The sequence below is a fragment of the Pseudomonas sp. GNP013 genome (genome assembly GCF_054343995.1).
This window is the reverse complement of sequence record NZ_JBTGUT010000001.1, coordinates 1-57,671: the sequence shown is the minus strand read 5'-3', so window position 1 is coordinate 57,671 and position 57,671 is coordinate 1. Positions and strand designations below refer to the sequence as shown.

Annotated in this window: 48 protein-coding genes (1 of these 48 running past the window's edge); 26 read left to right on the top strand and 22 right to left on the bottom strand. The window is 61.6% G+C overall.

The features are described 5' to 3' along the window. From ACXX81_RS00240 to ACXX81_RS00215, 6 genes are all read right to left on the bottom strand, one after another. Positions 1–578, bottom strand: partial view of a sarcosine oxidase subunit gamma gene (locus ACXX81_RS00240; protein WP_458571040.1) — the 5' portion only. Its footprint begins 55 nt before the window's first position; only the first 578 of its 633 coding nucleotides appear in the window; the start codon lies at positions 576–578; its stop codon lies off the left edge, out of view. A gap of 116 nt (positions 579–694) precedes the next feature. Next, positions 695–3,712, bottom strand: coding sequence for a sarcosine oxidase subunit alpha (locus ACXX81_RS00235; protein WP_322212086.1), 3,018 nt, complete (start codon positions 3,710–3,712; stop codon positions 695–697). Then, entirely contained in the window at positions 3,709–4,011 is a 303-nt protein-coding gene (locus ACXX81_RS00230) for a sarcosine oxidase subunit delta (RefSeq protein WP_003234437.1), read from the bottom strand. Before ACXX81_RS00230 ends, ACXX81_RS00235 begins: the two co-directional genes overlap by 4 nt. A 15-nt stretch (positions 4,012–4,026) precedes the next feature. Next, positions 4,027–5,277: a sarcosine oxidase subunit beta gene (locus ACXX81_RS00225; protein WP_209985679.1), complete on the bottom strand. Its 1,251-nt coding sequence runs from the start codon at positions 5,275–5,277 to the stop codon at positions 4,027–4,029. Positions 5,278–5,299: 22 nt separating this feature from the next. Further along, entirely contained in the window at positions 5,300–6,553 is a 1,254-nt protein-coding gene (glyA, locus tag ACXX81_RS00220) for a serine hydroxymethyltransferase (protein ID WP_209985682.1), read from the bottom strand. Between the two features lie 236 nt (positions 6,554–6,789). Beyond that, positions 6,790–7,518 carry a TraX family protein gene (locus ACXX81_RS00215; protein ID WP_458571039.1) on the bottom strand — a complete coding sequence of 243 codons (729 nt, stop codon included), beginning with the start codon at positions 7,516–7,518 and terminating at the stop codon, positions 6,790–6,792. A gap of 90 nt (positions 7,519–7,608) precedes the next feature. Between ACXX81_RS00215 and ACXX81_RS00210 the strand changes: the two genes are divergently transcribed. Together ACXX81_RS00210 and ACXX81_RS00205 are read left to right on the top strand one after the other, a co-directional pair. After that, positions 7,609–8,649, top strand: coding sequence for a threonine aldolase family protein (locus tag ACXX81_RS00210; protein ID WP_209985688.1), 1,041 nt, complete (start codon positions 7,609–7,611; stop codon positions 8,647–8,649). Positions 8,650–8,844: 195 nt separating this feature from the next. Further along, positions 8,845–9,048, top strand: a complete 204-nt coding sequence (locus ACXX81_RS00205) for a hypothetical protein (RefSeq protein WP_373460574.1) — start codon at positions 8,845–8,847, stop codon at positions 9,046–9,048. 309 nt (positions 9,049–9,357) lie between these two features. Here ACXX81_RS00205 and gbcB read toward each other — a convergent pair whose 3' ends face one another. After that, entirely contained in the window at positions 9,358–10,458 is a 1,101-nt protein-coding gene (gbcB, locus tag ACXX81_RS00200) for a glycine betaine monooxygenase reductase subunit (protein WP_209985690.1), read from the bottom strand. Positions 10,459–10,740: 282 nt separating this feature from the next. On the opposite strand from gbcB, the gene gbca reads away from it, so the two are divergent. Then, on the top strand, positions 10,741–12,036 hold the full coding sequence (gbca, locus tag ACXX81_RS00195) for a glycine betaine monooxygenase oxygenase subunit (RefSeq protein ID WP_458571038.1): 1,296 nt from the start codon (positions 10,741–10,743) through the stop codon (positions 12,034–12,036). A 796-nt stretch (positions 12,037–12,832) separates the two neighbouring features. On the opposite strand, the gene etfB is transcribed toward gbca, so the two are convergent. The 6 genes from etfB to ACXX81_RS00165 form a co-directional block, all read right to left on the bottom strand. Then, positions 12,833–13,603, bottom strand: coding sequence for an electron transfer flavoprotein subunit beta (gene etfB / locus ACXX81_RS00190; RefSeq protein WP_209985696.1), 771 nt, complete (start codon positions 13,601–13,603; stop codon positions 12,833–12,835). Positions 13,604–13,613: 10 nt separating this feature from the next. Continuing rightward, the gene (gene etfA / locus ACXX81_RS00185) at positions 13,614–14,834 is read right to left on the bottom strand and encodes an electron transfer flavoprotein subunit alpha (protein WP_458571037.1); all 1,221 of its coding nucleotides are present in this window, start codon (positions 14,832–14,834) and stop codon (positions 13,614–13,616) included. Next, the gene (gene dgcB, locus ACXX81_RS00180) at positions 14,834–16,777 is read right to left on the bottom strand and encodes a dimethylglycine demethylation protein DgcB (RefSeq protein WP_458571036.1); all 1,944 of its coding nucleotides are present in this window, start codon (positions 16,775–16,777) and stop codon (positions 14,834–14,836) included. The genes etfA and dgcB overlap by 1 nt, the downstream gene beginning before the upstream one ends. Before the next feature lie 157 nt (positions 16,778–16,934). After that, the gene (dgcA, locus tag ACXX81_RS00175; protein WP_209985706.1) at positions 16,935–18,995 is read right to left on the bottom strand and encodes a dimethylglycine demethylation protein DgcA; all 2,061 of its coding nucleotides are present in this window, start codon (positions 18,993–18,995) and stop codon (positions 16,935–16,937) included. A 15-nt stretch (positions 18,996–19,010) separates the two neighbouring features. After that, positions 19,011–19,541, bottom strand: coding sequence for a DUF5943 domain-containing protein (locus ACXX81_RS00170; RefSeq protein WP_209985709.1), 531 nt, complete (start codon positions 19,539–19,541; stop codon positions 19,011–19,013). 70 nt (positions 19,542–19,611) lie between these two features. After that, the gene (locus tag ACXX81_RS00165) at positions 19,612–20,589 is read right to left on the bottom strand and encodes a dipeptidase (RefSeq protein ID WP_176996679.1); all 978 of its coding nucleotides are present in this window, start codon (positions 20,587–20,589) and stop codon (positions 19,612–19,614) included. Between the two features lie 219 nt (positions 20,590–20,808). Here ACXX81_RS00165 and ACXX81_RS00160 point away from each other — a divergent pair, with 219 nt between their 5' ends. Both ACXX81_RS00160 and ACXX81_RS00155 read left to right on the top strand, forming a co-directional pair. Next, on the top strand, positions 20,809–21,210 hold the full coding sequence (locus tag ACXX81_RS00160; RefSeq protein ID WP_458571035.1) for a lysozyme inhibitor LprI family protein: 402 nt from the start codon (positions 20,809–20,811) through the stop codon (positions 21,208–21,210). A 40-nt stretch (positions 21,211–21,250) separates the two neighbouring features. After that, positions 21,251–21,667 carry a DUF3010 family protein gene (locus ACXX81_RS00155; RefSeq protein ID WP_458571034.1) on the top strand — a complete coding sequence of 139 codons (417 nt, stop codon included), beginning with the start codon at positions 21,251–21,253 and terminating at the stop codon, positions 21,665–21,667. A 122-nt stretch (positions 21,668–21,789) separates the two neighbouring features. Here the strand turns inward: ACXX81_RS00155 and ACXX81_RS00150 are convergent, their stop codons facing one another. Both ACXX81_RS00150 and ACXX81_RS00145 read right to left on the bottom strand, forming a co-directional pair. Beyond that, on the bottom strand, positions 21,790–22,968 hold the full coding sequence (locus ACXX81_RS00150; protein WP_458571033.1) for an ATP-binding protein: 1,179 nt from the start codon (positions 22,966–22,968) through the stop codon (positions 21,790–21,792). A 68-nt stretch (positions 22,969–23,036) separates the two neighbouring features. Next, positions 23,037–23,981: a GlxA family transcriptional regulator gene (locus tag ACXX81_RS00145; RefSeq protein WP_015373139.1), complete on the bottom strand. Its 945-nt coding sequence runs from the start codon at positions 23,979–23,981 to the stop codon at positions 23,037–23,039. Positions 23,982–24,173: 192 nt separating this feature from the next. On the opposite strand from ACXX81_RS00145, the gene ACXX81_RS00140 reads away from it, so the two are divergent. From ACXX81_RS00140 to ACXX81_RS00120, 5 genes are all read left to right on the top strand, one after another. Continuing rightward, positions 24,174–25,118, top strand: coding sequence for a choline ABC transporter substrate-binding protein (locus ACXX81_RS00140; protein ID WP_209985720.1), 945 nt, complete (start codon positions 24,174–24,176; stop codon positions 25,116–25,118). Positions 25,119–25,191: 73 nt separating this feature from the next. Continuing rightward, entirely contained in the window at positions 25,192–26,079 is an 888-nt protein-coding gene (gene cdhC, locus ACXX81_RS00135) for a 3-dehydrocarnitine:acetyl-CoA trimethylamine transferase CdhC (RefSeq protein ID WP_458571032.1), read from the top strand. 124 nt (positions 26,080–26,203) lie between these two features. After that, the gene (locus ACXX81_RS00130) at positions 26,204–27,169 is read left to right on the top strand and encodes an L-carnitine dehydrogenase (RefSeq protein ID WP_231423506.1); all 966 of its coding nucleotides are present in this window, start codon (positions 26,204–26,206) and stop codon (positions 27,167–27,169) included. 116 nt (positions 27,170–27,285) lie between these two features. Beyond that, positions 27,286–27,777, top strand: a complete 492-nt coding sequence (locus ACXX81_RS00125) for a thioesterase family protein (RefSeq protein ID WP_458571031.1) — start codon at positions 27,286–27,288, stop codon at positions 27,775–27,777. A 224-nt stretch (positions 27,778–28,001) separates the two neighbouring features. Next, positions 28,002–28,265: a hypothetical protein gene (locus tag ACXX81_RS00120; protein WP_209985734.1), complete on the top strand. Its 264-nt coding sequence runs from the start codon at positions 28,002–28,004 to the stop codon at positions 28,263–28,265. Between the two features lie 95 nt (positions 28,266–28,360). Here the strand turns inward: ACXX81_RS00120 and gbdR are convergent, their stop codons facing one another. Together gbdR and ACXX81_RS00110 are read right to left on the bottom strand one after the other, a co-directional pair. Then, positions 28,361–29,461, bottom strand: coding sequence for a choline metabolism transcriptional regulator GbdR (gene gbdR, locus ACXX81_RS00115; protein ID WP_209985736.1), 1,101 nt, complete (start codon positions 29,459–29,461; stop codon positions 28,361–28,363). Positions 29,462–29,960: 499 nt separating this feature from the next. Further along, entirely contained in the window at positions 29,961–31,337 is a 1,377-nt protein-coding gene (locus ACXX81_RS00110; protein WP_458571030.1) for an L-serine ammonia-lyase, read from the bottom strand. 415 nt (positions 31,338–31,752) lie between these two features. Here ACXX81_RS00110 and ACXX81_RS00105 point away from each other — a divergent pair, with 415 nt between their 5' ends. The 13 genes from ACXX81_RS00105 to yccS all read left to right on the top strand — a co-directional run bounded on the left by ACXX81_RS00105 (position 31,753) and on the right by yccS (position 49,866). Then, on the top strand, positions 31,753–32,700 hold the full coding sequence (locus ACXX81_RS00105) for a choline ABC transporter substrate-binding protein (RefSeq protein WP_060548166.1): 948 nt from the start codon (positions 31,753–31,755) through the stop codon (positions 32,698–32,700). A 69-nt stretch (positions 32,701–32,769) separates the two neighbouring features. After that, a complete protein-coding gene (gene choW / locus ACXX81_RS00100; RefSeq protein WP_015373144.1) occupies positions 32,770–33,615 on the top strand; it encodes a choline ABC transporter permease subunit in 846 nt (281 codons plus the stop codon). Continuing rightward, entirely contained in the window at positions 33,612–34,790 is a 1,179-nt protein-coding gene (choV, locus tag ACXX81_RS00095; protein ID WP_209985743.1) for a choline ABC transporter ATP-binding protein, read from the top strand. The genes choW and choV overlap by 4 nt, the downstream gene beginning before the upstream one ends. A gap of 230 nt (positions 34,791–35,020) precedes the next feature. Beyond that, positions 35,021–35,614, top strand: coding sequence for a transcriptional regulator BetI (betI, locus tag ACXX81_RS00090; protein ID WP_209985746.1), 594 nt, complete (start codon positions 35,021–35,023; stop codon positions 35,612–35,614). 62 nt (positions 35,615–35,676) lie between these two features. Beyond that, on the top strand, positions 35,677–37,149 hold the full coding sequence (gene betB, locus ACXX81_RS00085; protein WP_209985748.1) for a betaine-aldehyde dehydrogenase: 1,473 nt from the start codon (positions 35,677–35,679) through the stop codon (positions 37,147–37,149). A 193-nt stretch (positions 37,150–37,342) separates the two neighbouring features. Then, entirely contained in the window at positions 37,343–39,037 is a 1,695-nt protein-coding gene (betA, locus tag ACXX81_RS00080) for a choline dehydrogenase (RefSeq protein WP_209985752.1), read from the top strand. Between the two features lie 345 nt (positions 39,038–39,382). Next, positions 39,383–40,825: a TldD/PmbA family protein gene (locus tag ACXX81_RS00075; RefSeq protein WP_458571029.1), complete on the top strand. Its 1,443-nt coding sequence runs from the start codon at positions 39,383–39,385 to the stop codon at positions 40,823–40,825. Next, positions 40,825–42,141 (top strand): TldD/PmbA family protein, encoded by a 1,317-nt coding sequence (locus tag ACXX81_RS00070; protein WP_322212095.1) that lies wholly within the window; start codon positions 40,825–40,827, stop codon positions 42,139–42,141. Before ACXX81_RS00075 ends, ACXX81_RS00070 begins: the two co-directional genes overlap by 1 nt. Positions 42,142–42,360: 219 nt before the next feature. After that, complete coding sequence (locus ACXX81_RS00065; protein WP_209985762.1) at positions 42,361–43,251, top strand: alpha/beta fold hydrolase; 891 nt, start codon at positions 42,361–42,363, stop codon at positions 43,249–43,251. A gap of 35 nt (positions 43,252–43,286) precedes the next feature. After that, positions 43,287–44,714: a multidrug transporter subunit MdtD gene (mdtD, locus tag ACXX81_RS00060; protein WP_209985764.1), complete on the top strand. Its 1,428-nt coding sequence runs from the start codon at positions 43,287–43,289 to the stop codon at positions 44,712–44,714. Positions 44,715–44,844: 130 nt separating this feature from the next. Further along, positions 44,845–46,182, top strand: coding sequence for an ATP-dependent RNA helicase DbpA (gene dbpA / locus ACXX81_RS00055; protein WP_458572558.1), 1,338 nt, complete (start codon positions 44,845–44,847; stop codon positions 46,180–46,182). Between the two features lie 161 nt (positions 46,183–46,343). After that, positions 46,344–47,522 carry a BaiN/RdsA family NAD(P)/FAD-dependent oxidoreductase gene (locus ACXX81_RS00050; protein WP_231423499.1) on the top strand — a complete coding sequence of 393 codons (1,179 nt, stop codon included), beginning with the start codon at positions 46,344–46,346 and terminating at the stop codon, positions 47,520–47,522. A 160-nt stretch (positions 47,523–47,682) separates the two neighbouring features. Next, positions 47,683–49,866 carry a YccS family putative transporter gene (gene yccS, locus ACXX81_RS00045; RefSeq protein ID WP_458571028.1) on the top strand — a complete coding sequence of 728 codons (2,184 nt, stop codon included), beginning with the start codon at positions 47,683–47,685 and terminating at the stop codon, positions 49,864–49,866. Positions 49,867–49,960: 94 nt separating this feature from the next. On the opposite strand, the gene ACXX81_RS00040 is transcribed toward yccS, so the two are convergent. Beyond that, positions 49,961–50,698 carry a substrate-binding periplasmic protein gene (locus ACXX81_RS00040; RefSeq protein WP_209985772.1) on the bottom strand — a complete coding sequence of 246 codons (738 nt, stop codon included), beginning with the start codon at positions 50,696–50,698 and terminating at the stop codon, positions 49,961–49,963. Positions 50,699–50,898: 200 nt separating this feature from the next. Between ACXX81_RS00040 and ACXX81_RS00035 the strand changes: the two genes are divergently transcribed. Next, positions 50,899–51,351, top strand: coding sequence for a GNAT family N-acetyltransferase (locus ACXX81_RS00035; RefSeq protein WP_458571027.1), 453 nt, complete (start codon positions 50,899–50,901; stop codon positions 51,349–51,351). A 104-nt stretch (positions 51,352–51,455) separates the two neighbouring features. Here the strand turns inward: ACXX81_RS00035 and ACXX81_RS00030 are convergent, their stop codons facing one another. From ACXX81_RS00030 to ACXX81_RS00020, 3 genes are read right to left on the bottom strand one after another with little or no spacing between them, the layout of a single operon-like run. Further along, positions 51,456–51,752, bottom strand: coding sequence for a winged helix-turn-helix domain-containing protein (locus tag ACXX81_RS00030; protein WP_209985779.1), 297 nt, complete (start codon positions 51,750–51,752; stop codon positions 51,456–51,458). A 17-nt stretch (positions 51,753–51,769) separates the two neighbouring features. Next, positions 51,770–52,270 (bottom strand): M48 metallopeptidase family protein, encoded by a 501-nt coding sequence (locus ACXX81_RS00025; RefSeq protein WP_209985783.1) that lies wholly within the window; start codon positions 52,268–52,270, stop codon positions 51,770–51,772. Positions 52,271–52,313: 43 nt separating this feature from the next. After that, positions 52,314–54,419 carry a putative bifunctional diguanylate cyclase/phosphodiesterase gene (locus ACXX81_RS00020; protein WP_209985787.1) on the bottom strand — a complete coding sequence of 702 codons (2,106 nt, stop codon included), beginning with the start codon at positions 54,417–54,419 and terminating at the stop codon, positions 52,314–52,316. 308 nt (positions 54,420–54,727) lie between these two features. Here ACXX81_RS00020 and ACXX81_RS00015 point away from each other — a divergent pair, with 308 nt between their 5' ends. Then, positions 54,728–55,393, top strand: coding sequence for a polysaccharide lyase family 7 protein (locus ACXX81_RS00015; RefSeq protein ID WP_209985789.1), 666 nt, complete (start codon positions 54,728–54,730; stop codon positions 55,391–55,393). 48 nt (positions 55,394–55,441) lie between these two features. On the opposite strand, the gene ACXX81_RS00010 is transcribed toward ACXX81_RS00015, so the two are convergent. Then, positions 55,442–55,837: a hypothetical protein gene (locus ACXX81_RS00010; protein WP_209985794.1), complete on the bottom strand. Its 396-nt coding sequence runs from the start codon at positions 55,835–55,837 to the stop codon at positions 55,442–55,444. 581 nt (positions 55,838–56,418) lie between these two features. On the opposite strand from ACXX81_RS00010, the gene ACXX81_RS00005 reads away from it, so the two are divergent. After that, positions 56,419–57,641, top strand: a protein-coding gene (locus ACXX81_RS00005) for an IS3 family transposase (protein WP_458571026.1) whose coding sequence is annotated in 2 segments (ribosomal slippage) — positions 56,419–56,770 and positions 56,770–57,641 — 1,224 coding nt in all. Because the reading frame shifts where the segments join, the coding sequence is not laid out codon by codon here. The last annotated feature ends 30 nt before the right edge of the window (positions 57,642–57,671 follow it).

Below are 57,671 nucleotides of genomic sequence, written 5' to 3'. Positions count from 1 at the left end.
CAGTAATCCGAGAAGCTGCGACGAATCAGCAGTTCCCAGGTGTCTTCTGCCGTGTGGCGGATCACCAATTGCGACTTGGCAAACACCGTGCCCACCGCCTTGCCCACCGGGAAATTGTTGGGGTGCACGTCGTAGCTGGTGGATTTCATCAGTACGTCGCGCACGTTCGGGCCGCTGAGTTCGAGGATCTGCTGGCCGCCGCTGACGTTGACGATCTGGATATGCAGCTCGCCCAGGGCCGCGCGCAGGTTCTGCTCGGCAGCAAACTCTTCACCGCCTGGCACGATCAACAGCCACTCATCCGGGCCGAGCCATTGCAGGCTGGTTTCGCCTTTGACGATGACCTGCAGGGCGCCCGGCAACTCAATGCCCAGAGCCTTGTGCACGCCAGCGGCGAAGGCGGCGTCATGGCCATCGCCACGGATGGTCAGGTGGCCGAGGAGTTTCTTTTCACGCACGGTCACGCCGGCATTGTTGCGGCCCTTGCCGACCAGGCTGGCGAGGTCGGCATGGTGCAGCGAGGATTCGGCTTTGGCGCCGGGGGTGGGGCGTTGTTGGTAAACATTGGCTGCTGTCATAAAGCACCTGTTTTGAATTCTGTTGTGAGGCTGATGGCCTCATCGGGAGCAAGCCCCCTCCCACAGGGGAATGCATTTCAAAATGTGGGAGGGGGCTTGCCCCCGATGTAGGCGACTCAAATGTTCTGCCGGTCACCCTTAGGATCAAAGAACACCGAGGACACAATCTCCGCCTCGATCACGCTGCCATCCGCCTGCGGCGAGAACACCCGCTCGCCGATGCGCTTCAAGCCGCCCTTGACCACACCCATGGCAAACGAATAACCCAGGGAGTTGTGCGCATAGCTGGAAGTGACGTGGCCGACCATCTTCATCGGAATCGCCTGCTTGGCATCCAGCACAAGCTGCGCGCCTTCGGGCAGCCACACATTCGGATCGATCGGCTTCAAGCCCACCAGTTGCTTGCGCTCTTCACGCACGCAGTCTTCACGGTTCATGCCACGCCAGCCGATCCACGAGAACGGCTTGGTGCGGCCTACGCACCAGCCCATGTTGAGGTCGTCCGGGGTCATCGAGCCGTCAGTGTCCTGGCCGACGATGATGAAGCCCTTCTCCGCCCGCAGTACGTGCATGGTTTCGGTGCCATACGGGGTCAGGTTGTACTGTTTGCCGGCCTCGACGATTTTCTCCAGCACGCCCATGGCGTAGTCGGCCTGCACGTTGACTTCATACGACAGCTCACCGGTAAACGAGATGCGGAACACCCGCGCCGGTACGCCGCCGACCAGGCCTTCCTTCCAGGTCATGAACGGGAAGCCGTCCTTGTCCAGGTCGATATCGGTCACCTCACTCAGCAGCTTGCGGCTGTTGGGGCCCGACAGGGTCATGGTCGCCCAGTGGTCGGTGACCGAGGTGAAGTACACCTTGAGGTCCGGCCATTCGGTCTGTTGGTAGATTTCCAGCCACTGAAGAACACGCGCCGCGCCGCCGGTGGTGGTGGTCATCAGGAAGTGGTTATCGGCGAGGCAGGCCGTCACGCCATCGTCGAAAACCATGCCGTCTTCCTTGCACATCAGGCCGTAGCGCGCCTTGCCCACGTCGAGCTTGGTCCACGCATTGGTGTAGATGCGATTGAGGAACTCGCGGGCATCCGGGCCTTGAATGTCGATCTTGCCGAGGGTGGACGCGTCCAGCAGGCCGACGCTGTCGCGCACGGCCAGGCATTCGCGCTTCACCGCTGCGTGCAGGTCTTCACCGTTGCGCGGGAAGTACCACGGGCGTTTCCACTGGCCGACGTCTTCAAACTCGGCGCCGTTCTTCACGTGCCAGGCTTGCAGCGCGGTGTAACGCACCGGTTCGAAGATGTGCCCACAATGGCGGCCCGCTATCGCGCCGAAGGTGACCGGCGTGTAGTTGGGACGGAACATGGTGGTGCCCATCTGCGGGATGGTCACGTTCAGCGAGCGCGCGGCAATCGCCAGGCCGTTGACGTTACCCAGCTTGCCCTGGTCGGTGCCGAAGCCCAGTGCGGTGTAGCGCTTGACGTGCTCGACCGACTCGAAACCCTCGCGAGTCGCCAGTTCGATGGCGGCGGCGGTGACGTCGTTTTGCAGGTCGACAAATTGCTTGGGGGCCCGTGCAGTGACTTTGTCGTGGGGTACCTGGAACAGCGCCAGAGTCGGTTCTTCCAGACGGCTCAAGGCTTTTGGCAGCGTGCCTTCCACCGGCGCAAACCCGGCTTCGCTGGCCGCGCGCACGCCGCCTTCAAAACCGTCGGCCAACGAATCACCAAGGCCATAAACGCCGTTGATACCGCCGACGCACACGCGTTTCTGCGGCGCTTCGCCCGGCACGAAACCGAGAATATCTTCGCGCCAGGTCGGCTTGCCGCCCAGGTGCGAGGCCAGGTGCACCACCGGGCTGTAACCGCCGGAGCTGGCGAGCAGATCGCAGTCCAGCCATTCGCCGGGGCTGCTGACTTTATGGGCTTTCACATCGATTGCCGCCACGCGGGCAGCGGTGACGTGCTTGCTGCCACGGGCCTCGATCACGGCACTGCCGGTGAGAATGCGAATGCCCTTGGCGCGGGCTTCTTCCACCAGCGCGCCGCGTGGGTTGTGGCGCGCATCGGCCACAGCCACCACTTGCAGCCCGGCGTCGAACCAGTCCAGCGCCACGCGGTAGGCATGATCGTTGTTGGTCGACAGCACCAGTTTCTTGCCCGGCGCCACGCCGTAGCGGCGCACGTAGGTCGACACCGCACCGGCGAGCATATTGCCCGGCACGTCGTTGTTGCCGTACACCAGCGGACGCTCGCACGCACCAGTGGCCAGCACGACGCGCTTGGCGCGCACCCGGTGGATACGCTGACGCACCACGCCAATCGGCGCACGGTCACCGAGGTGATCGGTGAGGCGTTCGTGAATGGTCAGGAAGTTATGGTCGTGGTAGCCGTTGACCGTGGCGCGGGGCAGCAGCACCACGTCCGGCAGAGCCTTGAGTTCTGCGATCACGCTGGCGACCCACTCGGTGGCCGGCTTGCCGTCGAGGCTTTCGCGCGAATCGAGCAACGAGCCGCCGAATTCTTCCTGCTCATCGGCGATGATCACACGGGCACCGCTGCGTGCAGCCGCCAGTGCCGCGGCGAGGCCGGCAGGGCCTGCGCCCACGATCAGCACGTCGCAGTGACGGTTGAAATTGTCGTAGGTGTCCGGGTCGTTCTCGGTCGGCGAGCGGCCAAGGCCGGCAGCCTTGCGGATGTACTTCTCGTAGGTCATCCAGAACGATTGCGGGTACATGAAGGTTTTGTAGTAGAAGCCCGGCGGCATCAACTTGCCGCCGACCTTGCCGAGAATACCCATCATGTCGTTGTTCACGCTCGGCCAGCCGTTGGTGCTGGTGGCGACCAAACCCTGATACAGCGCCTGTTGCGTGGCGCGCACGTTGGGGATTTGCGTGGCTTCGGTGGCGCCGATCTGCAGCACCGCGTTCGGCTCTTCGGCGCCGGCGGCAAAGATGCCGCGCGGGCGCGAGTACTTGAAGCTGCGGCCGATGATGTCGACGCCGTTGGCCAGCAGGGCGGCGGCCAGGGTGTCGCCTTCAAAGCCCTTGTAGCTCTGGCCGTTGAAGGTAAACGTCAGGACCTTGTTGCGGTCGATGCGGCCACCGTTGGACAGGCGATTGATCTGGCTCATACCTTCTCTCCAGAGGCCTTGGCGGTGAATTGTGGCTGCTCACCGATCTTGTAGGTTTCAAGGATTTCGTAGGTCACGGTGTCGCGGGTGGCGTTGAAGTACTGACGGCAACCGGCGGCGTGAATCCACAGTTCGTGGTGCAGGCCACGGGGGTTGTCGCGGAAGAACATGTAGTCGCCCCACTCGGCATCGGTGCAGGCATTCGGGTCCAGCGGGCGCGGGATGTGCGCTTGGCCGGACGCGTGGAATTCCTCTTCGGAGCGCAGTTCGCCACAGTGAGGACAGAAGATATGCAACATAGGAAATTTCTCCTGTTAGTGGGCGACGGCCGCAGCGCCGTGTTCGTCGATCAGCGCACCGTTGTGGAAACGGTCGATGGAGAAAGGCGCGGCCAATGGGTGCATTTCACCCTTGGCGAGGCTGGCGGCAAACACGTTGCCTGAGCCCGGCGTAGCCTTGAAGCCACCGGTGCCCCAACCGCAGTTGAAGAACATGTTCGGTACTGGAGTCTTGGAAATGATCGGGCACGCGTCCGGCGTGGTGTCGACGATGCCGCCCCACTGCCGGTTCATGCGTACGCGCGAGAGCACCGGGAACATCTCGACGATGGCCTGGATGGTGTGTTCGATCACCGGGTACGAGCCGCGCTGGCCGTAGCCGTTGTAGCCGTCGATACCGGCGCCGATCACCAGGTCGCCCTTGTCGGACTGGCTGATGTAGCCGTGCACGGCGTTGGACATGATCACGCTGTCGATAATCGGCTTGATTGGCTCCGACACCAACGCTTGCAGCGGGTGGGATTCGATTGGCAGACGGAAGCCCGCAAGCCCGGCCATGTGGCCCGAGTTACCGGCGGTGACCACACCGACGCGCTTGGCGCCGATAAAGCCCTTGTTGGTTTCCACGCCGATGCACACGCCGTTTTCCTTGCGAAAGCCGATCACTTCGGTCTGCTGGATCAAGTCCACGCCCAGTGCGTCAGCCGCGCGGGCGAAGCCCCAGGCCACGGCATCGTGACGGGCCACGCCGCCGCGACGTTGCACGGTGGCGCCCAGCACCGGGTAGCGAGTGTTCTTCGAGCAATCGAGGTAAGGAATCTCGTCGGCAACCTGTTTGGCGTTGAGCAGTTCGCCGTCGACGCCGTTGAGGCGGTTGGCGCTCACGCGGCGTTCGGAATCACGGATGTCCTGCAGGGTGTGGCACAGGTTGTAGACGCCACGCTGGGAGAACATCACGTTGTAGTTGAGGTCCTGGGACAGGCCTTCCCACAGTTTCATCGCGTGCTCGTACAGGTGCGCCGACTCATCCCACAGGTAGTTGGAACGCACGATGGTGGTGTTGCGCGCGGTGTTACCGCCGCCCAGCCAGCCCTTCTCGACCACGGCCACGTTGGTGATGCCGTGCTCCTTGGCCAGGTAGTAGGCGGTCGCCAGACCATGCCCGCCGCCGCCGACGATGACCACGTCGTAGACCTTCTTCGGGGTCGGCGTGCGCCACATCTTCTGCCAGTTTTCGTGATGGCTGAGGGAGTGCTTGAAGAGGCCGAAGCCCGAGTAGCGTTGCATAGTCATTACTCCAAAACCGCGCTCAGCGATAAACCGGGAAATCAGCGCACAGGGCAGACACGTGCTTGGCCACGTTGGCCTCGACGTCGGCATCGCCGAGGTTGTCGAGGATGTCGCAGATCCAGCCGGCCAGTTCGACGCACTGCGCCACTTTGAAACCGCGCGTGGTCACCGCCGGGGTGCCGATGCGCAGGCCCGAGGTCACGAACGGCGACTGCGGGTCGTTCGGCACGGCGTTCTTGTTGACAGTGATGTGGGCGCGACCCAGGGCGGCGTCGGCGTCTTTGCCGGTGAGGCCCTGGCGGATCAGGCTGACCAGGAACAAGTGGTTGTCGGTGCCGCCGGAGACCACATCGTAGCCACGTTTGATAAACACTTCGGCCATCGCCTGGGCGTTGTCGATCACCTGTTGCTGGTAAACCTTGAAGCCAGGCTCAGCCGCTTCCTTGAAGCACACGGCCTTGCCGGCGATCACGTGCATCAGCGGGCCACCCTGGGCACCGGGGAACACGGCAGAGTTGAGTTTTTTCTCGATGGCTTCGTTGGCCTTGGCCAGAATCAAACCGCCACGCGGACCGCGCAGGGTCTTGTGGGTGGTGGTGGTGACCACGTCGGCGTAGGGCAGCGGGTTCGGGTACAGGCCAGCGGCAACCAGGCCGGCGACGTGGGCCATGTCGACGAACAGCAGCGCGCCCACCTTGTCGGCAATCGCACGAAAGCGCGGGAAATCCAGAGTCTTGGAGTAGGCGGAGAAACCGGCCACGACCATCTTCGGCTTGTGCTCGACGGCCAGGCGCTCGACTTCGTCGTAGTCGATCAGCCCGGTGTCGGTGTTGATGCCGTATTGCACCGCGTTGTACAGCTTGCCCGAGGACGACACTTTGGCGCCGTGGGTCAGGTGACCACCGTGGGCCAGGCTCATGCCCAGGATGGTGTCGCCAGCGTTGATCAGCGCAAGGTACACCGCGCTGTTGGCCGACGAACCGGAGTGCGGCTGCACGTTGGCGTAATCGGCGCCAAACAGTTGCTTGGCACGCTCGATGGCCAGGGCTTCGACCTTGTCCACATGCTCGCAGCCACCGTAGTAGCGCTTGCCCGGGTAGCCTTCGGCGTATTTGTTGGTGAGGCCGCTGCCTTGCGCCTGCATCACACGTTTGCTGGTGTAGTTCTCCGACGCGATCAGCTCGATATGATCTTCCTGACGCTGCTCCTCGGCATTCATCGCCGCCAACAGTGCGTCGTCATATCCCTGGATCTGGTCTTGTTTGCTGAACATCGCGTCTCTCCCAGCCTTTCGTATTGTTGAGGCCCGTGCAGGGCCCTTTGATGCGATGGTAGGGCTGGGGCGTGCAGGTCAAATGCCTACGGACGCCACGCAAAGGTGCGTTTACGACATCGCCTGAATATTGTGCAGAGGCCTCTGTGGGAGCTGGCTTGCCTGCGATGGCATCGCTGCGGTGCAACTGACGCTCCGAGGTGTCTGCATCGCAGGCAAGCCAGCTCCCACAGGGGTTAGGCGATGATCTTGCGAAGGAGGAAAAGCAGCAGAAAATGCGCCGGATACAAAGCATATGCCCAGCGACGCATGGCCGGCGGCGAGACATTTTTGACATGTCGCAACAAGACCAATCCGGCCAATGGCGCAATCAGGCACGCAGCCAGCCCGGTCAGCGCCACGATTGAGCCGCTATTGAGCAAAATCTGCCATTGATTAGCCGCCACACAGACCAAACCCGGCAACACACTGAAATACCATGGCCGGCGAAACACCAGCAGCATCGCCAGCGGCAGCAATACACCGAATACCCCGAACATCAAATATGGGGAAAACACAGCACCTGACGCGAGCGCGATCAACGCCAGTCCTCGATCAAAAAACGCCTTCTGCTGCCATCCTCGGGCAACCAGCAGACCCAGCGCGAGGGTGGGCAGCACGTTCAAGGTATCGGCATCGTCGATAAACATCCGATACGGCACTTCGCTGATCACGCTGAACAGCAGCAGCCAGCCCAGATAACGCCAGTAGCCGGTCACCACGGCGTTGCGCGTACGGTGCAGGTTCGCCGCAATCGCCAGGCAAAACCACGGGAACGCCAGGCGTCCCGGCACATACAGCCCATCCAGGCTCACACCGAGGTAGCGCAGGTGATCAAGCACCATGCTCAGCAGCGCCAGCCACTTGAGCAGATCCAGGGCGCCATCACGGACTCGTCCGACAGGCGTAGTGTGAGTACCGTGCATAATTCCCCACTGACTTTGCATTTACAGCGCGTGCGCACCCCGGCCGATGTTGGGTAAAGTGCGCACCAACATCGACCACAGGAACGGGCCATGACCGACAAGAGCCAACAATTTGCCAGCGACAACTATTCCGGCATCTGCCCGGAAGCCTGGGCCGCCATGGAACAAGCCAACCAGGGCCATCAGCGCGCCTACGGTGATGATGAATGGACCCATCGCGCCGCCGACGGTTTCCGCAACCTGTTCGAAACCGACTGCGAAGTGTTTTTCGCGTTCAACGGCACCGCCGCCAACTCGCTGGCGCTGTCGTCCCTGTGCCAGAGCTACCATAGCGTGATTTGCTCGGAAACCGCCCACGTCGAAACCGACGAATGCGGCGCGCCGGAGTTTTTCTCCAACGGCTCCAAGCTGCTCACCGCACGCACCGAAAACGGCAAGCTGACCCCGGACTCGATCCGCGAGATCGCCCTCAAGCGCCAGGACATTCACTACCCCAAGCCGCGCGTGGTCACGCTGACCCAAGCCACTGAAGTGGGCAGTGTGTACACCCCCGAAGAAATCCGTGCCATCAGCGTCACCTGCAAGGAACTGGGCCTGAACCTGCACATGGACGGCGCGCGCTTCGCCAACGCGTGCGCTTTCCTCGGCTGCTCGCCGGCGGACCTTACCTGGAAGGCCGGGGTGGACGTGCTGTGCTTTGGCGGCACCAAAAACGGCATGGCGGTGGGTGAAGCGATCCTGTTCTTCAACCACGCGCTGGCCGAAGACTTCGACTACCGCTGCAAACAGGCGGGCCAGCTGGCATCGAAAATGCGCTTTCTCTCCGCGCCGTGGGTGGGCCTGCTGGAAAACGACGCGTGGCTCAAGCACGCCCGCCACGCCAACCACTGTGCGCAATTGCTGAGCAGCCTGGTGGCGGATATTCCCGGCGTGGAGTTGATGTTCCCGGTACAGGCCAACGGCGTGTTCCTGCAACTCTCGGAACCGGCGATTGCGGCGCTCACGGCCAAGGGCTGGCGGTTCTATACCTTCATTGGCAAAGGCGGCGCGCGGTTCATGTGTGCGTGGGATACCGAGGAAGAGCGTGTAAGGGAATTGGCTGCTGATATCAGGGAAGTGATGAACGCCTGACGCAGGAAATCGGCGAGTGGGTACTGGCCGATTGCCGAGGTTGTTTTATGGTATTTCCGACAGCCCACGGTATCAAAATCATTGACTAGCCTCTTGGAACCCGGAAGGAAAACGCAGACCGGTCTGCCACTTTCCGGGGCTCACCGCCCGCCGAATGAATCGGCAGGAAACGGAAATCCAATAGAGGGCTACACCATGGAAGACGCTGCACGCTACGCAATGAACACAAAACAATTCGGCACTCTTGCGCCAACCTACATAGGTTGGGACGACTTCAGGAAACTGGCGAACGTCGGTGACACCATCAGGGAGCCTTCCAGGACCTTGACCGTTACCGGAAAAGTGTTCGAACTGACACCTTCAGGTGATCAGTTCGCCATCCACATCTATACCCGATAACGATCAGGGGCAGCGCCGGGGACTCATCCACCCCGGCGCAGTTCTTGTGTTGGAGGAGGCAAGCCCTAATGCCGTTCAGTTAAGCGCAGATTCCCTGTGGCGAGCAGGCTTGTCCTGCGTTGGGCTGCGCAGCAGCCCCAAAACCAGACGCTGAGCCGTATCAGGTACACCGCGTTTTGCTCGATTGGGGGCGCTTCGCCCCCCAACGCGGGGCAAGCCCGCTCGCCACAATAAGCCCACATATTTTCCTTAACTGAACGGCATTAGGGCTTGCCCCCTTGCACATTTGAACAGTGCGTCCCCGGGACATCAGAACTCGATACGCACATCGCCCTTCGGCACGCTGCAGCACGACAGGATGTAACCCTCGGCTTCGTCTTCTTCGGTGATCCCGCCGTTGTGCTCCATCTCGACCTCCCCGCCCAGCTTCATCACTTTGCACGTGCCACAGATGCCCATGCCGCAGGCCTTCGGAATCAGCAGGCCCAGCTTGGCGGCGGCCGCATGCACGGTTTCGCCGGGAGCCACGCGGATGCTCTTGCCCGAGGCGATGAATTCCACTTGATGCAGGTCGGCCAGGTCGACTTCCGGAGCGTCGGCAGCCTGTTCGGCCTGCTCCACCGCGTCGGCGCGGGCTTCCGGTGGCGTGGCGCCGAAGGACTCTTCGTGATACCGCGCCATGTCGAACCCGGCCGTTTCCAGCAGGCGCTTCACCGCGCTCATGTAAGGCGTGGGGCCGCAGCAGAACACTTCACGTTCGAGGAAGTCCGGCACCATCAGTTCGAGCATCTTGTGGTTCAGGTAGCCGCGATAACCCGCCCAGGGTTCGCCAAGGCCATGTTTCTCGCAGATCAGGTGCAGACTGAAGTTATCGATCCGCGACGCCATGTGCTCCAGCTCGCGGTGGTAGATGATGTCCTTGGGCGAGCGGGCGCTGTGGACAAAGGTCATGTCGACATTGGCATTGGTGTCGTAGAACCAGCGCGCCATGGACATCACCGGCGTGATGCCGACCCCGCCGCTCAGGTACAGCACTTTGGGGCTGGGAAAGTCGATGGCGTTGAACAGACCAACCGGCCCGTGCACCGCCAGCTCCTGCCCTTCATGCAGGGTATCGTGCAGCCAGTTGGACACCCGGCCGCCCGGTACGCGCTTGATGGTCACCGAAAAACTGTAGGGCACCGACGGCGAACTGGAAATGGTGTAGGAACGCATGATCGGCTGGCCTTCGATTTCCAGCTCCAGCGTGACGAACTGCCCCGGCTTGAAAAAGAACAGAATCGGCTGGTCGGCCATGAAGCAGAAGGTGCGCACGTCCCAGGTTTCCTGGATGACTTTGACGCAACGGACGATGTGCCGACCATTGGCCCAGGTCTGTGTCGTTACCGGATTCAGGAAATTGTTGGACATGCTTATTCTCCGTAGCCGTAGGTCGGCCTGATGGTGGCGATTCTGCGTAACGCCGGAACCACCCACTTACCTATCTGCGACATTCACATACTTACGGCGACCAGCCCCCAATGACAGGGGGTTGCGCGTCGGGATCAGATTGCGCCATGTCGCCCATGGATAAGGTTCGTCGCAACGCCGGCCCCACACTCACGCCCAACAAGACACTTTCTTTACGCCTTGCATTGCAACAACCGTAGCCACTTTCACCGGCCACACAGAATGGCCTTGAGGACACACACGATGGACGTCACCGCAACCTTAAGCTTGGGCGATCCGCTGGAACCCGCACGCAAGGCCACCGCGCAAATGCTGCAAGAGCGTGAGCGCACCTTTTCCCTGCCGCAGCCGTTCTACTCTGACGAGCGGCTGTTTGATATCGACATGCAGGAAATCTTCCAGAAAGAGTGGTTGATCGCCGGCATGACCTGCGAAATCCCTGCCAAGGGCAACTACCTGACCCTGCAGATCGGCAAGAACCCGATCATCGTGATCCGTGGCGCCGAAGGCGTAGTGCATGCGTTTCACAACGTGTGCCGGCACCGTGGCTCGCGCCTGTGCACCAGCGACAAGGGCAAGGTCGCCAAGCTGGTCTGCCACTACCACCAGTGGACCTACGAGCTCGATGGCCGCCTGCTGTTCGCCGGCACCGAGATGGGCGCCGATTTCGACATGAAGCAGTACGGCTTGAAGCCGGTGAACGTGAAGACTGCCGGCGGCTATATCTTCATCAGCCTGGCGGAAAACCCGCCAGCCATCGATGACTTCCTGTCGACACTGAACCACTACATGGAACCCTACGACATGGAAAACACCAAGGTGGCGATCCAGACCACCTTGTTCGAAAAAGCCAACTGGAAACTGGTGCTGGAAAACAACCGCGAGTGCTACCACTGCAACGCGTCGCACCCGGAACTGCTGAAAACCCTGCTGGAATGGGACGACGTCACCGACCCACGGGCCGACCAGGCCTTCAAGGACCACGTCGCCGCCTCGGCCGCCGCCTGGGACGCCGAGAAGATCCCTTACGCCCACGCCAGCTTCGGCCTGCGCAACCGCATTGTGCGCATGCCGCTGCTCAAGGGCACTGTGTCGATGACGTTGGATGGCAAACAGGGCTGCGCCAAACTGATGGGTCGCATCAAGAACCCGGACCTGGGCTCGATGCGCATCCTGCACCTGCCCCACTCCTGGAACCACTGCATGGGCGACCACATCATCGTGTTCACCGTGTGGCCGATCAGCGCCCAGGAAACCATGGTCACCACCAAGTGGATCGTGCACAAGGACGCCGTGGAAGGCGTGGACTACGACGTCGACCGCATGCGCCAGGTGTGGGACGCCACCAACGACCAGGACCGTCGCCTGGCCGAAGAGAACCAGCGCGGGATCAACTCCACGGCTTACCAGCCGGGTCCGTACTCCAAGACCTATGAGTTTGGCGTGGTGAACTTCGTGGACTGGTACAGCGAGCGGTTGCTCAATAACCTGGGTGCGGCGCCAGCGCCTTATCTCAAAGGTGTGGCTGCACACGAGTAACTGATACCCCACAGATCAGAAAGGTGGGACTTTTGTGGGAGCGGGCTTGCCTGCGATGCGGACACCTCGCAGCCTCGGCGGCACCGGGGTGATGCCATCGCAGGCAAGCCAGCTCTCACATTGGATATCATCAGTGTTCAAAAAATGCTCAGCCCCCTTCAAACCCTTTATCGCCCTGCCCTCCAGCCTTTACCCAACAACTTATCCACAAAGCCACCCACAGCAATTGTGGGCAACTGCATCGTTCAGCTGAAATTAAATCAAGAAAATCCGTGACTTATTCAGTTTACGCAGTTTTATCCCGCGCTGATCACTTATTGATCAAGCCCATCAAAGCCTTGATCTGCAAGGGCTGCAGCGGTGCGCGAACACCTTATCCACAGAAGCACCAACAGACTTTGGGGGCAACTTTGCAAGCGCTGTGGAAAACCATGTCAACGCTTCATAAACCGGGGTATCCAGGGGTTTTTGGCCGCTGAAAAGACGACATTGATCAGAATTTGATCAGAGCGGCGCAGCCCACGTTTTATAAGGCCTGTAGCCGATAGCGAACATCTTATCCACAGAAGCGCCAACAGACTTTGGGGGCAAGTTCAGAACTTTCTCAACGGAAAAACCCAATAAAAACCGCAGGTTAGCCTGGTTATTTTTCGTACGACAGGCTGCAGGGCCTGATTTACACGGGGTGTGGACATGCGCGAACAGGTTATCCACAGACGGGTCAACAGGGATTGTGGGTAAGCACCCCGTCATCACAAAAATAACGGTGGGAGGGCTTGCCCCTCCCACACAGGGTTCAGCGTACGACGCCTTCTTCTATGAGCAACTTGAGAATGGCCTGGGCGCCCTCTTCGGCGCTGACGCCCTTGAGCACTTGGCCACCGCCGCCGCTGGCCTTGGCCGTGGCGGCTTTCATGCGGTCGGCGCCGCTCTTGGCCTTGATCACCTTGAGGCGCTTGGGCCGAGGCTTGGCCGGTTGCAGCGAGGCGCCTGTGAATAACTCGTCTTCTTCGACTTCAACCTCATGGGCCGCCAACTCGCCGCGTTGCGCCGGGCCGTACGCGCTCTGCCGGGGCTTGGGCGCAGCGTTATCCACAGTTGCCAGAAATGGCAGGCGCACCTTCAGGCGCCGCCGCTGACCACGGGGCAACGCTTGCAACACATGGGCGACGCCGCCGTCGATGGATTCCACTTGCGCCAGCCCCACAATCAGCGGCCAGCCCAGGTGTTCAGCGAGCAAAAACGGCAGCATGCCCGAGCCTTCACCGGTTTCGGCCTGGCTGCCGGTGAGCACCACCTGGGCGCCGGCCTCGCGCAGATAATCGCCGAGCACCGGCAGCGCATCAGCGCCGCTCGGTTGTTCCAGCACGTGCAATTGCGGCAGGCCCATGCCCAGGTAGCTGCGCAAGGTGGGCTCATTGATGTTGCCGGCGTGCAGCACCTGCAACTTATCCCCAGCCATTTGCAGGCCCAGCTCGACAGCGCGTGCGTCCTGCTCTGCACGGCGCGCGCGCCCGGAGGTGGGGTGGGCGCCGATGGACACCAGGCTGATTACATTGGTTGTCATGCTCATGTCCTCAAGCCGCGTCGCGCTTGGCGCCGTGGCGGTGGGCCTCGACCGCAGCGATCAAGGCTTGCAGAATCGCGGCACTTTCACCGATCACCGACAGGTCGGCCCGCTTGATCATGTCGCAACCCGGGTCGAGGTTGATCGCCACCACCTTGTCGCAGGCACCGATACCTTGCAGGTGCTGGATCGCCCCGGAAATGCCCACGGCCACGTACACCCGCGCCGTGACCCAGGTGCCGCTGGCGCCAACCTGACGGTCACGCGCCATGAAGCCGTCGTCAACCGCCACCCGTGATGCGCCTTCGGTGGCGCCGAGTGCGGCGGCAGTCTGGTGAAACAGTGCCCAGTCCTTGACCCCGTTGCCGCCGGAGAAAATGAATTCGGCTTCGGCCATGGGAATCGCCGCCGGGTCCACCGCCACCGCGCCCAAATCTTCGATACGCGGCAGGCTGCGCGCCAGGGTTGTGGATAACTCCACCGGCAATACTTCATGGCGCGTGTCGCTGACCGGTTCGGCGCATTCGACGGCGGCGAGGATCAGGCGTGGCAACGGCCGCGCCACATCCTGCTGGCCGGCACCGGCGCGGCCGATGCATTGTTCGTCCTTGACTTGCCACACTCGCGTGGCCGGACGTTCCTTGAGGCTGGCGGCAAAGCGTCGGCCCAGTTCACCGCCGCCGCTGCGGCTGTCGGGCAGCAACCAGTGGCGTGGGTTGAACTGGTTATCCACAGCGCGCAGCCCCTGCACCCGTTGCTCCGGTGAATAACCGTCGAATTCGTGACCCTCCAGCACCAGCAGGCGGTCGACGCCAGCGGTGGCGAATGCGCTTTCCTTGTGCTCGCCAAACACCACGGCCAGCACCGCGCCGTCGTGGCCGGCCAGTTGCCGTGCCAGGCCCAACAGATCGCGGTCGTGGCTGCTCAGGCGGCCGCCGACCATGTCCGGCACCACGTTGATGTAAAACGCAGGTTCGGCAATCCGGTGCAATGGCAACTGCACTTCCACTGCCGCCGTACGCTTGGCCGCGCCGCCCTGCTGGGCGCCGCTGCGGTCGATGCGCTTGATGCCGTTGGGGCCGATAAAGCCCACGCCATGCACGTTCTTGCGCATGACGCCGTTGGGCCCCATCCAGCTCTGCTGCACAGGCTGCATGGCCGCGTGCAAGGGATGCAGACGGTTACGGGCGATCCATTCGGCCCGTGGGTCGCGGCGGATAATGTCGCTCATCACTGCACCTCCGCAGGTTCACGCTTTAAGGGGGCTTTGGCCGGTGCAGCGTCTTCCAGCAACGCGTCAGCCACCAACTCGGCGATGTCCTTGATCAACGGCCGCGGTTCGACCACGCCTTCGAGCATTGCCGTGCATTGCGGGCAGCCCACGGCCACCAGTTCGGCGCCGGTCTCGCGGATGTCGTCCATGCGCATGTCCGGGATCCGTTGCTTGCCGGGAATGTCGGTGATCGGCGCGCCGCCACCGCCGCCGCAGCAGCGCGAACGGAAGCCCGAGCGTTGCATCTCCTTGACCTCGATGCCCAGCGCACGCAGTACCTGACGCGGCGCCTCGTACTCGCCGTTGTAGCGGCCCAGGTAGCAAGGGTCGTGGTAGGTCACGCTGTTGCCCTTGTGCTGGCCGAGGTGCAGCTTGCCCGCGTCGATCAGTTCGGCCATGAAGGTGCTGTGATGCTGCACCTGATAGTTGCCGTTGAAGGCGCCGTATTCGTTTTTGAGTACGTGAAAACTGTGCGGGTCGCAGGTGACGATGCGTTTGAAGCAGTACTTCTCCAGGGTCTGGATATTGCGGGTCGCCAGCAGCTGGAAGGTCGCTTCGTCGCCCAGGCGTCGGGCCACATCGCCGCTGTCGCGTTCTTCCAGGCCGAGTACGGCGAAGTCTACCCTGGCGGCCTTCAGCACTTTGACGAAGGCGCGCAGGGTGCGCTGGTTGCGCATGTCGAAGGCGCCGTCGCCGACCCAGAACAGCACATCACAGCTGGCCTTTTCGCTGAGCAACGGCAGGTTCAGATCCGCCGCCCAGTTGAGCCGACCGCCCGGGGCGAAACCGCCGGGGTTGTCGGTGGCGATCAGGTTTTCCAGCACTTCAGCGCCCTTGTTCGGCGTGGCGCCCCTTTCCAGGGTGAGGTGGCGGCGCATGTCGACGATGGCATCGACGTGCTCGATCATCATCGGGCACTCTTCCACGCAGGCGCGGCAGGTGGTGCATGACCACAGGGTCTCGGCGTCCACCAGGCCGTTGACGATTGGCTGGTGCGGGTTGCCGCCGTGTTCGCCGACGGGTTTGCCCGGATAGGGGCTGCCGGCGAATTTTGCGTCGGTGCCGCCAGCCAGGCCGACGACCATGTCCTGGATCAGTTTTTTCGGGTTCAGCGGCTGGCCGGCGGCGAAGGCCGGGCACGCCGCTTCGCACTTGCCGCACTGCACGCAGGCGTCGAAACCGAGCAGTTGGTTCCAGGTGAAATCCTTGGGCTTTTCCACGCCCAGGGGCGCGCTTTTGTCCGTCAGGTCCAGCGGTTTCAAGCCGGTGGAGCGGCCGCCGCCGAAGCGTTCGGCGCGGCGGTGCCAGGCCAGGTGCAGGGCCCCGGCGAAGGCGTGCTTCATCGGGCCGCCCCAGGTCATGCCGAAGAACATTTCGCACACGCCCCACAGCACACCCACGCTCAGCAATGCAGCGAGCAGCCAGCCGCCAAAGTCAGCGGGCAGAATGCCGGCGACCGGCAAGGTCACCAGGAAGAAGCTCACCGAGAACGCCAGCAGGCTTTTCGGCAGGCGCATCCATGGGCCTTTCGACAGGCGCGCGGGCGGGTTGCGGCGGCGCAGGTACATGAAGATCGCGCCGACAAACATCAAGGTCGAGGCCAGCAGCAAGGCGTAGCCGAGGATACGGTTTTGCAGGCCGAACCCATGCACCAGGATCGCCAGCAGCGCCGACAGCACAAAACCCAGCGCCGTGGCGACGTGGGTGTTGGCGATGTATTTGTCGCGGGCGACCACGTGGTGCAAATCGACCATGTAGCGCTTGGGCATGGCCAAAAGGCCGCCCAGCAGGTCGACTTTTGACGCGCGGCCACGGCGCCACATGTTTGCCCGGCGCAGGGCGCCGAGGACGGCGAGGCCCAGGGCGGCAAACAGGAGAATAGGCAGCAAGGTGTTCAACATGGTGAAGCTCCCACAGACCACACAAATCTAAAGTGAAACTGGCCTTTAATGTGGGAGGGGGCTTGCCCCCGATAGCAGTGGGTCAGCTAAAGCTGCATCAACTGACACTCCGCTATCGGGGGCAAGCCCCCTCCCACATTTTTCGACCGTGTGCGGGTCAGAAATCCTTGCACAAGCGCAGGGCGTCGTAGATCGCAGCGTGGGTATTACGCTGCGCCACACAGTCACCGATGCGGAACAGCAAGTACCCCTCGCCCGCCTCGCTCAGGCACGGCTGCGGTTTGATCGCGAACAGCGCTTCAACGTCGATCTGGCCCTTGTTGCGCGAGGCTTCCTTGAGGGCATAGTAGATGGCCTCGTCCGGACGCACGCCGTTCTCGACCACCACCTGGTCCACCACCCGCTCCTCTTTGGCGCCGGTGTATTCGTTCTCCAGCACCGCCACCAGTTTGTCGCCCTCGCGGTAGACCTTCTCCAGCATCATGTCGCCGGTCATGATCACTTCTTTCGGGTACATGCTGCGGTAGTAGGTGGGGAACGACGTGCCGCCAATCGCCACGCCCGGCTTGATGTCGTCGGTGACGATCTCCACCTGGCAGCCCTTGTCGGCCAGAAAGTCCGCCACCGACATGCCGGTGAACTCGCAGATGGTGTCGTACACCAGCACGTTCTTGCCCGGCGCAACCTTGCCGTCGAGCACGTCCCAGCTGCTCACCACCAGGCCTTCGGCGGCGCCCCAGTGTTCGTTCTGCTCGATGAACGGATGCCCGCCCACCGCCAGCACCACCACGTCGGGGCGCAGGTCGAGGATGGTGTCGGCATCCGCCGCTACGCCCAGGCGCAGGTCGACTTTCAAGCGCGCCAGCTCCAGTTGGAACCAGCGGGTGATCCCGGCAATCTGGTCGCGCTGCGGCGCTTTGGACGCGGTGGTGATTTGCCCGCCGATAAACTCTTTCTTCTCGAACAGGGTCACGTCGTGGCCACGTTCGGCAGCGACGCGCGCTGCTTCCATCCCGGCCGGGCCGGCACCGACCACAACGACCTTGCGTTTCGGTCCGGTGGATTTCTCGATGATGTGCGGCACGCCCATGTATTCACGGGAGGTCGCGGCGTTCTGGATGCACAGCACGTCCAGGCCCTGGTACTGGCGGTCGATGCAGTAGTTGGCGCCGACGCACTGCTTGATCTGGTCGATCTGGCCCATCTTGATCTTGGCGATCAGGTGCGGGTCGGCAATGTGCGCACGGGTCATGCCGACCATGTCCACGTAGCCGCCTTCGAGGATGCGCGTGGCCTGGTTCGGGTCCTTGATGTTCTGTGCGTGCAGCACCGGCACCTTGACCACTTCCTTGATACCGGCGGCCAGGTGCAGAAACGGCTCCGGCGGGTAGCTCATGTTCGGGATCACGTTGGCCAGGGTGTTGTGGGTGTCGCACCCCGAGCCCACCACGCCGATGAAATCGAGCATGCCGGTGTCGTCGTAATACTTGGCGATCTGCTTCATGTCCTCGTGGGACAAGCCGTCCGGGTGGAACTCGTCACCGCACAGGCGCATGCCCACGCAGAAGTCGTCGCCGACCTCGGCGCGCACGGCTTTGAGCACTTCCAGGCCGAACTTCATGCGGCCTTCAAAGGTGCCGCCCCATTCGTCAGTACGCTTGTTGACGCGCGGGCTCCAGAACTGGTCGATCATGTGCTGGTGCACGGCGGACAGTTCCACACCGTCCAGGCCGCCGGCCTTGGCGCGTTTGGCGGCGCTGGCGTAGTTGCCGATCACGCGCCAGATCTCTTCGGGCTCGATGGTCTTGCAGGTGGCGCGGTGCACCGGCTCACGCACCCCGGACGGCGACATCAGGGTGGGCCAGTTAAAACCGTCCCAGCGCGAGCGACGCCCCATGTGGGTAATCTGGATCATGATCTTGGCGCCATGCTTGTGCATGGCGTCGGCCAGGTTCTGGAAGTGCGGGATGATGCGGTCGGTGGACAGGTTCACCGAACTCCACCATTCCTGCGGGCTGTCGATGGCCACCACCGAGGAGCCGCCGCAGATGGCCAGGCCGATACCGCCCTTGGCTTTCTCTTCGTAATACTTCACATAGCGGTCGGTGGTCATGCCGCCGTCGGTGGCATACACCTCGGCGTGGGCGGTACTGAGCACGCGGTTGCGGATGGTCAGTTTGCCGATCTGAATCGGCGCAAACATTGCTTCGAAAGCCATGGCACGGTCCTCGGCTTACAACGGCTTGACGGTGAACAAACCATCTTCGTGACCCTCTTCGGAGCCTCCGTAGACTTGTTCGGCGACGGTGCGGATCTGGCTGCCGCGGGCTTGCAGAATCTGGTCCATGGCGCCGGCAAACCAGCCGGTGAACATGTAGTCGACCTTGCGCCCGACCTTGCCGTACACGTAGACGAAGGCCGAGTGTTCGAGCTTGACGCTGGCGGTGCCTTTGTCGAGGTCGATGTCCTGGATCTTGAACAGGCCCCAACCGCGCTGCGAGAGGCGCTTCATGTAGTGCTCGAACACGGCGACGCCTTCCAGGCCGTGACATTCGGCTTCCTTTTCACACCAGTGCCAGGCGGACTTGTAGCCGGCCTTGTAGAGGATGTCGGCATAGGCGTCGGCACCCAGCACTGCTTCGATGCCCATGTGGTTGTTGACGAAGAAATGGCGCGGCACGTACAGCATCGGCAGGGCGTCGGAGGTCCAGACACCGGTTTCGCTGTCGACTTCGATTGGCAATTGCGGGGCGATCTTGGCCATGGAAACTTAACTCCAGAAAATTCGTTTGGATGCCCCCGGCGCGGATGCCGGAGGAAAAAGAGAGGTTGGCTTATTCGCCCCAGACGTCTTTCAAGACGTTGACCCAGTTTTCGCCCATGATCTTGCGCACTACGCGTTCGCTGTGGCCGCGCTTGAGCAGGGTCTCGGTGAGGTTGGGGAATTCGCCCACGGTGCGGATGCCCAGCGGGTTGATGATCTTGCCGAAGCTGGTCAGGCGGCGGGCGTAGCCCTTGTCATGGGTCAGCATTTCGAAGAAATCCTGGCCATGGCCCTGGGTGAAGTCGGTGCCGATGCCGATGGCGTCTTCGCCGACGATGTTCATGGTGTATTCAATGGCTTCGGCGTAGTCGTCGATGGTGGAATCGATGCCCTTGGCCAGGAATGGCGCGAACATGGTCACGCCGACAAAACCGCCATGGTCGGCAATGAACTTGAGCTCTTCATCGGACTTGTTGCGCGGGTGCTCTTTGAGGCCGGACGGCAGGCAGTGGGAGTAGCACACCGGCTTTTTCGATTCGAGGATGACTTCTTCGCTGGTCTTGGAGCCAACGTGGGAGAGGTCGCACATGATGCCGACGCGGTTCATCTCGCCGACGACCTCACGGCCAAAGCCGGACAGGCCGCCGTCGCGCTCGTAGCAGCCGGTGCCGACCAGGTTCTGGGTGTTGTAGCACATCTGCACCACACCCACGCCGAGCTGCTTGAAGATCTCGACGTAGCCGAGCTGGTCTTCAAAAGCGTGGGCGTTCTGGAAGCCGAAGATGATGCCGGTCTTGCCCAGCTCTTTCGCGCGGCGAATGTCGGCGGTGGTTTTTACCGGGATCACCAGGTCGCTGTTCTCACGGATCAGGGTCTGGCTGGCAACGATGTTGTTGATCGTGGCCTGGAAGCCTTCCCACACCGACACCGTGCAGTTGGCGGCGGTGAGGCCACCTTTGCGCATGTCTTCGAACAGGTCGCGGTTCCACTTGGCAATAATCAGACCGTCGATAACGATGCTGTCGGCGTGCAACTCGGCTGGGCTCATCAGGCGTCCCCTTATTGGCGATTCATGCGCCGAATCGTCTGCCGGCGCTTTGGGGCCAGCATATGCCCCGGGGCTGAACGGACCGGGTGCAAAAACGACAGGGGAATTGCCGAAAGCGTCAATCCGCGACAAAGGCTGCACAGACATGCCTGACTGGCGGCTGTTCTTTGTCTTACGCTTGAGCCAGAATTCGGCCATCACCTGATATGAGACGGCGCAATGAAATCGATTTTCCTGGCTTTGGCACTCATCGCAACCGGCGTCCACGCCGCCGAAGACACCGACAGCACGCCGTGCGACGGCATCGAAAATGACCAGCAGACCCTCGCCTGCGCCACCTACAACAAGACCACCGCTGATCAGTTGCTCAAGGATAACTATCAGGGCCTGCTGGAACGCATGGGTTCGACCTACGGCAGCGACAAGACCAAACTGGCCGACATTACCGCCCGTCTGAAGGACGCCCAGCAAAAATGGGAAAAACTGCGCGACGCCGACTGCGCCGTGGACACCTTCCCGGCGGTGAATGGCAGCAAAGCGTATGCGATTGCGCAGAATGATTGTCTGGCACGGATGAGTGATGAACGGTCGGAGTTTTTGGAGTCGATTGGCCAGGAATAAGCGACAATCTGCGCCAACTTGATCTTATCCAGGGCTATTCATGACTATTTGCGGCATCGAAATCAAAGGCAGCGAAGCCATCATCGCGGTGGCCTCACTGGATAACCAGGCGCTGACCCATGTGGCCCTGTCCACCAAGAAAATCGCCCTGGAAGACGACGATGAGGCCGCCAACGTCAAAGCCTTCGCCGCACAGGTGAAGGCCTTCGTACAGGCAAACGCAATCACCCGCATCGCGATCAAGAAGCGCAGCAAGAAAGGTGAGTTTGCCGGTGGGCCGACCACGTTCAAGATTGAAGGGGTGTTTCAGTTGCTGGACGGGGTTGAGGTGACGCTGCTGTCGCCGCAGACCATCAATGCGCAGAACAAGAAGCACACCTTTGACCTGCCCGCGACGCTGAACAAGTATCAGCATGAAGCGTACAAGGCGGCGTGTTCGGCACTGCTGAAAAAATAAGCCACACCAAAATCTACTGTGGGAGGGGGCTAGCCCCCGATGGCGGTGTATCAATCACTTATGTGCTGCTGACCCACCGCTATCGGGGGCTAGCCCCCTCCCACATTTGATCTCTGTGTTCTTCAGGCAATTGTACGGCGCCGGTGCTGCAGCCAATCCCCGAAGGATTTGTCCTCTAGAGCATAGCCACCCCGACTCGACTTCCACACCAACTCTTTGTCACGCAAGGCATCAATACAGGCCTGAATGGTCTGGGTGCCAGGCACCACGTCGCTGCCCATGTCCTCCAGTGCCTTGCTGACCGCCGTGAGTGTGCTATCGGTAAACGGCGCGAACGGTTCGTTGTTCTGGGAGCGCTCCACCATCACTTCCAGCACCGCACGCTGGGGAATGGTGAGGGCGTTCCAGGCACTTTCGAATTCGGTCCAAACGCCGGCGCGCAGCAGTTCGGCGCGACTGTGCAGCAGTTGGCCGAGATTGCTTGCCTCCCCCAGTTCCAATGCCACCTCACCAATAATGGTGCGCAACATTTCCGGGCGACGACCCACCAGCTCGAACGCTTCATCGATGTCGGCCGCATTGAACTGGTTGGTCTTGGCCAGAAGGCCGTTAAGGTACACGGTGTAGGCCTGTGTGAATGCTTTGCCCAGCAGTGGAAATGGCGTGATGCTGGACCCGAAGAACGGCTGGCTTTTACCTAATACCAGATGGGCAAGCTTGTCGCGATTGGACCCCGTGAACACCAGGCGCAACCCGCTGCCCTCGCCTTCACGACCTTGGTTGAGCTGGTCTCGGGCGGCCTTGAGGGCAAACATCGCGTTAACACCCGCTTCGGTGGTGAGTGCGTGCTGGGCTTCGTCGATCACCAGCACGACGGTTTTCTCGGCAGCGCTGTGAAGCAGCTCCAGCGCTTGCGTCAGTGTCGCGCCTGCAGGCAATTGCGGCTTGGTGAAATCCCAGGACAAGGTGCGCAGGAAGCTGAGCTTTTCAATGCCGATATTCTTGGCCAGTTTGCGGATGCCCTTTGCAAAGGGCACCAGGGCACCGGCAATGGCGCTGGAGATCAGGTCGGCGGGGTCTTTTTCCTTGTCGGCCCACAGGTCGACATACACCGCCAGCCAACCACGCGCCTGGCATTCAGGAACAAAGTCCTCACGCAAAAAAGTACTTTTGCCCGTGCGACGCGGCGCCGCGAGAAACAGGCCAGAGGTGAAATCCTGAATACCGGCCCCCACCAGGCCATCGGCAATGCTGCTTGCCAGGTCGGGACGGCGGAACACAAAGCCGCTGTTCTTGGACATGCTTTTATACTCAATTATGGAAAGGACTATAAATTATAGTAACGAGTATAATTGACTATAATCAGCCGTCAAACCACCTCCCGTCGCCGATCCTCCCTTGGGCATTTCGCAAACCGTGCCCGATAACTCCGGGTGAAATACGACGGTGACTCAAACCCGCACGCAATGCTCACCTCCAGCACGCTCATGCCGCTTTGGCGCAACAGCTGCCGGGCTTTTTCCAGGCGCAGGCCAAGGTAGAAGTTGCTTGGCGTGTCGTTCAAATGCAGGCGAAACAGCCGTTCCAGCTGGCGCCGCGTCACTTTGATCGCTTCGGCGAGGGCCAGTGTGCTCAGCGGCGGCTCGGTGTGCTGCTCCATCTCGCCGATGACCTGCACCAGTTTCTTGTTGTTGATGCCGTAGCGCGTGGCGATCTGCATGCGCTGGTGGTCTTTGCGCGGGCGGATGCGGCCGAGCACGAACTGTTCGGAGACCTGGATCGCAAGGTCGGGGCCGTGGGCCTGAGCGATCAGGTCGAGCATCAGGTCGATGGAGGCGGTGCCGCCGGCGCAGGTGATGCGGCGACGGTCGATTTCGAACAGTTCCTGAGTCACGCTCAGGTGCGGATACGACTCCTTGAAGGCATCGATGGCTTCCCAGTGCAGGGTCACGCGGTGGCCGTCGAGCAGGCCGGCTTCGGCCAGCACGCAGGCACCGGTGTCAATGGCGCCCAGGGTCACGCCGTCATGGTCGAGGCGGCGCAGCCAGTGTTCCAGGGCAGGCGTGGCGAACTGCAGCGGTTCGAAGCCGGCCACCACCAACAGCGTCGCGCCTTTGTTCAGCGGTTCCAGCGCAGCGTCGGCGTTGACCGACATGCCGTTGCTCGCCAGCACCGCACCGCCGTCGGCGCTCAGTATGTGCCAGCGGTACAGCTCGCCGCGAAAGCGGTTGGCCACTCGCAGCGGTTCCAGCGCAGAGATGAAGCCAATGGCGGAGAAGCCCGGCATCAGCAAGAAGTAGAAATCCTGAGACATGGTGGGGCTCTCGTCGGCAGGCTAAGTGGCACTGTGATACTCCCGTTGTCGGGCGGATTCAAGGGGGCAGGTCGCTGCAGTGCAAGCGCCGGTCGCCGCTGTGCGTTTTGTGCTCGACGAAGATCCGTAACGTGGCGTCACGGTGCACAAAGACGCCGGCCCCCACAATAACGACCTGCCGAGGGATCCACCATGAACCGACTGATCAGCCGCTGCGTGCTTGCACTCAGCGCCAGCGCTATTTTGAGCACCAACGCTCTGGCCGCCGACGCGGCATCCTGCCAGAACGTGCGCATGGGCGTGGTGAACTGGACCGACGTCATCGCCACCAGCGCCATGACCCAAGTGTTGCTCGACGGCCTCGGCTACACCACCAAACAGACCAGCGCCTCCCAGCAAATCATCTTCGCCGGCATCCGCGACCGGCGCCTGGACCTGTTCCTCGGCTACTGGAACCCGCTGATGACCCAGACCATCACGCCATTCGTCGACGCCAGGCAAGTCAACGTCCTCGACAAACCCAGCCTGGAAGACGCCCGCGCCACCCTCGCCGTGCCGACTTATCTGGCCGACAAGGGCCTGAAAACCTTTGCCGACATCGCCAGGTTCGACAAGGAGCTGGGCGGCAAGATCTACGGCATCGAGCCGGGCTCGGGCGCCAACACGCAGATCAAGGCGATGATCGCCAAGAACCAGTTCGGCCTGGGCAAGTTCCAGTTGGTGGAATCCAGTGAAGCCGGCATGCTCGCCGCCGTCGACCGCGCAGTGCGACGCAAGGAAGCCGTGGTGTTCTTCGGCTGGGCGCCGCACCCGATGAACGTCAACATTGCGATGACCTACCTCGGCGGCAGCGAAGACGCCCTGGGGCCGAACGAGGGCATGGCAAGCGTGTGGACCGTCACCTCGCCCACCTACGCCCAACAGTGCCCCAACGTGCACAAGCTGCTGACCAACCTGACCTTCACCGCCGCCGACGAGAGCCGGATGATGCAGCCGCTGCTGGATCACAAGGACGCCCTGGAATCCGCCCGGCAGTGGCTCAAGGACCACCCGCAAGACCAGGCACGCTGGCTGGAAGGTGTGACCACCTTCGACGGCAAACCGGCTGCGGCCAACCTGCAACTGACCGGTAAATAACCCGTTTTCAATCACTGTTTCGCGGTCGCTTTCGACCGCGAGCGGCACCACCACGCCTGTAAGGAACCGCCCCATGAACCACGACGTCATCATCACCTGCGCACTCACCGGTGCTGGCGACACGACCAGCCGCAGCCCCCACGTGCCGGTCACCCCCAAACAGATCGCCGCCGCTGCCGTGGAGGCCGCCAAGGCCGGCGCCACGGTGGTGCACTGCCACGTACGTGATCCAGACACCGGCAAGTTCAGCCGCGACGTGGCGTTGTACCGCGAAGTGATGGAGCGCATCCGCGAAGCCGACATCGACATCATCGTCAACCTCACCGCCGGCATGGGCGGTGACCTGGAGATCGGCGGCGGCGAGAACCCGATGGCATTCGGCCCCACCACCGACCTGGTCGGCCCGCTGACCCGCCTGGCCCACGTCGAAGAACTGTTGCCGGAGATCTGCACCCTGGACTGCGGCACCCTCAATTTCGGCGATGGCGACACCATTTACGTGTCCACCCCGGCGCAATTGCGGGCCGGCGCCAAACGCATCCAGGAACTGGGCGTAAAAGCCGAGCTGGAAATTTTCGACACCGGCCACCTCTGGTTCGCCAGGCAGATGATCAAGGAAGGCCTGCTGGATAACCCGCTGTTTCAGCTGTGCCTGGGCATCCCCTGGGGCGCGCCGGCCGACACTACCACCATGAAAGCCATGGTCGACAATCTGCCGACCGACGCGGTGTGGGCCGGCTTCGGCATCGGCCGCATGCAGATGCCGATGGCGGCGCAGGCGGTGCTGCTGGGCGGCAACGTGCGGGTGGGCCTGGAAGACAACCTGTGGCTGGACAAGGGTGTGCTTGCTACCAATGGCCAGTTGGTGGAGCGCGCCAGCGAGATCCTCAGCCGCCTGGGTGCGCGGGTCCTCAGCCCCGCCGAGGGCCGAATCAAGATGGGTCTGACCAAACGCGGTTAAAGAATGTGGGAGGGGGCTTGCTCCCGATAGCAGTGTGTCAGCCAATAAATTCATCAACTGACCCATCGCCATCGGGAGCAAGCCCCCTCCCACAAGGGATTAGCGAACTCTTTAGGAATGTGCCATGAGTTTTATCACTGAAATCAAAACCTTCGCCGCCCTCGGCAGCGGTGTTATCGGCAGCGGCTGGGTGTCCCGCGCCCTGGCCCACGGCCTCGATGTGGTGGCCTGGGACCCGGCCCCCGGTGCCGAAGCGGCCCTGCGCAAACGTGTCGCCAACGCCTGGGGTGCCCTGGAAAAACAAGGCCTGGCACCCGGTGCATCCCAGGGCCGCCTGCGCTTTGTGCCAACCATTGAAGAGTGCGTGAAAGACGCCGACTTCATCCAGGAAAGCGCCCCGGAACGCCTGGAGTTGAAGCTGGAATTGCACAGCAAAATCAGCGCCGCAGCCAGGCCGAACGCCTTGATCGGCTCCAGCACTTCGGGCCTGTTGCCGAGTGAGTTCTACGAGGGCTCGACCCACCCGGAGCGTTGCGTGGTCGGGCACCCGTTCAACCCGGTGTATCTGCTGCCGCTGGTGGAAGTGGTGGGCGGCCGGCACACCGCGCCCGAGGCCATCCAGGCAGCGATCAAAGTGTACGAATCCCTCGGCATGCGCCCGCTGCATGTGCGCAAGGAAGTCCCCGGGTTTATCGCCGACCGACTGCTCGAAGCGCTGTGGCGGGAGGCGTTGCACCTGGTGAATGACGGCGTGGCCACCACCGGTGAGATCGACGATGCGATTCGCTTTGGCGCGGGGTTGCGCTGGTCGTTCATGGGCACGTTTCTCACCTACACCCTGGCGGGCGGCGATGCCGGTATGCGGCACTTCATGGCACAGTTCGGCCCGGCGTTGCAGTTGCCGTGGACTTACCTGCCCGCACCGGAATTGACTGACAAGCTGATCGACGATGTGGTCGATGGCACCCGCGATCAGTTGGGCAAACACAGCATTTCGGCGCTGGAGCGCTATCGTGATGATTGTCTGCTGGCAGTGCTTGAAGCAGTGAAGAGCACCAAGGCAAAACACGGCATGACCTTCGCCGAATAACCCAATGTGGGAGCGGGCTTGCTCGCGAAGGCGGTGTGTCAGGCAACTAATTTGCTACTGATGTACCGCATTCGCGAGCAAGCCCGCTCCCACATTTTTGACCGAGTACAAACCCCATGCCCGTACTGAAAACCTATACCACCAACATCCAACAGGACTGGGTGGACTACAACGGTCATCTGCGCGATGCGTTCTACCTGCTGATTTTCAGCTACGCCACCGACGCGCTGATGGACACCCTGGGCCTGGACAGCGACAACCGCGAAGCCAGCGGCCACTCGTTGTTCACCCTGGAGCTGCACCTGAACTACCTGCACGAAGTCAAACTCGGCGCCGAGGTGCAGGTGCACACCCAACTGATCGCCTTTGATGCCAAGCGCCTGCACCTCTATCACAGCCTGCATTGGGTGGGCGACGAGAAGGAGTTGGCAGGCAACGAGCAGATGCTGTTGCACGTCGACCTGGCCGGCCCGCACGCGACGCCGTTCAGCGAGGTCACATTGGCAAGACTCATGGCCCTCAGCGCCGGGCAGAAGGATCTCCCCAGGCCCGCCCTGCTGGGCCGGGTGATCGGTTTTCCGACAAAAAAAGCCCCGATCCAGCCGTGACTGAATCGGGGCAGAGGTGCCTTGTGTGAGCCATGCATCCCGAGGGTGACCAAACCGTCAAGCTGCTTGCCTGGGTGCAGTGTGCCGGTTCATGCGCTCGCCACCTGCCCCCAAAACGACACCCTCATAGCCATTCGAGGCATTCGGGCATTCTGCCCTTGCCGAGCGGTCGGGGGGCTACCAGAATCCGAGTCAATCCAGCTCCGTTAACCAGGGTAAACGTCATGATGCACGCGGATTTGATTGACCAGGATGACCTGCTGAGCCAACTGCGCTCGCTGGGTTTCGACGTGTCCAGCGGCGCCAGCGCCGAGCAGGCCTGCGAGTGTGCGGTGCGCGGTTTGAGTGACGAGCGGGCGAAGGCGCTCCAGAGGATGGTTGAGCGGATGTATGGCGGCAGTGCGACGATCCTGCCAGCGGTGAGGCAGGCAATTGACAGGCAGTTGCTGCCGGCATTGATGCAATTCAAACAGAATTCCGGCGCCTGACAGGGCGCTATCGGGAGCAAGCCCCCTCCCACATTTTGAATTGTGAATACCTTCAAATGTGGGAGGGGGCTTGCTCCCGATACAGGCGACGCGGTCTACAGCCTTACACTGGCAAACGTCGACTCATTGCGCGCCTGGCTCAACGCCGACATCGGCCCCGACAACGGCGACAACAGCGCCTGCGGAATCGGTAGCATCGCCACCTGCTGGGTGGTGTTGGAGCCGACGCGTTCATCGCGTGGCGGAATGCCGAAGTATTCGCGGTAGCACTTGGAGAAATGCGGCGTGGACACAAACCCGCACACCGATGCCACTTCGATGATCGACATCGGCGTTTGCTTGAGCAACTGCCGCGCACGGATCAGACGCAGTTTGAGGTAATAGCGCGACGGCGAGCAGTGCAGGTATTTCTGGAACAGCCGCTCCAGTTGGCGCCGCGACACGGCGACGTACACCGCCAGTTCATCCAGGTCGATCGGCTCTTCGAGGTTGGCTTCCATCAACGCGACGATTTCCTGCAGCTTCGGCTGGTTGGTGCCGAGCATGTGCTTGAGTGGCACGCGCTGGTGATCCTGTTCGTTGCGGATGCGTTCGTAGACGAACATTTCGGAGATGGCCGCCGACAATTCACGGCCGTGGTCGCGGCTGATCAGGTGCAGCATCATGTCCAGCGGCGCGGTGCCGCCGGAGCTGGTGAAGCGGTTGCGGTCGAGGGTGAACAGGCGCGTGCTCATGGCCACGCGCGGGAAAGCTTCCTGCATCGACGCCAGGCATTCCCAGTGCACGCTGCAATCGAACCCGTCGAGCAAACCGGCACAGGCCAGCGCCCAACTGCCGGTGCACACCGCACCCAGGCGGCGCGACTGGCGCGCCTGGCTCTGCAGCCACGACACGTGCTCACGGGTCACGGTGCGCTGGATGCCCACGCCGCCGCACACAATGACGGTGTCCAGGGCCGGGGCTTTGTGCATGGAGGCATCGGGCGTGATTTGCAGACCGTCGCTGGCCCACACCTGGCTGCCGTCGGCACTCAGGGTGGTCCAGCGATACAGTTCGCGACCGGACAGCTGATTGGCCATGCGCAGCGGTTCCACCGCCGACGCCAGGGAAATCAGCGTGAAATTGTCCAGCAGCAAAAAGCCGATGGATTGAGGCGCACGGTTCTGGGGTTGGGCCCCTGAGTTGAACGACGTCATCGCGGTATCTCCTCACACAAAGCAGTTGATGGCCTCAGGCGAGGCTCTTGTTATTGCGCTCTTCATCCATAAAGAAGAGAGGCTTTGAATTGCTAGAGCAAATGCCGTGCCTGAATTTGAATGCCTATTCAATAAATCCTGAAAACGACCTGTTGACGCGTCTATACAAGCCCACGCAGGGAGTACGGGATACGGCTGAAAAAGGCGCTCGTTCAAAAGGGGTGAGCAGATCGGTAGCACTTGTGGGAAGGCGCTTTGCGGGCGTAGGAGTAGTCTGTCACCCCATGCGCAGGTGACGGGTCGTTAAGGGGGAAGTCGTTCGCTAGCTACTTATCTATTTGCGACGCGCTAAAAGGTGGCGCTTTTGGGTCCGGGTGTTCACTTTATGAGCAGTGTCAGCTGAGCGACCGCTATCGGGAGCAAGCCCCCCTCCCACATTTGAAGGTATTCACAATTCAAAATGTGGGAGGGGCTTGCTGCCGATGCAGGCAACTCGGTCTCAGCACTCAACCGCGCTGACCGCCAAGCCACCGCGCGACGTTTCCTTGTACTTGTCATGCATGTCCGCGCCGGTATCACGCATGGTGCGGATCACCCGGTCCAGGGAGATAAAGTGCTGCCCATCGCCACGCAGGGCCATTTGCGCGGCGTTGATCGCTTTCACTGCGGCAATCGCATTGCGCTCGATGCACGGCACCTGCACCAGGCCACCCACCGGATCGCAGGTCAGACCAAGGTTGTGCTCCAGGCCGATTTCGGCGGCGTTGCACAGTTGCTCCGGGGTCGCGCCAAGAATCTCCGCCAGCCCGGCGGCGGCCATGGCGCACGCAGAACCCACCTCGCCCTGGCAGCCGACTTCGGCGCCGGAGATCGACGCGTTCTTCTTGCACAGAATCCCCACCGCCGCAGCGCCGAGCATGTAGTCGACCACGTTGGCTTCGGTGACGTCTTCGCTGAATTTCATGAAGTAGTGCAGCACTGCCGGAATGATCCCTGCCGCGCCGTTGGTGGGGGCGGTGACCATGCGCCCGCCGGCGGCGTTCTCTTCGTTGACCGCCAGGGCGAACAGGTTGACCCACTCCATGGCGCTCAGGGTCGAGCCGATCACATTCGGTTTGCCCAGCTCTTGCAGGCTGCGGTGCAACCTGGCCGCACGGCGCCGCACATTCAGCCCGCCGGGGAGGATGCCTTCATGCTTGAGGCCCTGCTCCACGCAATCCTGCATGGCGCGCCAGAGCTTCATCAGGCCGCTGCGGATTTCCTCTTCGGAGCGCCACACCTTTTCGTTGGCCAGCATCAGTTCGGCGACGCGCAGGTTGTGGGTCTTGCACAACTGCAACAACTCGGCCGCGCTGGAAAAATCATAGGGCAGCTCGGTGCGGTCCATGTCGGCCACGCCGCTTTGCGCCTGGGCCTCGTCCACCACAAAGCCGCCACCCACCGAGTAGTAGGTGCCGCGGTGCAATTCGCCGTGCTGGTCAAACACCACCAGGGTCATGGCATTGGGGTGAAACGGCAGGTTTTCGTCGAGCAGGCGCATGTCCCGCGCCCACACGAAGGGCACCGGCAAACGCCCGTCGAGCAGCAGCGTGTCGGTTTCGCGCAGGGTGCTGATGCGGATGCCGATCTGCGACGGATCAATCGCGTCCGGCCACTCGCCCATCAGGCCCATGATGGTGGCGGTGTCGCTGCCGTGACCGATGCCGGTGGCCGACAATGACCCGTACAGCTGAACTTCGACGCGGCAAACCTGTTCCAACAGGTCACGTTCACGCAGTGTCTGAACGAACAACGCCGCGGCGCGCATGGGGCCGACGGTGTGAGAACTCGAAGGCCCGATGCCGATCTTGAACAGGTCGAAAACGCTGATAGCCATTAACGTGAAACTCCTCGGTGGACACAAATCGGACACCCGGGAGCTGCTACGCTCAGATCGCCCAGATGGCGGCATCATCAGGCTTTTGTCCGCCGTCACGGCGTCTCACACCGACGCAACCATGCTCACCAGCGTCGCCTGCGTGCAATCGCCTGTTTTGGCCGTTTTTTGCGGTGCGCAAGGCTGAAAACTGCGGTTTTGCCTTGGGAAAAATCTGTAAGCGACGTCACCAATACTGGATACGACCCTCCCTGTACTGGATACGACGCCCCCTGTAGGCGTCAGATTTTCACTGGTACATGATCAGTCCCGACTCGTTTGCAAGGCACCGTGCCAGAGCTGCATCGCACGCTCCAACCGCAACACCTATAAAGCGCGGCGATTGCCGCCAGAAAAAACACAGGAGTCTAGCCCTATGAAAGCTTCACCCTCGTTGTTGTTGGCCGCCATGCTGAGTCTGCCCGTCATGACTCACGCTGCAGAACCGGAACAGTGCAAGACCGTCAACTTCTCCGATGTCGGCTGGACCGACATTACCGTCACCACCGCGACCACCAGCGAAATCCTCAAGGGCCTGGGCTACAAGCCGCGCACCACGATGATTTCGGTACCTGTGACCTACAAGTCGCTGGCCGACGGCAAGAACATGGACATCTTCCTCGGCAACTGGATGCCGACCATGGAAAACGACATCAAGCAGTACCGTGATGCCGGCACCGTGGAAACCGTACGCGCCAACCTGGAGAACGCCAAGTACACCCTGGCCGTGCCGGAAGCGCTGTACAACAAGGGCCTGAAAGACTTCGCCGATATCGCCAAATTCAAGGACGAGCTGGACGGCAAGATCTACGGCATCGAGCCTGGCAACGACGGCAACCGCACCATCCAGACCTTGATCGACAAAGACGCCTTCGGCCTCAAGACCGCCGGTTTCAAAGTCGTCGAGTCCAGCGAAGCCGGGATGCTTTCGCAGGTGGAGCGCGCTGCCCGGCGCGACAAGGCCATCGTGTTCCTTGGCTGGGAACCGCACCCGATGAACACCCGCTTCAAAATGAAATACCTGACCGGGGGGGATGATTCATTCGGCCCCAACTACGGCCAGGCCACCATCTACACCAACACCCGCAAGGGCTACACCCAGGAATGCAGCAACGTGGGCCAGTTGCTGAAAAACCTGGTGTTCAGCCTCGACATGGAAAGCACCCTGATGGGCAAGGTCCTGGACGACAAACAGAAGCCCGACGCCGCCGCCAAGGCCTGGCTGAAAGCCAACCCGCAAGTCCTCGATACCTGGCTCGCCGGTGTCACCACCGTCGACGGCAAACCCGGGCTCGACGCCGTTAAAGCTTACCTCGCCAAATAACCCCCGCTGACCCCGGGCCGGTGCGCTGGCCCGGGATGTTTTCCCCTTCGCATGTGGACATTCACTACCATGCTGACTGAACAGAAAATCCCACTAGGCCAGTACATCGCTGCCTTCGTCGAATGGTTGACCGAACACGGTGCCAACTACTTCGACGCAATCGCATCGACACTGGAAACGATGATCCACGGCGTGACGTTCGCGCTGACCTGGTTCAATCCACTGGCATTGATCGGTCTGATTGCGCTGCTGGCTCACTTCATTCAACGCAAATGGGGACTGACTGTCTTCGTCATCGTCTCCTTCCTGCTGATCCTCAACCTGGGGTACTGGCAGGAAACCATGGAAACCCTCGCGCAGGTGCTGTTCGCCACCCTGGTCTGCGTGGTCATCGGCGTGCCGCTGGGCATTGTTGCCGCGCACAAGCCGATGTTCTACACCATGATGCGGCCGGTACTCGATCTGATGCAGACCGTACCGACCTTCGTCTACCTCATCCCTACCCTGACCCTCTTCGGGCTGGGTGTGGTGCCTGGCCTGATCTCCACGGTGGTGTTCGCGATTGCCGCGCCCATCCGGCTGACCTACCTGGGCATCCGCGATGTACCGCAAGAGTTGATGGACGCCGGCAAGGCCTTCGGCTGCTCGCGCCGTCAGTTGCTCTCGCGCATTGAACTGCCCCACGCCATGCCGAGCATTGCCGCCGGTATTACCCAATGCATCATGCTGTCGTTGTCGATGGTGGTGATCGCCGCGCTGGTGGGCGCCGACGGCCTCGGCAAACCGGTGGTCAACGCACTGAACACCGCCGATATCGCCCTGGGCTTTGAAGCGGGCCTGGCGATCGTGTTGCTGGCCATCATGCTCGACCGCATCTGCAAACAACCCGAAGCCAAAGCAGGGGGTGATGCATGAGCATTATCCGATTCGACAAGGTCGACGTGATCTTCTCCAAGGACCCACGCGAAGCGCTCAAGCTGCTGGACCAGGGCATGAGCCGTAACGAGATTCTGAAAAAAACCGGGCAGATCGTCGGCGTGGAAAACGCCAGCCTGGATATCCAGAAAGGCGAAATCTGCGTGCTGATGGGCCTGTCGGGCTCCGGCAAGTCGAGCCTGCTGCGCTGCATCAACGGCCTCAACACCGTGAGCCGTGGCCAGTTGTTCGTCGAGCATGAAGGCCGCCAGATCGACATCGCCTCGTGCACACCCGCCGAGCTTAAGATGATGCGCACCCAGCGCATTGCCATGGTGTTCCAGAAGTTCGCCCTGATGCCCTGGCTGACGGTGCGCGAAAACATCAGCTTTGGTCTGGAAATGCAGGGTCGCCCGGAGAAAGAGCGACGCAAGCTGGTGGATGAAAAACTCGAGCTGGTGGGCCTGACGCAATGGCGCAACAAGAAGCCGGACGAGCTGTCGGGCGGCATGCAGCAACGTGTGGGCCTGGCCCGTGCGCTGGCGATGGACGCCGACATCCTGCTGATGGACGAACCTTTCTCCGCCCTCGACCCGCTGATCCGCCAGGGCCTGCAGGATGAACTGCTGGAACTGCAGCGCAAGCTGAACAAGACCATCGTGTTCGTCAGCCACGACCTGGATGAGGCGCTCAAACTGGGCAGCCGCATCGCGATCATGAAGGACGGCAAGATCATCCAGTACAGCGTGCCCGAAGAGATCGTGCTGAACCCGGCCGATGACTACGTGCGCACCTTCGTCGCGCACACCAACCCGCTGAACGTGCTGTGCGGCCGCAGCCTGATGCGCACGCTGGACAACTGCACGCGCGTCAACGGCTCTGTGTGCCTGGACCCGGGCGGCGACTCGTGGCTGGACCTGGCCGAAGGCAATACCATCCAGGGCGCGCGGCAGAACGGCGTGGTCATGAATCTGCAGAACTGGGCGCCGGGCCAGGCCGTGGAAAGCCTGGAGCGGGTACCGACGCTGGTGGATTCCAATATCGGCATGCGCGATGCGTTGCAGATTCGCTACCAGACCGGCAACAAGCTGGTGTTGCATGACAACCACAAGGTGGTAGGCATCCTCGGAGACAGTGAGCTGTACCACGCCCTGCTGGGCAAAAACCTGGGCTGACAGACACTGCACAAAAAAAGTGGGAGGGGGCTTGCTCCCGATAGCGGTGTATCAGCCACAGAGGGTGTGGCTGGCAGCCTGCCATCGGGAGCAAGCCCCCTCCCACTTTTTTTGTGCCGATTCCAGCCTGTGATTTTTTATTGATTGAACGTTCAATCAAAACAAAATAGACTGCCCCTCAAGCCGATGGCCGCATTTGGCCCATCAGCGGCCTAAGGAAGAGGTGAAACATGCCCAAGGTCGGTATGCAACCCATACGCCGCCAGCAGTTGATCGAGGCCACATTGACGGCCATCGACCAGGTCGGCATGGCAGACGCCAGCATTGCGCTGATCGCGCGTCTGGCCGGGGTGTCGAACGGCATCATCAGCCACTACTTTCAGGACAAGAACGGCCTGATCGCGGCAACCATGCGTTACCTGATGAACGTGCTGATCGAGCGCGTCCAGGAGCGCCGACAGGCGTTGGAAGACGACAGCCCCCGTGCACACCTGCAGGTGATCATCGGCGGCAACTTCGACGCCAGCCAGGTCAGTGGCCCGGCAATGAAAACCTGGCTGGCCTTCTGGGCCGCCAGCATGCACCACCCGTCATTGCACAGGTTGCAGCGGATCAACGATCACCGCCTGTATTCCAACCTGTGCTGCCAGTTCCGCCGTGTGCTGCCGCTGCCCGAAGCACGCAGCGCAGCCCGCGGCCTGGCGGCCCTGATCGACGGTTTGTGGTTGCGCGGCGCCCTCTCGGGAGACGCTTTCGACACGGCGCAGGCGCAGCGGATCGCTGACGAATACATGGACTTCCAATTGGCCAAGCAGGCGAGCTAGCGCACCAACACGCGCTCAACTGCCCAAACGCGCCAACCCATTAATGCACATGCGAGGACTTTATGGCCCGTTTCGAAACGCAAAAACTCTACATTGACGGCGGCTACAGCGACGCTGGCAGCGATGCCACCTTTGAAGCCATCAACCCGGCTAACGGTGAAGTTCTCGCCCACGTGCAACGCGCCACCTTCGATGACGTCGAGCGTGCCGTGGTCAGCGCCGAAAAAGGCCAGAAAATCTGGGCCGCGATGACCGCCATGGAGCGTTCGCGCATCCTGCGTCGCGCCGTCGATATCCTGCGCGAGCGCAACGACGAGCTGGCCGCCCTGGAAACCCTGGACACCGGTAAAGCCTTTTCCGAAACCCAATTCGTCGACGTCGTCACCGGCGCCGACGTGCTGGAATACTACGCAGGCCTGGTGCCGGCCATCGAAGGCGAGCAGATTCCGCTGCGCGACACCTCGTTCGTCTACACCCGCCGCGAACCGCTGGGCGTGGTGGCCGGTATCGGCGCGTGGAACTACCCGATCCAGATCGCCCTGTGGAAATCCGCACCGGCCCTGGCCGCCGGCAACGCGATGATCTTCAAGCCCAGCGAAGTCACCTCGCTGACCACCCTGAAACTGGCCGAGATCTACACCGAAGCCGGCGTACCGGCAGGCGTGTTCAACGTGCTCACCGGCAGCGGCCGCGAAGTCGGCACCTGGCTCACCGAGCACCCGCGCATCGAGAAAGTTTCGTTCACCGGCGGCACCGACACCGGCAAGAAGGTGATGGCCAGCGCTTCCAGCTCTTCGCTGAAAGAAGTGACCATGGAACTGGGCGGCAAGTCGCCGCTGATCGTGTTCGAAGACGCCGACCTGGACCGCGCCGCCGACATCGCAATGATGGCCAACTTCTACAGCTCCGGCCAGGTGTGCACCAACGGCACCCGTGTGTTCGTGCCCAAGCAGCTGCAATCGGCGTTCGAAGCCAAGATCCTTGAGCGTGTGGCGCGCATTCGCGTCGGCGACCCGCAGGACGAAAACACCAACTTCGGCCCGCTGGTCAGCTTCGCCCACATGGAAAGCGTGCTCGGCTACATCGCCAAGGGCAAAGAGCAAGGCGCACGCCTGCTGTGCGGCGGCGAGCGCATGACCGAAGGCGACCTGGCCAAAGGCGCCTACGTCGCCCCGACTGTGTTCAGCGATTGCACCGACGACATGGTGATCGTGCGTGAAGAAATCTTCGGCCCGGTAATGAGCCTGCTCACCTACGAGACTGAAGAAGAAGTGATCCGCCGCGCCAACGACACCGACTTCGGCCTGGCTGCTGGCCTTGTGACCAAGGACCTGAACCGCGCCCACCGCGTGATTCATCAACTCGAAGCGGGCATCTGCTGGATCAACGCCTGGGGCGAGTCCGACGCGAAGATGCCGGTGGGCGGCTACAAGCAATCGGGTGTGGGCCGCGAGAACGGGATCAGCTCGCTGAACAACTTCACCCGCATCAAATCGGTACAGGTTGAGCTGGGCGACTACGCCTCGGTGTTCTAAAACCGGGGGCAATGCCCCCCTGTGGCGAGCGGGCTTGCCCCGCGCTGGGCTGCGAAGCAGCCCCATTCCAGCCCGGCACAGTCTTTTCAGATAGAACTCCAGCGCTGATTTTGCGACTGCTGCGCAGTCGAACGGGGGGGCAAGCCCCCTCGCCACAAAAGCAGCCGAACCCAATTTTACGAGGGTGCATCCTATGTCCCAAGAATACGACTACATCATTGTGGGTGCCGGCTCGGCCGGTAACACCCTGGCGACCCGTCTGACCGAAGACGAAGGCGTCACCGTTCTGCTGCTGGAAGCCGGCGGCCCCGACTATCGTCTGGACTTCCGCACCCAGATGCCCGCCGCCCTGGCGTTCCCACTGCAAGGCCGTCGCTACAACTGGGCCTACGAGACCGATCCCGAGCCACACATGAACGGGCGCCGGATGGAATGCGGTCGCGGCAAAGGTCTGGGCGGTTCCTCGCTGATCAACGGCATGTGCTACATCCGTGGCAACGCGATGGACTATGACAACTGGGCCAAATTGCCGGGCCTGGAAGACTGGACTTACCTCGACTGCCTGCCGTACTTCCGCAAGGCCGAAACCCGCGACATCGGCCCGAATGACTGGCACGGCGGCGACGGCCCGGTCAGTGTGACCACGCCCAAGGCCGGCAATAACCCGCTGTTCAGCGCCATGGTCGAAGCCGGCGTGCAGGCCGGTTACCCGCGTACCGAAGACCTGAACGGCTACCAGCAGGAAGGCTTCGGCCCGATGGACCGCACCGTCACGCCCAACGGCCGTCGCGCCAGCACTGCGCGCGGTTACCTGGACACCGCCAAAAAGCGTTCGACCCTGACCATCGTCACCCACGCCCTCACCGACAAGGTGCTGTTCGAAGGCAAACGTGCAGTGGGCGTGCGTTACCTGATCGGTGCCGCCGAAGAACGCGTTGAAGCCCGTGCCCGTAAAGAAGTATTGGTCTGCAGCGGCGCAATCGCTTCGCCGCAACTGCTGCAACGCTCCGGCGTCGGCCCGGCCAAACTGCTGGAGAGCCTCGACATCCCGGTGGTCCACGACCTGCCCGGTGTCGGCGAAAACCTGCAGGACCACCTTGAGCTGTACCTGCAATACGCGTGCACCCAACCGGTGTCGCTGTACCCGTCGCTGCTCTGGTACAACCAGCCGGCCATCGGTGCCGAGTGGCTGTTCAACGGCACCGGCATCGGCGCCAGCAACCAGTTCGAAGCCGGCGGTTTCATCCGTTCGCGTCCGGAATTCGAATGGCCGAACATCCAGTACCACTTCCTGCCGGTGGCGATCAATTACAACGGCAGCAAGGGTGTGCAGGAGCACGGTTTCCAGGCGCACATGGGTTCCATGCGTTCGCCAAGCCGTGGCCGTGTGCAGGTGAAGTCGAAGAATCCACGGGACTACCCGAGCATCCTCTTCAACTACATGGCCTCGGAGCAGGACTGGGAAGAATTCCGCGACGGCATCCGCCTGACCCGCGAAATCATGCAGCAGCCGGCGCTGGACCCTTACCGTGGCCGCGAAATCAGCCCGGGCATCGAGGTGCAAACCGATGAACAGCTCGACACGTTCATCCGCGAGCACGCCGAAACGGCCTACCACCCTTCATGCTCGTGCAAGATGGGCACCGACGAGATGGCCGTGGTCGATGGCGAAGGCCGCGTGCATGGCATGCAGGGCCTGCGTGTGGTGGATGCGTCGATCATGCCGATCATCACCACCGGCAACCTGAACGCGCCAACGATCATGATCGCCGAGAAAATCGCCGACAGGATCCGCAACCGCCAGCCGTTGCCACGCAGCACTGCCGACTACTACGTGGCGGGCGATGCGCCGGTGCGCGGCAAACCGCTGCGTGAGATTGCGCAGTAACTGATACACCTTGTGGCGAGCGGGCTTGCCCTAATACCGTTCAGTTAAGCGCAGATTCCCTGTGGCGAGCAGGCTTGTCCTGCGTTGGGCTGCGCAGCAGCCCCAAAACCAGGCGCTGAGCCGTATCAGGTACACCGCGTTTTGCTCGATGGGGGGCGCTTCGCACCCCAACGCAGGGCAAGCCCGCTCGCCACAATAAGCCCACACATTTTCCTTAACTGAACGGCATTAGGGCTTGCCACAACGGTGCACCTGCCACAAAGCACTGCCTTTCCTTGATCAGCTCCCCAGCCCAGGCCTACTCTGTTCGCCTGCCCGCGCTGAGCCGCCCACAAGGAAGGCCCCATGTTCGACCACCACGCCACACTCAAACAGCACTTCAACGCCCTGCGCACCACCGCCGACTTCTTCTCGCTGCGCTATGTACGCGAATCCGGCCAGTACCTCTCGGTCCGCAAGAACGTCGCCGAACCGCCGCACCTCAGCCACGACGAAGGCGCCATGCTCACCGTGCGTCTCAACGGCGTGCAAGCCTACGCCGCGACCAACGACATCTCCCTCGCCGGCCTGCAAGCCGCCCTCGAGCGCGCCGAACAGCAAGCTCGCCAGATCAAGCCCCATGCCCTGCTCGACCTGCACCAGCAGCCGGTGTCCAGCGACGTGGCCGATTACCTGTCGCCCAATCTCGAGCAGGCCTTCCCGTCCCTCAGCGACTGCTACCAATTGCTGGGCGATGAATCCGCCGCCGTGCCCAGGGACGAGCGCCTGGTGAGCTGGGATGTGAGCCTGGGCCTCACCCACGTCGAGCAGATCTACCTCAACAGTGCCGGCGCCGAGCTGCGCCAGGCCCAGCGCTTTGTGTTCCCCGGCGTCAACGTCACCGCCTTTGATGGCCACGACAGCCAGACCCGTACCCTGGGCGGCAGCAACTTCGGCCAGCAGGGCGGCTTCGATGTGATCAGCCGCTTCGGCCTGATCGGCGCTGCGCCACGCGTCGCCGATCAGGCACTGCAACTCCTGCTCGCGCCGAACACCCCCCAGGGCCCGCGCGACCTGCTGTTGATGCCCGACCAGATGATCCTGCAGATCCACGAATCCATCGGTCACCCGCTGGAACTCGACCGTATCCTGGGGGATGAGCGCAATTACGCCGGCACCAGTTTCGTCAAGGCCAGCGACTTCGGTCAGCTGCAATACGGCTCGCCGCTGCTCAACGTGACCTTCGACCCGGACATCCCCGAGCAGCTGGCCAGCTATCACCATGACGATGACGGCACCCGCGCCAGCAAACAATTCCTGATCCGCGAAGGGCTGCTGCTCAAGCCTTTGGGTGGCGCCTTGTCGCAATTTCGCTCGGGCCTGCCAGGCGTCGCCAACAGCCGCGCCAGCGGTTGGAACCGCCCGCCCATCGACCGCATGGCCAACCTGAACATCGAGGCCGGCGACCAGAGCCTGGCGCAGATGATTGGCGCCATCGAGCACGGCATTCTGATGTCGACCAACCGCTCCTGGTCCATCGACGATGCGCGCAACAAATTCCAGTTCGGCTGCGAATGGGGCCAGTTGATTGAAAACGGCGAACTCAAGGGCGTGGTGAAAAACCCCAACTACCGGGCCATTTCCGCGCAGTTCTGGCGCAACCTCAGCGCGGTGGGCGACGCCAGCACGTTCCAGGTATTGGGCACGCCCAACTGCGGCAAGGGCGAGCCCAACCAGGTGATCCGCGTCGGCCATGCGTCGCCGGCCTGTGTGTTCAGCAACGTGGATGTATTTGGGGGAGATGCCTGATGAACGATTTCAAGGCATTGGTGCAGTGGCTCCAGCAAGCCGTCACCGACAACGAACAATTTCACCTGGGCTACGCGGCCGAGTCGTCCGAATTCGTGCGATTCAACCACGCCGAGGTACGCCAGGCCGGGCATGTGCAGCAGGCCAGCGTGAACCTCAAGCTGATCAGCGATGGCCGGCATGCCGACCTCGGCATCACTCTGGCCGGCTCGCCGGCACTGGATCGCCAGCGCCTCGCCGATGGCCTGCAACAGTTGCGCGAGACCTTGCCGTTGCTGCCACAGGATCCTTATCTGCTGCTCAATCAGGAGCCTTGGCAAAGCCACAATGAACACGTGAGGCCGCTGCCGGACCTGGCCCGCGTGCTGGAGGAGATCAGCCAGGCCGCGGCCGACGTTGACCTGGTCGGTTTCTACGCCGCAGGCCCGATCAGCCGTGGCTTTGCCAGTTCGAACGGCGCGTTCGGCTGGCATCAGGCCAATAGTTTCAACTTCGACTTCAGCCTGTTCCACGCCAACGGTGAAGCGGTAAAAGCCAGCTACGCCGGGCACACGTGGGACAGCGCCGAATTCGCCGCGCGCCTGCAGCAGGCGCGCGCGCAGTTGGCGTTCCTCGATCGCCCGCTGCACCCGCTGCCGCCCGGGCAATACCGCGCCTACCTGGCACCGGCGGCACTGGAAGAAATCATCAGCATCATCACCTGGGGCGGTTTTTCGGCCCAGGCCATCGCCAGCAAAGGCAGCTCGCTGCAAAAGCTCTATGCCGGTGAACAGCCGTTGAGCCCATTGGTGACCGTCACCGAGCAGATCAGTGGCTCGCTGAGCCAGGCGTTTTCCACCGAGGGTTACCCGCGCGGTGATGTCACGTTGATCAAGGCCGGTGCTGCCTGCGACCAGTTGGTGAACTCGCGCAGCGCCGCCGAATATGGCCTGCCCGCCAACGGCGCCAGCAGTGATGAATCCCCCAGCGCCCTGCAGATGGCGGCGGGCACGCTCGCCCAGGCCGATATCCTCAAGCAACTGGGCACCGGGCTGTACATCAGCAACCTGTGGTACCTGAACTACTCCGACCTGCCGGCGGCGCGCCTCACCGGCATGACGCGCTTCGCCACGTTCTGGGTGGAGAACGGCGAAATCAAGGCGCCGGTCAGCACCATGCGCTTTGATGACAGCGTCTACAGCCTGCTCGGCTCGCAGCTGGAAGCGCTCACGGCAGAGCGGGAATTGCTGTTGTCGCCGAGCACCTACGGCCAGCGCAACACCGCTTCCAATCTACTCCCGGGTGCGCTGGTCAAACGCCTCACCCTGACCCTCTAATCCTTGGGGGACGGGGCTTGCTGCCGGTGGCGGCGTATCAGTCATGCATGCGGTGACTGACACACCGCCATCGGCAGCAAGCCCTCTCCCACAGTGTCCTGCGTTGCTTCTGACATCTCCTTCCGAACTTGCATGACTCCCCGTGCAGCCTGTTGTCGTCTGCTGAAAAGCTCGCTATAACGGTTAGTGGCATACCGCCATCTCACAGGAAGTGCGACGATGAATCATGGAAGTTTCGTCATAGAGAAGCTGTTCAAGCATTACAACATTCACGTAGAGCAACTGGGCAACGACCCGCAGCAGAAAACCGTGCTGATGGTCAATGGCGCGCTGTCCACCACGCGCTCCTTTGCGCGCACCAGCAAGTGCCTGGCCGAACATTTCAACGTGCTGCTGTTCGACCTGCCGTTCTCCGGTTACTCGCGCGAACACAACACCGACCTCGACCTGGTGACCAAGGACGACGAGGTGCACATCCTGCGTGCGCTGGTGGAGCGCTTTGCGGTCAACCATCTGGTGTCGGCGTCCTGGGGCGGTATCTCCACGCTGCTGACCCTGGCCCATAACCCGCCGTCCATCGAAAGCTCGGTGGTGATGGCCCTGGCACCCAACCTCAACCCCGTGATGCTCGACTACGTGGAACGCGTGCGCGTGCTGATCGAGGCCGATGACAAATCCGCCGTCGGCCATCTGCTCAACGAGACGGTCGGCCAGTACCTGTCGCCGCGCCTCAAGCGCAACAACCACCGCCACCTGTCGAACATGGCGACCACCGAGTACCGCCAGGCGCGTTTTCACATCCACCAGGTGCTGGCACTGGGCGATGGCAACTACCTGCCGGCGCTGCGCCAGATCGACACGCCGGTGCATTTTCTCAACGGCGCGCTGGACGCCTACACGCCGGCCGCCGACGCCCGTTTGTTCAAGCAATACGTGGGACGCAGCAGCTTTGCCGTGGCCGAACACACCGGCCACCTGCTCGATCTGGAATCGCGCGAGGCGGCAGCGGCAGTGCACCGGGCGCTGTTGGACTTTTTGGTCGGCAAACACGCGACGCTGTCGGAATTAGACGAACCGCCAATGGGAAAACGCGCGGCGGATGGCGCATAATCGGCGATACATAGCCAGCTAACCAAAGGACTGCCATGCCGACCCGCGCTCCTCTCGATGCCAAGACCGCTCGCTGGCTGCCCTGGGTGGTGGCGATTGCCTTCTTCATGCAGTCGCTGGACGGGACGATTCTCAACACGGCCCTGCCGGCCATGGCCCAGGACCTCGCGGAAAACCCGCTGCGCATGCAAGGGGTGGTGATCGCCTATATGCTCACCGTCGCCTTGCTGATCCCCGCGTCGGGCTGGATCGCCGACCGCTTCGGCACCAAGAAAATCTTCTTCGGCGCAATCATGCTGTTCAGCATCGGCTCGCTGCTGTGCGCACTGTCCAGCAGCCTGAGCATGCTGGTGGGCGCGCGGGTCGTGCAGGGCCTGGGCGGCGCGCTGATGCTGCCGGTCGGTCGGCTGGTGGTGCTGCGCGCCTACCCGCGCTCCGAGCTGGTGCGGATCATGGGGTTCATCACGATTCCCGGCCTGCTCGGTCCACTGCTCGGCCCGACCATGGGCGGCTGGATGGTGCAATACATGACTTGGCACTGGATCTTTCTGATCAACCTGCCGGTGGGCATCATCGGCTGCTTCGCCGTGTGGAAATTCATCCCCGACCTGCGCGGCAGCGAGCGCACGCGCTTTGACGGTATGGGCTTTGTGCTGTTTGGCGCGGCGATGGTGCTGATCACCATCGCCATGGAAGGCCTGGGCGAACTGCACCTGCCGCACCTGCGCGTGATGCTCCTGCTGTTCGGCGGGCTGGCGTGCCTGGCGGCGTACTGGCTGCGCGCCGGGCATATCGAGAATCCGCTGTTTTCGCCGGTGCTGTTCAAGACCCGCACCTTTGCCGTGGGCATCCTGGGCAACCTGTTCGCGCGCCTGGGCAGCGGCGCCCTGCCCTTTCTGGTGCCGCTGCTGTTGCAGGTGGCGCTGGGTTATTCACCGTCCCAGGCCGGCATGAGCATGCTGCCCCTGGCGGCGGCAGCGATGTTCGCCAAGTCCATCGCACGGCCGCTGATTGAGCGCCTGGGTTATCGCGCGGTGCTCACCGGCAACACCCTGGCGCTGGGCCTGATGCTGGCGAGCATGGGCCTGGTCAGCGAGCAGACGCCCTACCCGCTGCTGCTGGCCATGCTGGCGGTGCTGGGGGCGATCAACTCGTTTCAATTTACCGCGATGAATACCGTCACCCTGATCGACCTCGATGACGCCCAGGCCAGCAGCGGCAACAGTTTGCTGTCGGTGGTCGCGCAATTGTCCCTGAGCCTGGGCGTGGCCTGCGCCGGTGCGTTGCTCGGCGGGTTCACCGCCGACGCCGGCAACGATGGCGTGAACACGGTACTTGGCGCATTCCAGCTGACCTTCCTCACGGTGGGCATCATGGCGATGCTGGCGGCGGCGATCTTCCTGCAGTTGTCGCCAAGCGACGGCAAACGGGCGATCAACCGCGAACACGATCTCGAGCACTGACGGGCGTCTCGTCTAGAACTTGCGGGGAAAATTTCACAGGGCTGCTACACTGCGCGACATTTTGTTTTGCAGAGCCAGTCCCGTGACTACCATCGCCACCGCTTTTAATACTTTGCCCCTGTCCGCCGCCATGCTGGCTAACCTCGACTCGCTGGGTTACGTCGAGATGACGCAGATCCAGGCGCAAAGCTTGCCGGTGATCCTCAAGGGACTGGACCTGATTGCCCAGGCCAAGACCGGCAGCGGCAAGACCGCCGCCTTCGGCATCGGTCTGCTGAACCCGATCAACCCACGCTACTTCGGTTGCCAGGCGCTGGTGATGTGCCCCACCCGTGAGCTGGCCGACCAGGTCGCCAAGGAAATTCGTCGCCTGGCCCGCGCCGAAGACAACATCAAGGTGCTGACCCTGTGCGGCGGCGTGTCCCTCGGCCCGCAGATCGCCTCCCTCGAGCACGGCGCCCACGTCATCGTCGGCACCCCGGGGCGCATCCAGCAACACCTGCGCAAGGGTTCGCTGGTGCTGGACGGCCTGAACACGCTGATCCTCGACGAAGCCGACCGCATGCTCGACATGGGCTTCTACGACGCCATCGAAGACATCATCAGCAAGACCCCGCCACGCCGCCAGACCCTGCTGTTCTCGGCCACCTACCCGGTGAGCATCAAGCAACTGGCGTCCAAGTTCATGCGCGCGCCGCAACAGGTGAAAGCCGAAGCGTTCCACTCCGATGACCAGATCGAGCAGCGTTTCTACGAGATCTCGCCGGAAGAACGCATGGACGCCGTGACCCGGGTGCTGGCGCATTTCCGCCCGGCGTCGTGCGTGGCGTTCTGCTTTACCAAGCAGCAGGTGCAGGAAACCGTGGATCACCTGACCGCCAAGGGCATTTCCGCGGTCGGCCTGCACGGCGACCTGGAACAGCGCGACCGTGACCAGGTGCTGGCGATGTTCGCCAACCGCAGCACCTCGGTGCTGGTCGCCACCGACGTGGCCGCGCGCGGCCTGGACATCGACGCGCTGGACATGGTGATCAACGTGGAACTGGCCCGCGACTCGGAAATCCATATCCACCGCGTGGGCCGTACCGGCCGCGCCGGTGAGACCGGCATCGCCGTCAGCCTGGTGGCACCGTCCGAAGCGCACCGTGCCCAGGCCATCGAGCAACTGCAGAAGTCGCCGCTGAACTGGGACCAACTGGACAACCTCAAGCCGCAAAGCGGAGGTCCGTTGCTGCCGCAGATGAGCACCCTGTGCATCGCCGCAGGGCGCAAGGACAAAGTGCGTCCAGGCGACATCCTTGGCGCGTTGACCGGTGACGCGGGTATCCCGGGTGCCCAGGTCGGCAAGATCGCGATCTTTGATTTCCAGGCCTTCGTGGCCGTGGAACGCGGCATCGCCAAACAGGCGCTGCAGCGCTTGAACGACGGCAAGATCAAGGGCCGCTCGCTGCGCGTGCGTATCCTGTAAGACCCTCCCCGTCCAGGTGGAGCCCCCCTGTGGGAGGGGGCTTGCTCCCGATAGCGGTGTATCAGTTGCAGATGCTCTGACTGACACACTGCAATCGGGAGCAAGCCCCCTCCCACAGTGTTGATTGCATTTCAGATCAATATTTTTGTGAGGACATGGCTGTGCGCTCGACCGAAGTTGTGATCATTGGCGCCGGCGCCGCAGGCTTGATGTGCGCACTGACCGCCGCCGGGCGCGGGAGGCAGGTCATGTTGCTGGACCACGCGAACAAGGCCGGCAAAAAGATCCTGATGTCCGGCGGTGGCCGCTGCAACTTCACCAATATGTACACCGAGCCGGCCAACTTTCTCTCGCACAACGCGCACTTCTGCAAGTCCGCCCTGGCGCGCTACACCCAGTGGGATTTCATCGCGCTGGTGGCCAAACACGGTGTGCCGTACCACGAGAAGAAACTCGGCCAGCTGTTCTGCGACAACAAGTCCAGCGACATCCTCGGCATGCTGCTCGACGAATGCATCCAGACCGGTGTGAGCCTGCACCTGGACACCTCAATCGAAACCATCGCCAGGGTCGACAACGGCTATCGGTTGCAGACCACCCTGGGCGAGCTGCACTGCGAATCCCTGGTGATCGCCACGGGCGGCTTGTCGATCCCGACACTGGGCGCGACCGGTTTTGGTTACCAAGTGGCCAAGCAATTTGGCCACGAGCTGCTGCCAACCCGCGCCGGGCTGGTGCCGTTCACCATCACCGACCAGCTCAAGGACCTGTGCGGCGAGCTGTCCGGTACCTCAGTGGATTGCCTGGTCAGCTGCAACGGCCAGAGCTTTCGCGAGAACATCCTGTTCACTCACCGTGGCCTGAGTGGGCCGGCGATTTTACAGATTTCCTCGTACTGGGAATCCGGCGACACGGTGGAGATCAACCTGCTGCCCGACCACGACGCCCACACCTGGCTGCAAGCGCAACAGGCCGAGCGCCCCAACAGCGAGCTGAAAACCCTGCTGGGCGAAATCTTCACCAAGAAGATGGCCAACCTGCTGGCGGACACCTGGTTTGCGTCCAAGCCGATGAAGCAGTACACCCATGCCGAAATTGCCGACATCGCCAACAAGTTGGGCAACTGGCAATTGGTGCCGGCGGGGACCGAAGGCTATCGCACCGCCGAGGTGACGCTGGGCGGGGTGGATACGCGAGAAGTCTCGTCCAAGACCATGGAATCCCTGAAAAGCCCGGGCCTGTACTTTATTGGCGAAGTGCTGGACGTGACCGGGCATCTGGGCGGGTTCAACTTCCAGTGGGCCTGGGCCTCGGGTTATGCGGCGGCGCAGTACGCCTGAAGGATGTACTCGATCACATGTGGGAGGGGGCTTGCTCCCTCCCACATTTGGTTGGTGGTGTGCCAGAGAGATATTTTGCCCTCTGATGTGATCACCGCCCTTGCCGTGGCGTCATTACTGGCTCAATTTAGCGACATCGCTCCGGAAGACGCCCGACTTCATGTCATCGACCTCGTTCAAGCACTCCCTGCGGCGCCTGTGGGCGCTGGATAAATTCAGCTACAGCATTCGGGTGTTCATCGCCCTCACCGGCAGCATGGCGCTGTGCTGGTATCAGAATGAAATGGCGCTGTTGATCCCGTTGTTCCTGGGGATCATCGCCAGCGCGCTGGCCGAGACCGACGACAGTTGGCAGGGCCGCCTCAACGCCCTGGCGGTGACACTGGTGTGTTTCAGCATCGCCGCGCTGTCGGTGGAGTTGCTGTTCCCCTACCCCTGGTTTTTCGCCCTCTCGCTCGCCCTGGCGACGTTTTGCCTGACCATGCTCGGCGCGCTGGGCGAACGCTATGGCGCGATTGCTTCGGCCACGCTGATTCTGTCGGTGTACACCATGATCGGCGTGGACCAGCGCGGCGGCGCGGTCACCGACTTCTGGCACGAGCCGGCGCTGCTGGTGGCCGGCGCGGCCTGGTACGGCGTGCTGTCGGTGTTATGGCAGGCGCTGTTTTCCAATCAGCCGGTGCAGCAGAGCCTGGCGCGGTTGTTTCGTGAGTTGGGCCGCTATCTCAAACTCAAGTCGTCGCTGTTCGAACCGATCCGTCAGTTGGATGTGGAAGCTCGCCGCCTGGAACTGGCGCAGCAGAATGGCCGGGTGGTTGCCGCGTTGAACGCCGCGAAGGAAATCATCCTGCACCGCGTGGGCAATGGTCGACCGGGCTCGAAGGTCAGTCGTTATCTCAAGCTGTACTTTCTCGCCCAGGACATCCACGAACGCGCCAGTTCGTCCCACTACCCGTATAACGCGCTGGCCGATGCGTTCTTCCACAGTGACGTGCTGTTCCGCTGCCAGCGCCTGTTGCGTCAGCAGGGCAAGGCCTGCCAGGCGCTCGGCGAGTCGATCCAACTGCGCCAGCCGTTCATCTATGACGACAGTTTCGCCGAGGCCCTCGGCGACCTGAACGCCTCGCTGGAACACCTGCGCCTGCAGAGCAATCCGGCCTGGCGCGGCCTGCTGCGTTCGCTGCGGGCCCTGGCGGCCAACCTGTCGACCCTCGACCGCCTGCTCGGCGACGCCAGCAACCCTGACGCCCTGGCCGACGCCACCGACAGCAACCTGCTGGACCGCGCGCCGCGCAACCTCAGGGAAATGTGGACACGCCTGCGCACCCAGCTCACGCCAACATCGCTGCTGTTTCGGCATGCGTTGCGCCTGTCCCTGGCGCTGACCATCGGCTACGCCACCCTGCATGCCATTCACGCGTCCCAGGGTTACTGGATCATCCTCACCACGCTGTTCGTTTGCCAACCCAACTACGGCGCGACGCGGCGCAAGCTCGGCCAGCGGATCATCGGCACGGCCATCGGCCTCACAGTGGCCTGGGCGCTGTTCGACCTGTTCCCCAGCCCTCTGGTGCAGTCGATGTTCGCCATCGCCGCCGGCCTGGTGTTCTTTATCAACCGCACCACCCGCTACACCCTGGCCACGGCGGCCATCACGCTGATGGTGCTGTTTTGTTTCAACCAGGTGGGCGATGGCTACGGGCTGTTTCTGCCAAGGCTGTTCGATACCTTGCTGGGCAGCCTGATCGCGGGCCTGGCGGTGTTCCTGTTCCTGCCGGACTGGCAGGGGCGGCGCCTGAACAAAGTGCTGGCCAACACCCTGACCTGCAACAGCATCTACCTGCGCCAGATCATGCAGCAATACGCCGACGGCAAGCGCGACGACCTGGCCTACCGCCTGGCCCGACGCAACGCGCACAACGCCGACGCGGCGCTGTCCACCACGCTGGCCAACATGCTGATGGAGCCAGGGCACTTTCGTAAGGAAGCCGACGTGGGCTTCCGCTTTCTGGTGCTGTCGCACACCTTGCTCAGCTATTTGTCGGGGTTGGGCGCACACCGCGACACGCAACTGCCGCCGCAGATGCGCGAGCAGTTGATCGACGGTGCGGGCGACAGCCTCGCGGCGAGCATCGATGAAATCGCCAGCGGCCTGGCCAACAAACAACCGATTACGATTCAAAGCGATGCAGAGGAAGCCCTGGCGGCGCAGCTTGAGCAGATGCCGGATGAAATCGATGAAGGGCAGCGACTGGTGCAGACGCAGTTGGCGTTGATTTGCCGGCAGTTGGGGCCGTTGCGCACGTTGGCGGCGCATTTGATCAAGGATACCCGCGCGGCTTGAATCGCTATCGGGAACAAGCCCCCTCCCACAGTTTGATGTGTGAATACCTTTCAACTGTGGGAGGGGGCTTGCTCCCGATGGGTCCTCAAGAACATTACATCCCGTGCTGTTTCATCAACCGCGCATAACTGCCATCCGCCTTCATCCTGGCAATCTCGCGATCAAACCCCGCCACAATCTGCGCATGCTCGGGGTTCTTCAGGCTCACCAGGATATGCAGACTGTTTTCACTCAATGGCTTGGGCAGAAACTCCACTGCATTGCGCACCCGCGCGGATTCACGCGCCAGGTAAAAGCGCGCCACGTATTCATCCTCCACCGTCAGCCGCACCCGCTCGGCCGCCAACATGCGCACGGCCATGGCGAAGTTGTGCACCGGAATTTTCTGCAACTGCGTGTCGGCATCGAACGCCGTCGAATACGCATAGCCGCGCACTACCGCGATGGGTGCCTCGTGCAGTTGCGCCAGGTTCTCGAACTCGATCGGGTCTTCGCGGCGCTTGATGAATCGCACGCGATTGAGCAGGTACTCGGCGGAAAACTGCCCCAACTGCGTGCGCGCCTCGTCATACCAGGCGTTGATCAGCACGTCATAACGCCCATCGCCCACGCCCTTGAGAGCACGGGCCCAGGGCACCTGCTCGAAGTCACTGGCGTAGCCGGCGCGGGCCAGAGCAGTCGTGACGATATCGGTGGCCAGGCCGCCATTGACCAGCGTGGCATCGGTAAACGGCGGCCACGCATCTGCAGTCAGGCGCAAGCGCTGCGCGTACAGGGGCTGGGCCAGCAACAACACTCCAAATAAAGCAACGGCACGAGAGAATCGCGGCATGCTCAAAATCCTTGGCAGGCAGGCTTTGGCCCTGGCGCAGGGCAATCCTGAGGCTGTAACAGTAGCTCAGATTACACAAACTGACCGGCGGCGCACCCAGACAATGATGGCAAATTGAGGTCATTCACAAAAATAGCTGATTTAGACACGAACGCTCGTCCCGCTTACTATCGGCGCCAGGCACTTATCGGACATCTATCATGACAGTGGATTGGCTCTGCAAGCATCACACCGACCTGGGCAAGGAGCAGCTGTACGCCATCCTGCGGCTGCGTTGCGAGGTGTTCGTCGTTGAGCAGCAGTGCGTTTATCAGGACATCGACGGGCAGGACCTGGACGGTGACACCCATCATATGATGGCCTGGGAAGGCGATGAACTGGTGGCTTACCTGCGCCTGCTTGACCCAGCGCTGCAAGGCGGCGATGTGGTCATCGGCCGGGTGATCGTGGCGCCCTCGGCCCGCGGTACGGGGTTGGGACACCAGATGATGGAGGAAACACTCAGGCAGATTGAGCCTATCTGGCCGGATACGCCGATTTATCTATCGGCCCAGGCGCATCTGCAGGGGTATTACGGGCGGTATGGGTTTGTGGCAGAGGGGGAGCAGTATCTGGAGGATGGGATTCCACATAGGGGTATGCGGCGTGCCTGAGGGCGCTAGCGGGAGCAAGCCCCCTCCCATATTTAAAGGTGTTCACACGTCAACATGTGGGAGGGGGCTTGCTCCCGATGGCGTCAGCCCAACCACCGCCAGCTTCAGGGATACCCCAACACCCGCTTGATCGACGCCAGATTTGCCTCGATCCACTGACGGTCTATCGCCCCCCAACTGCGCACCCGATAGCACCCCGCATGGTTGCGGGCGCCGTCTTCCTGCTCGAACTCACACACAATATCCAGATCCGCCAACGCCGCAATCGTGTCCTGGGCGGTGCGGCGCGGCATGCCCGTCAGCTCGGTCAACGCCGGCACGCTGCTGGCCTGCCCGCTGTCGATCAGGTAGGCCACATACAAGCGGCGGTAGAAACTGCTCTTGGTCTTGCTCACGTCCATGGTCGTTCGCCTTGTGCTTAAGTCTTGCCCTGCAAATCGCGCCAGGTGAGGTACACCCGCAGGTCGAATTCCACCTGATGGTAGCCCGGCATCATGTACTCGCAGAGTTTGTAGAACGCTTTGTTGTGGTCCGATTCCTTGAAGTGCGCCAGCTCGTGCACCACGATCATGCGCAGAAATTCCGGCGCCGCTTCCTTGAACAGCGCGGCGATGCGAATCTCTTTCTTGGATTTGAGGTTGCCTCCCTGCACCCGGGAAATCGTGGTGTGCAGGCCCAGGGCGCGGTGCGTGAGATCCAGGCGGTTGTCGAACAGCACCTTGTCGATGGCCGGCGCATTGCGCAGGTGCTCCTGCTTCAAGGCCAGGGCGTACGCATACAGCGCCTTGTCGCTCTGCACGGCGTGGCGCTCGGGGTAGCGTTGCTCGAGGTAGGCGCTCAATTGGTCCCTGGCGATCAATTGGCGAACGTGTTCCTGGAGGGCCGCTGGGTAGGCCTGGAGGTATTTCAGGGTGGTCATTGAGGTCTGCAACAGGCTTGGGATGGGCGCCAGTGTAGCGAATTCAACGTTGCCGAGCGCGTGCCCAGTCAACGACCTCGTCGGCCATCAAGGGCTTTGATGCCCATGCGCCCTGAATGAACCGGCAGCCATTGGCCTTGAGCCAATCGGCCTGCGCCTGGGTATCCACGCCCTCGGCTACCACCAGCACGTCGAAATGCGTGCACAGCTCGATAATGCTGCGGGCCATCGCTGCATCCCGCGCCGAATCCGGCAGCCGGGCGACCAATTGCGGGTCCAGCTTGAGGGTGTCGAACGCCAGGTCGCGCAGATGGGCGAGTGAGCAGTTGCCCAAACCGAAGTCGTCCAGGGCAATCCGTACACCGATGCGGCGCAACAGCTTGAGCTGTTTGATGGATTCTTCGAGGTTGCTCATCAGGCTGTCTTCGCTGATTTCCACCTCCATCTGACGGCCCTGTAACCCATGTCGGTCAAGCACCTGCTGCAACTGGGTCGCCAGGTTGGGCATATTGAACTGACTTGCGCTCAGGCTCACGCTCAGCACCAGTTCACCGTCGAAACAGGTCTGCCAGGCCTGGCGTTGCGCGGCGACTTGCTGGTAAATCCAGGCGCTCAACTGGCTGATCAGCCGCGCTTCTTCCAGCAGCGGCAGAAACAGCCCCGGCGGTACGTCGCCGACGCTGGGATGCTGCCAGCGCAACAGCGCTTCGACGCCGCGCAAACGACCGGCGTCGAGGGACACCTGGGGCTGGTATACCAGGGTGAATTCCTTGTTGTGGATTGCCGTGCGCACGCTGTCTTCCAGCATCAGGCGCGAACGTGCGCGACCGTTCATTTCCTGGTCGTAATAGCGATATTGCTGACGTCCCGCGCGCTTGGCTTCGTACATGGCAATGTCGGCCGCGCGCAGCAGGCCGTTCAGGTCCGAGCCACAATCGGGAAACGTAGCAATGCCGATGCTGACCCCAAGCATCACATCCAAACCATCAACCTGATGACAAACAGACACTCGTTCGATCAGCTTCTCTGAGATCTTTGCCGCCTGCTCCGGGAACTCCAGCTCCAGCAACGCGGTGAACTCATCCCCACCCATGCGCCCGAGAAGGTCGCACGAGCCCAGGCATGCCTTGATCTGCTCGGACACCCAGCGCAGCACCCGGTCACCGGCATCATGGCCCAACGAATCGTTGACCCGCTTGAACCCGTCGAGGTCCAGGTAGAGCAGCACCAGCGACGCCTCACTGCGTTCGCCGCGCAGCAGAATGCTGTCCACCGCCTGTTGAAAACCACGACGGTTCAAAAGCCCGGTCAACGGGTCGGTCACGGCCTGGAACTCGAGTTGCTGATGCAGGTGACGCACTTCGGACATGTCCAGCACCGTCACCACCATGGCCTTCTGCTCGGCGGGCAGGCGCGCGCAGGACAACGCCACCGGCACCTGCTGGCCTCGGCTGGTACGCAGGATCGCATCGTGCAGGCGCCAGGTTTCGCCGCTGCGGTAACCGGCGTACATCTGCGAATCGAACCAGGCCGGCACGTGGGGTTTTTGCAGAAAGCGCAGAAACTCCTGGCCCTGCAGCTCATCGGTGGTGGCGTTGAGCAGACGTGAGATCGCCGGGTTGGCGTACTGAATCACGCCGTCCTCGCCGACCACCAGAATGCCCTCGGCGGCGTTGTCGAGCACCGAGGCGTTGAACGCGCGGGCCAGCTCCAGATCATGGCTCAAACGCTGCAAGGCCCGGCGGTTGCGCTGGTGGTCGAGCAACGCCTGGACTTTGGGCTTGAGGATAAGCGGATCGAAGGGCTTGAACAGGTAGTCGATGGCACCGCTGGCGTAGCCCTCCAGCACGGAGGCCGGCGACTGCGCGTTGGCACTCAGGAAGATGATCGGCGTCATGCAGGTGCGCTGGCTGCCGCGCATCAGGCGAGCGACTTCAAAGCCGTCCATGCCGGGCATCTTCACGTCCAGCAAGACCAGATCGACGTCGTGCTCCAGCAACAGTCCCAGCGCTTGCACACCGGAATCGGCGGTTATCACCTGCCAATCGTCATGCTGCAACAGCGCGCGCATGCTGATGAGGTTTTCCGGGTAATCATCGACCACCAGAAGAACCGAACTGCCATCGCGGTGGTGTGGAGCGCATTCCATGCTACGTCTCTTCCTTAGGAACTGACCCGGTCACTTCCGACAGAAAACCCGGACAAATACTGAGGCCTCACTCTAGCCTTGGAACCTGCAAATCAGAAGTGACGCAGGTGCCATCATTGCGCCAAAGCCGGGGAAGCCGACTAACGGTCGAGCGCTACACCCCACGGGGTACGGGAACATGGCTTTTTGGTATTCCTTTGACGCCAGAAATTTGCCACAAAATAATTAACAACCTGGTGAGTTCCGCCTATAAATAAACTCTGGAGCCCTCGGGCTAAAGCCTTCTCTTTCCTTAAAAGGCCAACACCATGATCGACCTTTCCACCTGGAACCTGAGCATTCCGGTAGGCTCGCCCCCCTCGACCATCGACACCCCCAAGCTGATGAACGGCTTCAAGGACCAGTACTTTCAGGCTGAAGGCAGCAACGTGCAATTCTGGACACCGGTAACCGGCACGCGCACCGACAATGCCATCTACCCCCGCAGCGAACTGCGCGAAACCTACGCCGACGGCCGCCTGCGCAACTGGAACTATCCCGATGCCGACAACTTCCTGCGCGCCACTCTGGAAGTGAACCAGGTGCCCTCCAGCGGCAAGGTCGTGATCGGCCAGATCCATGCCTACGACAGCCAGAAACCGCTGATCAAGCTGGAATACCAGTTCAAGGAAAAAACCCAGAGCGGCAACATTGTCGCCAAAGTGCGCATGCGCCCGGACGACGACGAAAGCCGCGTGATCACCGTCGCCACCAACGTGCCGCTGGACAAGAGCTTTACCTACGTGATCAACCTCAACAAGGCAGGGCTACTCAGCGTGGAGGCTGCCGACGGGCAATGGAACGAGCGCATCGGCGCGGCATGGGGCGCAAAGCCTTTGTACTTCAAGGCGGGGGTGTACGTGCAGGACAACAGCGGCGACAGCAAGGAAGGCGCGCGGGTGAAGTTTGCGAAGTTGGATATTGATCACGAGTGACGCCAGGAAGCAGCCCCGTGAATAGCGGGGCTTCTCAGTCAGATCACCTTATTCAACGCACATCAACATGAAGCCCATTGACGAATCACCGGCCGGCTTGTTGTCGCCCACCTTGAGCGTCAAGACGTTAACGTAATTAATCGCCGGAACGCTGCCCAACTTGGCGTGTCCGTAGAAAATGTGATCATTGGAGCTGACATCGGTGACCGAGACCGTACAGAAACGCGGAACCTCCTTAAACGTCCCGGGAACAAATCTGACCTTGTAGTCTGAAAAGTAATCAGGCTGAGCGGTTAACTTAACGTCCTTTATCCACAGAGGCGATTGGGCGGTTATTACGCCCTTTGCATCAACAGACGCGGTGAATACCCGCTCCTTCGCAAAGGCTGCCGTGCCTATTGTCAACAACGCCATCATGACAGCGGCTTTTTTGATATATCCCATCACTAACTCTCCATCATCAAATAGATTCAATGCGCGTTCAAAACACGAACTTAAACTATTCGAGATGAATAAAATCACACCTTGGATGGCGCACATAAAAAATAGAAAATAGTCAATGCCTGACGGGATTCACCCTACAAGATCTTTAATGTTCAGGCATCTTTCCATGCCTAACGTGAGTATTTGTATTGCGAATCACGGATACGAATTGGCCAGTGCTTTCTGTGACGAAAACAGTCACTTTTCTGCCACATTAAGATTTCAGGGCCCTGAAACCATAGCCATTACCGCACAATGTAGACTCGCAAACAGTGCATCGTCCTGGGGACCCAGTATGACTATTAATTTAAGCTAATACTGGCGCAGCAAAAAAGTTACTTAAGCAGCTCGCCAATACTCGCCTGATGCCATCGCAGTTAGGCTACTCAAAAACTAATCTGGTTACACCCCGTATGGCGGACACTCATTTTTCATGAGTGTCCGTATGCATAAAAAAAGCCCGCATCATGCGGGCTTTTTTTGATACCTTGTCCCGTCCTGAATAAGGTTTACACCTTCTGACCTTTCTTCAGGAGGACTCAATGGATACGGGAAAAAGGCGCAGCCAACGCGATTACACGCTAGCTTTTAAATTGTCGGTCGTAGACCAAGTCGAAAAAGGCGAGTTGAGTTATAAAGAGGCTCAACGGCGCTTTGGCATTCAGGGCCGGTCCACGGTACTGGTTTGGCTACGCAAGCATGGCCGACAGGACTGGAGCCAAGGCGCCTCAATCCGAGCGCCGCGGAGCAGGCCGATGACCGACCCCCACCTCCCGCTGACACCCGAGCAGCGGATTAAAGAGCTTGAAGAACAGTTGGCGCTGAGCAATCAAAGGGCCCAGTTCTTTGAAGCTGTCGTGAACGTCTTGAAAAATGATTACGGTGTGTCCATCGTAAAAAAGCGACCCGGCAAGTCCTCTCGCAAGGGCAAATCCAAGACCTGAGCATTACCAGGGCTTGCCTGTTCATGGGAATTTCGCGCCAAGCGTATTACAAACGTAACCAAGCCGTTGATGCGAGAGCTCACCAAGACCAGCAAGTAGTGGACTTTGTTCTGGAAAAGCGGCGTCGTCAGCCGAGGTTAGGCACGCGCAAGCTGCATTATCTGATGAGCACTGAGGCTGAAGTGCAGGTAATTGTTGGTCGAGACCGTCTTTTTTCCATCTTGCGCGAAGCGCGAGAGCTGGTTCCTCGAAAGCGTGCCTATCATAAAACTACGCATAGCCATCATCGGTTCCGCCGCCATCCCAACCTGCTCAAAGCAGGCCCGGAACAAGTTGTCGCTGGCAGGCCCGAGCAGGTTTGGGTTGCAGATATTACCTATCTGCCCACGCGGGAAAGTGTTGTTTACGTCAGCCTGATAACAGACGCGTACTCACGCAAGATCGTGGGTCATCATGTGCATGACAGCTTGCATACGGAGTCGGTGGTCAAAGCATTGCAGAAAGCTGTTAGCCAGCGAAAATCCAAGCAATCGCTGATCCATCACTCGGATCGCGGGGCCCAATACTGCTCCGACCTGTACCAGCAAATGCACGCCAAGCATGGGATCAAGTGCTCAATGACGGACGGCTACGATTGCTATCAGAACGCGATGGCAGAGCGGGTAAACGGGATTTTGAAAACTGAGTTTTTGCTGCACCGGCCCAAAGATTTGGCGGATGCCGTAAAAATGGTGGATGAGTCGGTGCTGATCTACAACGGGGAGCGGCCGCACTTATCCCTGAAATACAAAACGCCCGATGCGGTGCATCAGGCGTTTTGAGACTGAAACAGGTGTAAACCTATTTCAGGA

Bases quoted from the DNA above. Each gene is read 5' to 3' on its own strand.
- ACXX81_RS00235 (WP_322212086.1), bottom strand. From the start codon at position 3,712: ATGAGCCAGATCAATCGCCTGTCCAACGGTGGCCGCATCGACCGCAAC.
- ACXX81_RS00230 (WP_003234437.1), bottom strand. From the start codon at position 4,011: ATGTTGCATATCTTCTGTCCTCACTGTGGCGAACTGCGCTCCGAAGAG.
- ACXX81_RS00225 (WP_209985679.1), bottom strand. From the start codon at position 5,277: ATGCAACGCTACTCGGGCTTCGGCCTCTTCAAGCACTCCCTCAGCCAT.
- glyA (WP_209985682.1), bottom strand. From the start codon at position 6,553: ATGTTCAGCAAACAAGACCAGATCCAGGGATATGACGACGCACTGTTG.
- ACXX81_RS00215 (WP_458571039.1), bottom strand. From the start codon at position 7,518: ATGCACGGTACTCACACTACGCCTGTCGGACGAGTCCGTGATGGCGCC.
- ACXX81_RS00210 (WP_209985688.1), top strand. From the start codon at position 7,609: ATGACCGACAAGAGCCAACAATTTGCCAGCGACAACTATTCCGGCATC.
- ACXX81_RS00205 (WP_373460574.1), top strand. From the start codon at position 8,845: ATGGAAGACGCTGCACGCTACGCAATGAACACAAAACAATTCGGCACT.
- gbcB (WP_209985690.1), bottom strand. From the start codon at position 10,458: ATGTCCAACAATTTCCTGAATCCGGTAACGACACAGACCTGGGCCAAT.
- gbca (WP_458571038.1), top strand. From the start codon at position 10,741: ATGGACGTCACCGCAACCTTAAGCTTGGGCGATCCGCTGGAACCCGCA.
- etfB (WP_209985696.1), bottom strand. From the start codon at position 13,603: ATGACAACCAATGTAATCAGCCTGGTGTCCATCGGCGCCCACCCCACC.
- etfA (WP_458571037.1), bottom strand. From the start codon at position 14,834: ATGAGCGACATTATCCGCCGCGACCCACGGGCCGAATGGATCGCCCGT.
- dgcB (WP_458571036.1), bottom strand. From the start codon at position 16,777: ATGTTGAACACCTTGCTGCCTATTCTCCTGTTTGCCGCCCTGGGCCTC.
- dgcA (WP_209985706.1), bottom strand. From the start codon at position 18,995: ATGGCTTTCGAAGCAATGTTTGCGCCGATTCAGATCGGCAAACTGACC.
- ACXX81_RS00170 (WP_209985709.1), bottom strand. From the start codon at position 19,541: ATGGCCAAGATCGCCCCGCAATTGCCAATCGAAGTCGACAGCGAAACC.
- ACXX81_RS00165 (WP_176996679.1), bottom strand. From the start codon at position 20,589: ATGAGCCCAGCCGAGTTGCACGCCGACAGCATCGTTATCGACGGTCTG.
- ACXX81_RS00160 (WP_458571035.1), top strand. From the start codon at position 20,809: ATGAAATCGATTTTCCTGGCTTTGGCACTCATCGCAACCGGCGTCCAC.
- ACXX81_RS00155 (WP_458571034.1), top strand. From the start codon at position 21,251: ATGACTATTTGCGGCATCGAAATCAAAGGCAGCGAAGCCATCATCGCG.
- ACXX81_RS00150 (WP_458571033.1), bottom strand. From the start codon at position 22,968: ATGTCCAAGAACAGCGGCTTTGTGTTCCGCCGTCCCGACCTGGCAAGC.
- ACXX81_RS00145 (WP_015373139.1), bottom strand. From the start codon at position 23,981: ATGTCTCAGGATTTCTACTTCTTGCTGATGCCGGGCTTCTCCGCCATT.
- ACXX81_RS00140 (WP_209985720.1), top strand. From the start codon at position 24,174: ATGAACCGACTGATCAGCCGCTGCGTGCTTGCACTCAGCGCCAGCGCT.
- cdhC (WP_458571032.1), top strand. From the start codon at position 25,192: ATGAACCACGACGTCATCATCACCTGCGCACTCACCGGTGCTGGCGAC.
- ACXX81_RS00130 (WP_231423506.1), top strand. From the start codon at position 26,204: ATGAGTTTTATCACTGAAATCAAAACCTTCGCCGCCCTCGGCAGCGGT.
- ACXX81_RS00125 (WP_458571031.1), top strand. From the start codon at position 27,286: ATGCCCGTACTGAAAACCTATACCACCAACATCCAACAGGACTGGGTG.
- ACXX81_RS00120 (WP_209985734.1), top strand. From the start codon at position 28,002: ATGATGCACGCGGATTTGATTGACCAGGATGACCTGCTGAGCCAACTG.
- gbdR (WP_209985736.1), bottom strand. From the start codon at position 29,461: ATGACGTCGTTCAACTCAGGGGCCCAACCCCAGAACCGTGCGCCTCAA.
- ACXX81_RS00110 (WP_458571030.1), bottom strand. From the start codon at position 31,337: ATGGCTATCAGCGTTTTCGACCTGTTCAAGATCGGCATCGGGCCTTCG.
- ACXX81_RS00105 (WP_060548166.1), top strand. From the start codon at position 31,753: ATGAAAGCTTCACCCTCGTTGTTGTTGGCCGCCATGCTGAGTCTGCCC.
- choW (WP_015373144.1), top strand. From the start codon at position 32,770: ATGCTGACTGAACAGAAAATCCCACTAGGCCAGTACATCGCTGCCTTC.
- choV (WP_209985743.1), top strand. From the start codon at position 33,612: ATGAGCATTATCCGATTCGACAAGGTCGACGTGATCTTCTCCAAGGAC.
- betI (WP_209985746.1), top strand. From the start codon at position 35,021: ATGCCCAAGGTCGGTATGCAACCCATACGCCGCCAGCAGTTGATCGAG.
- betB (WP_209985748.1), top strand. From the start codon at position 35,677: ATGGCCCGTTTCGAAACGCAAAAACTCTACATTGACGGCGGCTACAGC.
- betA (WP_209985752.1), top strand. From the start codon at position 37,343: ATGTCCCAAGAATACGACTACATCATTGTGGGTGCCGGCTCGGCCGGT.
- ACXX81_RS00075 (WP_458571029.1), top strand. From the start codon at position 39,383: ATGTTCGACCACCACGCCACACTCAAACAGCACTTCAACGCCCTGCGC.
- ACXX81_RS00070 (WP_322212095.1), top strand. From the start codon at position 40,825: ATGAACGATTTCAAGGCATTGGTGCAGTGGCTCCAGCAAGCCGTCACC.
- ACXX81_RS00065 (WP_209985762.1), top strand. From the start codon at position 42,361: ATGAATCATGGAAGTTTCGTCATAGAGAAGCTGTTCAAGCATTACAAC.
- mdtD (WP_209985764.1), top strand. From the start codon at position 43,287: ATGCCGACCCGCGCTCCTCTCGATGCCAAGACCGCTCGCTGGCTGCCC.
- dbpA (WP_458572558.1), top strand. From the start codon at position 44,845: ATGCTGGCTAACCTCGACTCGCTGGGTTACGTCGAGATGACGCAGATC.
- yccS (WP_458571028.1), top strand. From the start codon at position 47,683: ATGTCATCGACCTCGTTCAAGCACTCCCTGCGGCGCCTGTGGGCGCTG.
- ACXX81_RS00040 (WP_209985772.1), bottom strand. From the start codon at position 50,698: ATGCCGCGATTCTCTCGTGCCGTTGCTTTATTTGGAGTGTTGTTGCTG.
- ACXX81_RS00035 (WP_458571027.1), top strand. From the start codon at position 50,899: ATGACAGTGGATTGGCTCTGCAAGCATCACACCGACCTGGGCAAGGAG.
- ACXX81_RS00030 (WP_209985779.1), bottom strand. From the start codon at position 51,752: ATGGACGTGAGCAAGACCAAGAGCAGTTTCTACCGCCGCTTGTATGTG.
- ACXX81_RS00025 (WP_209985783.1), bottom strand. From the start codon at position 52,270: ATGACCACCCTGAAATACCTCCAGGCCTACCCAGCGGCCCTCCAGGAA.
- ACXX81_RS00020 (WP_209985787.1), bottom strand. From the start codon at position 54,419: ATGGAATGCGCTCCACACCACCGCGATGGCAGTTCGGTTCTTCTGGTG.
- ACXX81_RS00015 (WP_209985789.1), top strand. From the start codon at position 54,728: ATGATCGACCTTTCCACCTGGAACCTGAGCATTCCGGTAGGCTCGCCC.
- ACXX81_RS00010 (WP_209985794.1), bottom strand. From the start codon at position 55,837: ATGGGATATATCAAAAAAGCCGCTGTCATGATGGCGTTGTTGACAATA.